Here is a 57,671-nt window from a genome sequence, read left to right on the forward strand (position 1 = left end):
TGTATATCCTTGCTGACAAAAAACCTGTACATCCATCCAGATAAAACTTGCCTCCGCGCCCCTGCTTGCGCATCCTAGGGCCTATCAGCCCCGATAAAGCGTCCCCGGCCATGCGCCTGTTCCTCTGCGAAAAACCCTCCCAGGCAAAAGACATCGCCAAAGTGCTCGGCGCCAACCGCAAAGGCGACGGCTGCTGGCAAGGCACCGACGTCTGCGTCACCTGGTGCATCGGCCACCTGCTGGAAACCGCCCCGCCCGACAGCTATGACGAACGCTACAAGCGCTGGAACCTGGCCGACCTGCCGATCATTCCCGACAAGTGGAAGATGCTGGTCAAGCCCAAGACTGCCAGCCAGTTCAAGGCGGTCAAGCGCCTGCTCGGCGAAGCACGGGAGCTGGTGATCGCCACCGACGCCGACCGCGAAGGCGAAATGATCGCCCGCGAGCTGGTCGAGCATTGCCGCTACCGTGGCCCGGTGCAGCGCCTGTGGCTGTCGGCGCTGGATGACGCCTCCATCCGCAAGGCCTTGGCGCGCCTGCTGCCGGGCCATGAAACGTTCAACCTGTACCATTCGGCGCTAGGTCGCTCGCGCGCCGACTGGCTGATCGGCATGAACATGAGCCGGCTGTTCACCCTGCTGGGCCGCCAATCCGGCTACCAGGGCGTGCTGCCGGTGGGCCGGGTACAAACACCTACCTTGCGCCTGGTGGTCGACCGCGACCGCAGCATCGCCGATTTCGTGCCGGTGCCGTTCTGGGCCATCGAGGTGCAACTGGAACACGCCGCTCAGCGCTTCAATGCCCAATGGCGCGCCCCCGAAGACGCCTGCGACGACCAGGGTCGCTGCCTGAAGCAGGACCTGGCACAACAGGCCGCCACCGACATCGGCAATGCCGCCACTGCCCGGGCCGTCAAGGTAGCCACCGAGCGCGTCCGCGAAGCCGCGCCGCTGCCCTTCGACCTCGGCACCCTGCAGGAGCTGTGCTCGAAAAAATTCGGCCTGGGCGCCCAGGAAACCCTCGACATTGCCCAGGCCCTGTACGAAACCCACAAACTGATCACCTACCCGCGCAGCGATTGCGGCTACTTGCCGCAAAGCCAGCATGCCGAGGCACCCGCGATCCTCGCTGCACTGCAGCGAGCCGATGCCAGCCTCACGCCGCTGCAACCCTACCTCGAGCCGCAACGCCGCTCACGGGCCTGGAACGACGCCAAGGTCAGCGCCCACCACGGCATAATCCCCACTGCCGCCGCCAGTGACCCGTCGCGCCTGCCGGCCAAGCACAAGGCGGTGTATACCCTGATCCGCGCCCGTTACCTGGCGCAGTTCCTGCCCAACCATGAGTACGATCGTACCCAGGCCGACTTCGACTGCGCTGGCCATGCCCTGCGCGCGGTGGGCAAGCAAATTGTCGAACCGGGTTGGCGCCGTGCCCTGCCCGAAGCGCTGACGCCAGCCAAGGGTCGCGAAGCCCCACCGGCCCAGGTGCTGCCAGCGCTGTGCGAAGGCCAGGACTGCACAGTGCATGGCCTGCAGCTGAAAGACCTGTGGACCCAGCCGCCCAAGCCGTTCACCGAAGGCGACCTGATCAAGGCGATGAAGAACGTGGCCAAGCTGGTGGACGATCCACGACTGAAACAGAAGCTCAAGGAAACCACCGGCATCGGCACCGAGGCCACCCGCGCCAGTATTATCCAGGGCCTGCTCGACCGTGGTTACCTGGTGAAGAACGGCAAGGCATTGGCGGCCACGCCAGCAGCCTTCAGCCTGATCGACGCCGTGCCGCGCGCCATTGCCGACCCAGGCACCACGGCAATCTGGGAGCAGGCGCTGGACATGGTGCAAAGCGGTGAGATGAGCCTGGAAGAGTTCGTCGCCAGGCAGTCGACGTGGATGGGCAAGCTGGTCGAGCGGTGCAGTGGCATGCGCATGACAATCAGCGGGCCGGCGGCCGGGGCGGCGCCTCCCTGGAAAAAGAAGCGTCGCGGTGGCGGAAAAAGCAAAGCGGCTGGAAGCAAGGCTACCGCCAGCAAGCCGCGGCAGCCTCGGAAAAAGGCTTCAACCTGACCGTCACATTGGCACCATGAAATTTACATGCTAAGTTTTCATGAAAATAACCACAATAAATTTCATGGAAGCCCGGCATGTTCAAACAGTCCGCTCAGCACGTCGCCAGCTACTACGCCCAGACCTACCCCGCCAACATCCCATTACGCCCTACCCTGCAAGGCACCCACGACACCGACGTACTCATCATCGGCGCCGGCTTCAGCGGCCTGCACACTGCCCTGCGCCTGACTCAGGCCGGCAAGCGCGTCACATTGCTGGAAGCCAGCCGGGTTGCCTGGGCTGCCTCCGGGCGCAACGGGGGCCAGGCGCTGTTGGGTTGGTCGTGCGACATGCCGCCGCTGGAAAAAGCCCTGGGCATCGAACGTACCCAACGGTTGTGGGCCAGCATGTGCTGGGCCGCCGACGAAATGCGCGAACTGCCCCAGCGCCACGGCTTCGATATCGACTACCGGCTGGGCAGCCTGTGGACTGCTGTCATGCCGCGCCGAGTGAAAATACTTGAAGAAGCCCTGCACGAGGCCGAACACAAGTGGGGCTACGACGCCCTGCGCCTGATCGGCCGTGACGAGCTGCCGCAATGGGTCGACAGCCCGCGCTACCAGGCCGCGCTGTACGACGCCAAAGGGGCACACCTCAACCCGCTGAAACTGGCGCAAGGCCTGGCCAGCACCCTCGAGGCTGCTGGCGGGCGCATCTACGAGCAAAGCCAGGTGCTCAGTTACCACCAGGCTGGCGACGGCTTTGTCGCCCGTACCGACCACGGCGAAGTACGCGCCCAGGTGTTGGTGCTGGCCTGCAACGCCTACATCGACCGCCTCGATCGTGGTCTGTCGAGGCGCCTGTTGCCCGTTGGCTCCTACCAGGTAGCTACCGCGCCGCTGGACGCCGACTTGGCCCGTTCGCTGCTGCCGCGCAACAGCTGCGTGATCGACAACCAGTTCGTGCCCGACTACTTCCGCCTCACCCCAGACCACCGGCTGCTGTTCGGCGGTGGCTGCACTTATCTGGGGGGCATTCCCAAGGACGTCGCCAGCGCCACCCGCCCCTACCTGGAGCGGGTGTTCCCGCAACTGGCCGGGGTAGCCATCGACTATGCCTGGGGCGGCCATATCGACTGCAGCATCCAGCGCACCCCGGACGTCGGCCGCGAAGGCCAGCGCTACTGGCTGCAGGGCTTCTCCGGCCACGGCGTGCTGCCGACCCTGGCTGCAGCACGGGCCGTGAGCGACGCCATCCTCGGTGACGACGACCTGCTGACGCTGTACCAAGGGATCGACAACGGCCGGTTCCCCGGCGGCGATCTGCTGGCAGCACCACTGGAAGCTGCCGCCAAGGCCTGGTACAGAATGCGCGATCGCGTCTGAAGACGGCCGGGCGCTTGCTACGCTGAAATCTCTCCTATTCTCAATAGCTCCCTTAGGTGCCTGCACACAGGAGACCCGACCGTGAGCTATGTGACCATGAAGGATGGCGTACAGATTTTCTACAAGGACTGGGGCCCGCGCGATGCCCCGGTCATCCACTTCCACCATGGCTGGCCGCTCAGTGCCGATGACTGGGACGCGCAAATGCTGTTCTTCCTCGCCCAAGGTTACCGCGTGGTCGCCCACGACCGGCGTGGCCATGGCCGCTCCAGCCAGGTATGGGACGGGCACGACATGGACCACTACGCCGACGATGTGGCCGCCGTGGTCGCCCACCTGGGCACTCAGGGCGCTGTGCATGTCGGCCACTCGACCGGGGGTGGCGAGGTGGTGCGTTACATAGCCCGACACCCGGAAGACAAGGTGGCCAAAGCCGTGCTGATCGCTGCCGTACCGCCACTGATGGTGCAAACGCCCGGCAACCCAGGCGGCCTGCCCAAGGCGGTGTTCGACGGTTTCCAGGCCCAGGTGGCCAGCAACCGGGCGCAGTTCTACCGGGATGTTCCAGCCGGGCCGTTCTACGGCTACAACCGCCCCGGTGTCGAAGCCAGCGAAGGTATCATCGGCAACTGGTGGCGCCAGGGCATGATCGGTAGCGCCAAGGCCCATTACGACGGCATCGTGGCATTTTCCCAGACCGACTTCACGGAGGACCTGAAGGGTATCGAGCAGCCTGTGCTGGTGATGCATGGCGACGATGACCAGATCGTGCCGTATGAAAACGCCGGGGTGCTGTCGGCCAAGTTACTGCCCAATGGCACGCTGAAAATCTACAAGGGCTACCCGCATGGCATGCCGACTACCCATGCCGATGTGATCAACGCGGACTTGCTGGCGTTCATCCGTAGCTGATGCACCCAGCCTGTACCGGCCTTTTCGCGGGCGTGCCCGCGAAAAGGCCGGTACAGACAACACACTTATCTCTATATGCACCTGGCAAATCTACCAGTTGCACACCTACCCAATTTATTCGAGGGTAATCTCATTCAATCACCTCTCCCGCTAGAGGGCCCTGACCGTGCCAACAACAATTCATCAACAACTCTATACGGCTTACGGATATTGCAACACAGCCCTCGGCACTGCGTCCTTCCTGGGTTTCACAGGCCAACGTCAAGACACCGCTACAAATTGCTATCCTCTTGGCAATGGCTACCGTAATTACAGTCCTGCACTCAAGCGATTTTACTCACCTGACAGTGCAAGCCCCTTCGGGATAGGTGGAGTTAACGCCTACGCCTATTGCAACGGAGACCCAGTAAACCATCAAGATCCTTCAGGCCATGGACTGCTTTCCGCCTTGACATCACGTTTCAGGGGCAAAACAGTAATGCAACGTCGTGACAAGGCACTTGCAGCCATTGAAAAAAATCCAGCACTAAAAACATACCAAAACATCGCGGAATCAAGCGTAACAAAGGCAGAGCTAAAAAATATCTCAGACCTTGGCAAAGCCTTGGATAAATTTAATATCGCCATAGCGAATGGCGACGTCTCCATTGATGGTAACAGCATCAAATACAGCTCGATACTTGATCCCTTCGAACAATTAAGTTTTGATCAGCTTGAGCTCAAGATGCTGGAAAAAGAAATAATGCTGGACAGTCTCTTGTCAGCTTACCCTGCTCAGCAGTCCACATCTGGCACACCCTCTGCCGTGCGCTCACTGGCCAGCCCAACCTCAGCTAACAAATCCGCCAGGACAAGCTAGGTACAGGGTATGCGAAACCCACACTGACAATAACAGTCTAGAGGCTTTAACATAGCCGCTGAAGCACAGCTTTCTCGTGCTGCCTGCCCACTGCCTGAAGCCTCCCATGCCCTTCGAACTCACCGTAGAACCCCTAACTCTGCTGATACTGGCCCTGGTCGCCTTCGTCGCCGGTTTCATCGATGCTATCGCCGGTGGCGGCGGCCTGCTCACCACCCCGGCCCTGCTCACCGCCGGCATGCCGCCGCACCTGGTACTGGGCACCAACAAGCTCAGCTCCACCTTCGGCTCGGCCACCGCCGGTTTCACCTACTACAAGCGCAAACTCTTCCACCCGGCGCAGTGGCGCCCTGCCTTGTTCGCCACCTTGATCGGGGCACTGCTCGGCGCGGTCATCGCCCACTACATGCCCGCCGAATGGCTGAACAAGATGCTGCCGGTCATCGTCTTCGCCTGTGGCATCTACCTGCTGTTCGGTGGCACGCCCAAGGCGCCGCTGGATGCCGATGCCCCCATCAAGAAGAAGTGGCAAGTGCCGCAAGGCTTCACCCTGGGCTTCTACGACGGCGTGGCCGGCCCGGGTACCGGGGCGTTCTGGACGGTCAGCACCCTGCTGCTGTACCCCATCGACCTGGTCCGCGCCAGCGGCGTGGCGCGCAGCATGAACTTCGTCAGCAACATCGCGGCGCTGACGGTGTTCATCATTTCCGGGCAGGTGGACTATATCGTCGGCCTGTGCATGGGCCTGTCGGTGATGGTCGGCGCCTTCTTCGGCGCACGCACGGCGATCAGTGGCGGCAGCAAATTCATCCGCCCTGTGTTCATCACCGTGGTACTGGCGTTGACCGTTCGCCTAGCGTGGCAGCACTGGTTCGGGCAGGCCTAAGCGGCGCGCCACGTAGAGGTCGATCAGATACCGGGCAATGGAGCGCCCGGCCGGCAGCGGCGGCAGGTCGTGGACGCTGAACCACTGGGCGTCCTCGATCTCGTCCGGTTGCATGACGATATCGCCACCAGCGTACTCAGCATGGAAGCCGAGCATCATCGAATGCGGGAACGGCCAGCATTGGCTGCCGACGTACTGAATATTCTGCACCTCAACCGCCACTTCTTCTCGCACTTCACGCACCAGGCAGTCCTCGGCCGATTCACCCGGCTCTGCAAAACCTGCCAAGGTGCTGTACACCCCGGTGACGAAGCGTGGCGAACGCGCCAGCAGGATTTCATCGCCACGGGTCACCAAAACGATCATGCTCGGCGAGATGCGCGGGTAGCTGCGCAGGTCGCAGGGCTGGCAATACATTGCCCGCTCCCAGCGAATTTGCGTCATGGCCTGGCCGCAGCTGCCGCAGAAGCGGTGCTCGCGGGCCCAGGTGCCGATTTGCGCGGCGTAGCCCAGCACCTTGTAGGTGTCGAAGTCGCCTTCGAGCATGAAGGCGCGAAGGCCGCGCCAGCTGCAGCCGGGTACATCGGTGGCGCTGCGCAGTTCCAGCAGGAACACCGGCTGGCCGTCAAAATGGCCGATGCCGTGCTCGCACAGCACATCGAGGTCCTGGCGCTTGAGCCAGTCGCGGGGGAACAGCGCGCCGTTGGCGTCCACCAGAAACCCGTCCGGGCTGCGGGCCACGGCCAGCCCACCGGTGATTTGCGGGTCGAGTACTGCGGTAGTCCAGCGTGCTGACATGTCGGGGGGTTCCTTTACTGCGCGTCCCCCGGCCCGATCAGTCGGCGAACGTCGGTTTTTGTTTGCTCATGTGCGCCGCCACGGCCACGCGCAAGTCTTCGGATTGCAGCATCGCGGCGTTCCAGGTGGCGATGTAGTCCAGGCCATCGTCGATGCGATGGTCACGCATGTAGCTGAGCATTTCCTTGGTGCCGGCCACGGCGATTGGCGATTTTGCGGCAATTTCGCGGGCGATGGCAAAGACACCGTCCATCAGTGCGGCCTGATCATCATAAACCCGGTTGACCAGGCCTATGCGCAGCGCCTCGTCGGCCGCCACATTGCGCCCGGTGAAGGCCAGCTCACGCATCATGCCGTCGCCGATGATACGTGGCAAACGTTGCAGTGTACCGACATCGGCCGCCATGCCCATGTCGATTTCCTTGATCGAAAACTGCGCATCAACGCTGCAGTAACGCATGTCGCAGGCCGAGACAAGGTCGATAGCGCCGCCGATGCAATAGCCCTGCACGGCGGCCAGTACTGGCTTGCGGCACTTGTCCACGGCAGTGAACGAGGCCTGCAGGCGCTGGATGGTCTTGCGCAGGAAACGCGCATTGCGGCCCACGTCCTTGCCCATCTGCCCGGCCAGGGACGCCAGCATCATCAGGTCGATACCGGCAGAGAAGTGCTTGCCGGCACCGCTGACTACCACGGCGCGCACGGCATCGGTGTCGTCGATCCACTGGAAGATTTCGACGATCTCATCCCAGAAGGCCGCGTTCATCGCGTTGACCTTTTCCGGGCGGTTGATCTGAACGTGGGCGATGTTGTCGGTCAGTTCGACCTTGAATGCACTGTACTCGGTCACGGGCGGCACTCCTGCGGGTGAAAGGTTCATGGCCCGGATGTTAACCCAGCCCGATGACCGCACTTGTGCCAAAAGCGGGACTGCACGACTTGCCTAAGTCGTGCTGATACGGCACCGTGCGCCATCGCCGAATTATAAGGATACATATTCATGTCACGCTCCCTGACCGGCGCCCTCGCCCATGGCTTTCTGGGCCAGTCGCCGCTTTGGTACAAGGCGATTATCTGCCTGTTCCTGGTGCTCAACCCGCTGCTGCTGGTAACCGTAGGCCCGGTTGCGGCCGGCTGGGCACTGGTGCTCGAGTTCATCTTCACCTTGGGCATGGCGCTGAAGTGCTACCCGTTGATGCCCGGCGGCCTGTTGCTGGTCGAAGCCCTGCTGCTGCAAATGACCACACCACAGGCGTTGTACGAGGAACTGCAACACAACTTCCCGGTGATTCTGCTGCTCATGTTCATGGTGGCCGGCATTCACTTCATGAAGGAGCTGCTGCTGTTCCTGTTCTCGCGCATCCTGCTTGGGGTGCGCTCGAAGGCAATCCTGTCGCTGCTATTCTGCGTGCTGTCGGCGTTTCTTTCGGCGTTTCTCGATGCGCTGACCGTGACGGCGGTAATCATCAGCGCCGCCGTCGGCTTCTATGCGGTGTACCACCGCGTCGCGTCCGGGGCCAATCCGCGTGAAGACAGTGCACTGGACAGCGACCAGCAGGTCGCCCAGCTGCACCGCGAAGACCTCGACCAGTTCCGCGCCTTCCTGCGCAGCCTGCTGATGCATGGCGCGGTGGGCACCGCCCTGGGCGGGGTTTGCACGTTGGTGGGCGAGCCGCAGAACCTGCTGATCGGCCACGAAATGGGTTGGCACTTCGCCGATTTCTTCTTCAAGGTGGCCCCCGTGTCGCTGCCGGTGCTGGGTGCCGGCCTGCTGACCTGCGTGCTGCTGGAAAAGCTGCGCCTGTTCGGCTATGGCACGTTGATGCCCGAGCCGGTACGCCAGGTGCTGGCCGCCTATGCGGCCGAAGACGACGCCGCGCGCACTCAGGCGCAACGCATCGCACTATGGGTGCAAGGGCTCGCTGCGCTGATCCTGATCATCTGCCTGGGGCTGCATGTGGCCGAGGTCGGCCTGATTGGCCTGATGGTGATCGTGCTGATCACGGCCTTTACCGGTATCACCGACGAACACCGCCTGGGCCGTGCCTTCCAGGACGCCATGCCGTTCACTTCGCTGCTGGTGGTGTTTTTCGCCGTGGTCGCAGTAATTCACCAGCAGCAACTGTTCAGCCCCTTGATCAGCTGGGTGCTGACTCTGCCGACCGAGCAGCAACCGGGCATGCTGTACCTGGCCAACGGTTTGCTGTCGGCGATAAGCGACAACGTGTTCGTCGCCACTATCTATATCACCGAAGTGAAACAGGCATTTCTCAATGGCGGCATGAGCCGCGAGCATTTCGAAACGCTGGCGGTGGCGATCAACACCGGCACCAACCTGCCCAGCGTGGCGACGCCTAACGGGCAGGCGGCGTTTCTGTTTCTGCTGACCTCGGCGATTGCGCCGTTGATCCGACTGTCGTATGGCCGGATGGTGTGGATGGCGTTGCCCTATACCGTAGTGATGGGTGGGCTGGGATGGTGGGCAGTGACCTACTGGCTGTGAGTTTGTAACGGCCCTTTCGCGGGTGAGCCCGTGAAAGGGGCCGGCACAGGTCAACCCTGTCGATTTTGCCTTTTGCCATTCGACTACCCATGAAGGCCGCCACCCCCAGGCTGCCAACCGGAGAGTCCCCATGCGCAAACTCATCGTAGCCGCCTTCATCAGCCTCGACGGCGTCATGCAAGCCCCCGGTGGCCCGCAAGAGGACACCAGCGGCGGTTTCAGTTACGGCGGCTGGATCGTGCCCTACGCCGAAGAAGTCTTCGGCCAGGCCATGCAGGCATTGTTCAGCCAGCCCTTCGAGTTGCTGCTCGGCCGGCGCACGTATGACATCTTTGCTGGCTACTGGCCAAAAATAAAAGACGACTCGCAAGACTTCTCCATCGCCAACCTGTTCAACAGCGTACCCAAGCACGTAGCCACCCACATCCCTGCTACCCTCGAGTGGCACAACAGCCACCCGCTTGGCGGGGACGTAGCCGCAGCGGTAAGCGCACTTAAACAGCAAGACGGCGCCAACCTGCTGACCCAGGGCAGCGCCGACCTTGTGCAGCAACTGCTGGCGGCCGACCTGGTCGATGAACTGCAATTGTTGATCCACCCCTTGCTGCTAGGCCACGGTAAACGCCTGTTCGGCAATGATGCGGCAGCGGCGGCTTTCACCCTGCAGCACTGGGTGGTCTCACCCAAGGGCGTGGTCATCGCCCGCTACGTGCGCGCAGGTCAAGTGCAGACCGGCTCATTCGAATAAAGGTAAACGCGTACAACTTTTGCCCCGCGCCCGCATCGAAACACAGGTAAGCCCCCATCCGCCTCAAGGAGGTTCACCATGGCGCTACGTACCACGCTGCTGCTTTCCTGCATGACCCTGGCCCTGCTCGGCTGCGCTGGCAACGATCACCCGGCACCGCCGCGCACCCAGCAGGTGGACCTGCAACGCTATCAGGGCACCTGGTACGAACTGGCACGGCTGCCCATGTTTTTCCAGCGCAACTGCGTGCAGTCCGAGGCGCACTATGGCCTGCGTACCGATGGCCGCATCGACGTGACCAACCGCTGCAAGGAAAAGGACGGCCAATGGAATGAAGCCAAGGGCATCGCCGAGGCCCAGCAACCGGGCAGCACCGACAAGCTGTGGGTACGCTTCGACAACTGGTTCAGCCGCCTGGCACCGGGCCTGACCAAGGGCGAGTACTGGGTGCTGTACCACGACAAGGACTACCGCGTGGCGCTGGTCGGCCACCCCAACCGTGAGTACCTGTGGCTGCTTTCGCGCACGCCGGCGGTCACCGACCAACAGCGCGAGCAACTGTTGACGATCGCTCGCGAGCAAGGCTATGACACCAGCAAGCTCATCTGGCGCCAGGGCGACTAGCAGGCCGTCGACGGCAGGTGGCAATCGGGCTATGGTGTGCGCCCTTTATCGCCTCGAAGGAACGAGCCCGTGACGCCCCAACCGCTGCCAACACCGCGCATCCGCTTTCTTGCCCTGTGTGTGTTCCACCATCAGGGCAAGATCCTCGTCAACGTGTTCGACGACCCGTCCAGTGGGCAGACCCTGTGCCGCCCGCTGGGTGGCGGTATCGAGTTCGGTGAGCTGGGCCGCGACGCCATCGCCCGGGAAATCACCGAGGAGCTGGGCCAGCCGATCAGCGCGGTAAAACTGCTCGGCACCCTGGAAAGCCTGTTCACCTATGCCGGCAAGCCAGGGCATGAGATCGTGCAGGTGTATGACGCGCGCTTCGATGATGCCAGCCTGTACCAGCAAGACTGGCTTGACGGCCAGGAGTCCGACAGCAGCCCGTTCCGTGCGCGCTGGTGCGACAGCGCCGACTTCGCACGCATTGGCCCGCTGGTGCCACAAGGGCTGCAGGCCCTGCTGCGCGACCTGTCGCTGTTGAGCTGAAAAAGGGAACCTGAACCATGGACCTGCTGTTCCTTGGCACCTCTGCCGGGGTGCCGACCAAGGCACGCAATGTCAGCGCCACGGCCGTGATCGAAACCAACGGCAGCCACTGGTACCTGGTCGATTGCGGCGAAGGCACCCAACACCGGCTGTTGCATACGCCACTGTCGATCCGCGACCTGCGTGCAATCTTCATCACCCACGTGCATGGCGACCATTGCTTCGGCTTGCCCGGCCTGCTGGCCAGCGCTGGCATGAGCGGGCGCACCCAGCCGCTGGAGCTGATTTTGCCCGTCGCGCTGCACGACTGGGTACGCCAGGGCCTGGTGGCCAGCGACACGTTCCTGCCATTCGAACTGCGCTTGTTGGCCGTGGAGGAACTGGCCGAATGGCGCAACGAGGCCCTGCAGGTGACCACCGTGCAACTGTCGCACCGGGTGCCCAGCGTGGGCTTCGTGTTCACTGAACTCAACCCCGAACCCCGCCTGGACACCCAGCGGCTGCAAGCCGAAGGTATCCCCCGTGGCCCGCTGTGGGGCGAACTGGCCAAAGGCCTGACGGTGCAGCACGACGGGCAGTTGCTGGACGGTCACGACTACCTGCGCCCGTCACGCCCGCCACGGCGGGTGATCGTGTGCGGGGACAACGACAACCCCGAGCTGCTGGCCGACGTCGCCAAGGGTGCGGACGTACTGGTGCATGAGGCCACGTTCACCCAGGCGGTGGTCGAACGCACCGGGGTCACGTTCGGCCACAGCACCGCCGCTGCAGTGGCGCGCTTTGCCGAGGGCGCTGGTGTGCGCAACCTGGTACTGACGCATTTCAGCGCCCGTTACCAAAGCGACCCAAGGCGTAGCCCCAACATCGACAACGTGCGCGACGAGGCCCTCGCCCATTACAGCAGGCAGCTGACCCTGGCGCAGGACCTGCAGCGCTATCACCTTGGCCGTGATGGCTGTCTTGAGCCGGTCGGATGATTTAGCATGGCCGGTTTTTTCCAAAAGGACTTGGCCATGCAACGCATCGTGATACTGGGCAACGCCGGCAGTGGTAAATCCACCCTGGCCCGGCAGATTGGCGCACGGTTGGGGGCGCCCGTGGTGCACCTCGACACGCTGTTCTGGGAGGCCGGTTGGGTGGAGGCAGATGCCAAGACGTTCCGCGCCCGCGTGCGCGAAGCGGTTGCCGGGGAAGCCTGGGTATGTGAGGGCAACTATGCTCGCCGCACCTTCGACCTGCGCTTGCCCCGGGCCGACCTGGTCATCTGGCTGGATACGCCACAGCTGACGTGCCTGAAAAGGGTGATCCTGCGCAGTGTGCTGAACAAGCCACGCCCGGACCTGCCTGCTGGTTGCAGCGAGCGGCTGGACCGGGCGTTTCTGGAGTTTCTCAAGTTTGTGTGGACATTCGATCGGGGCTATCGGCCTGGGATCGAGGCGATGCGCCAGGCTGTCGGGCCGCAGGTGCCGGTGGTGCATGTGCAAGGTAGGCGACAGATTGAGGCGCTGCTGGCAGACCTCAGACAGCCTGTATCAACAGCGCGCGCCCAGTAGAGACGTTCGCCCGAGGTGCTATGCCGCCAACCGCCCGCTGGCAATCGCCTCCGACGCCGCCAGCATCGCCCGCAGCAACACCGCACATCCCGCTGCCAGGTCACCAGGCGTGGCGTTCTCGATCTCGTTATGGCTGATGCCGTTTTCGCACGGCACGAAGATCATCCCCGCCGGCCCCAGCTCGGCCAGGAAGATCGCGTCATGCCCCGCACCGCTGACGATGTCCATGAGCGGCAGGCCCAAGGCCTTGGCCGATTCGCGCACGGCATCGACGCAGCCTTTGTCAAAGTACAGCGCCGGGAAGTCGGCCGTGGGCACCAGCTCATGGCTCAGGCCATGCTTGGCGCAGGTCGCTTCGATCACCGCGCGTACCTCGGCAATCATCGCATTCAGCTGCTCGCCTTCGAGGTGACGAAAGTCCAGCGTCATGCGCACTTCGCCCGGGATCACGTTACGCGACCCTGGGTACGCCTGCAGACAACCTACCGTGCCACAGGCATGCGGTTGGTGGCCAAGGGCGGTGCGGTTGACCGCCTCCACCACGGCGGCAGCGCCTACCAGGGCGTCCTTGCGCAGGTGCATGGGCGTTGGGCCGGCGTGGGCTTCGACGCCGCGCAGGGTCAGGTCGAACCACTTCTGGCCCAGGGCGCCAAGGACCACGCCGATGGTCTTGGCCTGGTCCTCCAGAATCGGCCCCTGCTCGATATGCGCTTCGAAATAGGCCCCCACCGGATGGCCCAGTACCGCACGCGGGCCAGCGTAGCCGATGGCGTTCAACGCTTCGCCAACGCTGACACCCTGGGCATCGCGCTTGGCCAGGGTGTCCGCAAGGGTGAACTTGCCGGCGAACACGCCTGAACCCATCATGCAGGGCGCAAAACGTGAACCCTCCTCGTTGGTCCACACCACCACTTCCAGCGGTGCTTCGGTTTCCACGCCCAGGTCGTTGAGGGTGCGGATCACCTCCAGCCCGGCCATCACCCCGAAGCAGCCATCGAACTTGCCGCCGGTGGGTTGGGTGTCGATATGGCTGCCGGTCATCACCGGTGGCAGCTTGGGGTTACGCCCAGGGCGGCGGGCGAAGATGTTGCCGACCGCGTCGATACTGACCGTGCAACCAGCGGCCTCGCTCCACTGCACGAACAGGTCTCGAGCCTGGCGGTCGAGGTCGGTCAAGGCCAGGCGGCAGACGCCGCCCTTGGCGGTGGCACCGAGGCGCGCCAGGTCCATCAGCGATTGCCACAGCCGGTTGCTGTCGACGTGCTGGGCGGTGGTCTTCAGGATCTCTTTGACGGGGGTCACGGGTATCTCCTTCAGGCTTTTTTTGTTGTTGGTGCGGGCCTCTTCGCGGGCAAGCCCGCTCCCACTGGGTTGCGTGCCGCCAGGCCGGCGAAGACGTAGTACAGCGCCCCACCCAGCAGCGAGCCGGTAAACCAGCCGTAGTCGTAGAACCAGCTGAAACTGCTGTTGCCAATTGCCAACACCGTCAGCCCCACCGGCAAGGCGAAGGCGGCAAACCCGGCCCAGTTCCACGCCGGGTACACGTCGTCGCGGTACAGCCCAGCCAGGTCCAGCTGCTGCCGGCGGATCAGGAAGTAGTCCACCACCATGATCCCGGCAATCGGCCCCAGCAGGCTGGAATAGCCCAGCAGCCAGTTGGAATACACGCTCTCAAGGCTCAGGTCGGAGACGATCAACCCCAGCTTCTTCAGCAGCTCATGGCCCATCAAGGCCAGGCCGATGAAGCCAGTCAGCCATACCGCGCGGCTGCGCCCGATCAGCCGAGGGGCGATGTTCTGGAAGTCGTTGGTCGGCGACACGATGTTCGCCGCCGTGTTCGTCGACAGCGTGGCGATCACGATCAGCGCCATGGCCAGGGCCACCCAGAACGGGCTGTGGATCTTGCCGATCAGGCTGACCGGGTCGGACACCGTTTCGCCCACCAGCGACGCCGAGGCGGCGGTCAGCACCACACCTAGCGAAGCGAACAGGAACATGGTCAGCGGCAAGCCGAAGATCTGCCCAAGAATCTGGTCCTTCTGGCTGCGGGCGTAGCGGCTGAAATCGGGAATGTTCAGCGACAACGTGGCCCAGAAGCCGACCATGGCGGTAAGCCCGGCGCAGAAGTAGCTGACCACGCTCGCCCCTTCGGGGCGCTTGGGCGGCTGCGCCAGCAGTTCGGTCATCGACATGTGCGGCAAGGCCCAGAACAGCAGGCCGACGCCCACCGCCACCAGCAGCGGTGCCGAGAGGGTTTCCAGCCACTTGATCGACTCGGCGCCGCGCAGTACCACCCACAGGTTCAGGCACCAGAAAATCATGAAGCCAATCACCTCACCGGTGCCCTCCAGGGCCTTCCAGCCGTCGAACACCGAGCCGAGGAACAGGTGAATGGCCAGCCCGCCGAACAGGGTCTGGATACCGAACCAACCACAGGCGACTACCGCGCGAATCAGGCACGGTACGTTGGAGCCCAGGATGCCGAACGACGAGCGCAGCAACACCGGGAACGGTATGCCGTACTTGGTACCGGGGAAGGCGTTGAGGGTAAGCGGTATCAGCACGATCACGTTGGCCAGCAGGATTGCCAGCAACGCTTCGCCGACACTGAGGCCAAAGTAGGCGGTGAGCACGCCGCCCAAGGTGTAGGTGGGTACGCAGATGGACATGCCTACCCACAGGGCGGTGATGTGCCATTTGTTCCAGGTGCGCTGATGCACCTTGGTCGGTGCGATGTCGTGGTTGTAGCGCGGGCTGTCGAGGACATCGCTACCCTCGGACAGCTCGAACAGGCCATTTTGCTCGACCACTTCCGATCTGCTCTGTTGCATGGGGCCTTCTCCAGATTTTCTTGTAGTTGTTTGCTCATCGGGCTAATTCGATGGCCGGAGTACACACGCGCATTGGTGCTTAGAAATCTTGACCAGAATTCCATCTTGTCAAGTAAGTCAAAAACCTCTGAAAGCCCCGCAGTCAGCAGGTCATTAAAAAATAAATGTTAAATATCAAATAGTTAAAGACCACAAATTTAATGAGAAAATTTTCTTGCTGATTTCCAGATCAGCATCTAGCCTCGAATCTTGTCAGGACTGACAGGATTAACCGCCCTGCCTGCCTGCACCCAAGACAATTCCAAGAACCGGCCAAGACCGGTCAGCCTGCGAGGAAAACGGCATGTCCCTGTTGATCCGTGGCGCCACCGTGGTTACCCACGAAGAGAGTTACCCCGCCGATGTCCTGTGTGCCGATGGCCTGATTCGCGCCATCGGGCAAAACCTCGAACCGCCCACCGACTGCGAGATTCTCGATGGCAGCGGCCAGTACCTGATGCCCGGCGGCATCGACCCGCACACCCATATGCAGTTGCCGTTCATGGGCACCGTGGCCAGCGAGGACTTCTTCAGCGGCACCGCTGCGGGCCTGGCCGGCGGCACCACATCAATCATCGACTTCGTCATCCCCAACCCGCAGCAATCCTTGCTTGAGGCCTTCCACACCTGGCGCGGCTGGGCGCAGAAAAGCGCCAGCGACTACGGCTTCCACGTCGCCATCACCTGGTGGAGCGAGCAGGTGGCCGAAGAGATGGGCGAGCTGGTGACCCAGCATGGGGTGAACAGCTTCAAGCATTTCATGGCCTACAAGAATGCGATCATGGCCGCCGACGACACCCTGGTGGCCAGCTTCGAGCGCTGCCTGCAACTGGGCGCGGTGCCCACCGTGCATGCCGAGAACGGCGAGCTGGTGTACCACCTGCAGAAAAAGCTGCTGGCCCAGGGCCTGACCGGGCCAGAGGCACATCCCCTTTCGCGCCCTTCGCAAGTGGAAGGTGAAGCGGCCAGCCGCGCCATCCGCATTGCCGAAACGATTGGTACACCGCTGTATGTGGTGCATATTTCCAGCCGTGAAGCGCTGGATGAAATCACCTATGCGCGCGCCAAGGGCCAGCCGGTTTACGGCGAAGTCTTGCCTGGCCACCTGCTACTGGACGACAGCGTTTACCGTGACCCGGACTGGGCCACCGCCGCCGGTTATGTGATGAGCCCGCCGTTCCGCCCACGCGAACATCAGGAGGCGCTGTGGCGCGGCCTGCAATCGGGCAACCTGCACACCACCGCCACCGACCACTGCTGTTTCTGCGCCGAGCAGAAAGCCATGGGGCGCGACGACTTCAGCCGCATCCCCAACGGCACCGCCGGTATCGAAGACCGCATGGCGGTGCTGTGGGATGCAGGGGTCAACAGCGGGCGCCTGTCGATGCACGAGTTCGTCGCACTCACCTCCACCAACACGGCGAAAATCTTCAACCTGTTCCCGCGCAAGGGCGCCATCCGCGTGGGTGCCGATGCCGACCTGGTGCTGTGGGACCCAGAGGGCACCCGCACCATCTCCGCCCAAACCCACCACCAGCGGGTGGACTTCAACATCTTCGAAGGCCGCACCGTGCGCGGCATCCCCAGCCACACCATCAGCCAGGGCAAGGTGCTCTGGGCCGACGGCGACCTGCGCGCCGAAGCCGGCGCAGGGCGGTATGTGGAACGGCCGGCGTATCCGTCGGTGTATGAGGTGCTGGGGCGCAGGGCCGAACAGCAGCGGCCGACGCCCGTTCAGCGCTAAGCCATTGGGGCTGCTGCGCAGCGGCCCCAAAACCCATCGCATTACCTGTCGCCTGCCCCATAAAAAATAGAGAGGCTACACCCGTGATCGACGCCCTGAACCATTTGCCGCGCCCCCGGGCCGGCGCCGACCAGTTGGCCGAGCGCTTCAGCGACCTGGCCCCACCCCTCACCGCCCGCCAGGCCGCCGTCGAAAGTGCACGCTGCCTGTACTGCTACGACGCCCCCTGCGTCAACGCGTGCCCCAGCGACATCGACATCCCCTCGTTCATCCACCGCATCAGCGACGAAAACCTGCAAGGCGCCGCCGAGCGCATTCTTTCGGCCAACATCCTCGGCGGCAGCTGCGCCCGCGTGTGCCCCACCGAAATCCTTTGCCAGCAAGCCTGCGTGCGCAACAACGCCCAGGAATGCGCACCGGTGCTGATCGGCCAGTTGCAGCGCTACGCGCTGGACAACGCCCAATTCAGCGAACACCCGTTCAAGCGCTCGCCCGCCACTGGCAAGCGCATTGCCGTGGTCGGCGCCGGCCCTGCCGGGCTGTCCTGCGCCCACCGGCTGGCGATGCACGGGCATGACGTGGTGGTGTTCGAGGCCAGCGACAAGTCCGGCGGCCTCAACGAGTACGGCATCGCCCGCTACAAGCTGGTGGATGACTACGCCCAGCGCGAAGTGGAGTTCCTGCTGGGCATTGGCGGTATTGAAGTTCGCCATGGCCAGCGCCTGGGCGGCAACCTCAGCCTGGGTGAACTGCGCGACCAGTACGACGCAGTGTTCCTGGGCCTTGGCCTGAATGCCGTGCGCCAGCTGGGGCTGCCCGATGAAGAAGCCCCCGGCGTGCTCGCCGCCACCGAATACATCCGCGAGTTGCGCCAGGCCGATGACCTGAGCCAGCTGCCATTGGCCGACCGCTGCCTGGTGATCGGTGCCGGCAACACCGCCATCGACATGGCCGTGCAAATGAGCCGCCTGGGTGCCCGCGACGTCAACCTGGTGTACCGCCGTGGCCACGCCGACATGGGTGCCACCGGCCACGAGCAGGACATCGCCAAGGCCAACCAGGTGCGCCTGCACACCTGGGCCCGCCCTGATGCTGTGCTGCTCGATGACGCCGGCAAGGTGCGCGGCATGCGCTTTGCCCGCACCGAACTGGCGGACGGCCGCCTGCGCGACACCGGCGAAACCTTCGAGTTGGCCGCCGACGCCATCTTCAAAGCTATCGGCCAGCGCTTCGACGAGGCCAGCCTTGGCGACCCGGTGGCCGCACAACTGGCCCGCGACGGCGAACGTATCCGCGTTGATGAAACGATGCAAACCAGCCTGCCGGGCGTGTACGCAGGCGGCGACTGCACCGCGCTGGGCCAGGACCTCACCGTCCAGGCGGTGCAACACGGCAAGCTGGCCGCCGAAGCCATCCATGCCCAACTCATGCTCAACGTGGAGGCAGCGTAAATGGCCGACTTGTCTATCGTATTCGCCGGCATCAAGGCACCCAACCCGTTCTGGCTGGCCTCCGCACCGCCAACCGACAAGGCCTACAACGTGGTCCGCGCCTTCGAGGCCGGCTGGGGCGGCGTGGTCTGGAAAACACTGGGGGAAGACCCGGCGGCGGTCAACGTGTCGTCGCGCTACTCGGCGCACTACGGCGCCAACCGCATGGTGCAAGGCATCAACAACATCGAGCTGATCACCGACCGCTCGCTGGACATCAACCTGCGCGAAATCACCCAGGTGAAGAAGGACTGGCCCGACCGGGCGTTGATCGTCTCGCTGATGGTGCCCTGCGTGGAGGAGTCGTGGAAATTCATCCTGCCGCTGGTGGAAGCCACCGGGGCTGATGGCATCGAGCTGAACTTCGGCTGCCCGCACGGCATGCCGGAGCGCGGCATGGGCGCGGCGGTAGGCCAAGTGCCGGAATACGTGGAAATGGTCACCCGCTGGTGCAAAACCTACTGCGCGTTGCCCGTGATCGTGAAGCTCACGCCGAACATCACCGACATCCGCCAGTCGGCGCGCGCCGCCCACCGTGGTGGGGCCGATGCGGTGTCGTTGATCAACACCATCAACTCCATCACCAGCGTCGACCTGGACCGCATGGTGGCCCACCCCATCGTCGGTGACCAGAGCACCCATGGCGGTTACTGCGGCTCGGCCGTGAAGCCGATTGCCCTGAACATGGTGGCAGAAATCGCCCGCGACCCAGACACCCGTGGCTTGCCGATTTGTGGCATCGGCGGTATCGGCAACTGGCGTGATGCAGCGGAATTCATGGCCTTGGGCAGTGGCGCCGTGCAGGTCTGCACGGCGGCGATGCTGCATGGTTTCCGTATTGTCGAGGACATGAAGGACGGCCTGGCACGCTGGATGGACCAGCATGGGCACGCCAATATCGAGGCGTTCCGTGGCCAGGCGGTAGGGCACACCACCGACTGGAAGTACCTGGACATCAACTACAAGTCGGTGGCGCATATCGACCAGGAGGCCTGTATCGGCTGTGGGCGCTGCCACATTGCGTGTGAGGATACCTCGCACCAGGCGATTGCCAGCACGCTCAAGGCTGACGGTACCCATGCGTACAACGTGATCGAAGAGGAATGCGTGGGCTGCAACCTGTGCCAAATCACCTGCCCGGTTGAAAACTGCATCGAGATGGAGGCGCAGGATACCGGCAAGCCATACCTGAACTGGACGCAGGACCCACGCAACCCCTACCGCGAGGCCAGTTGAAGCAAGCTGCTACCGCACCGACTACCCCCGTGTAGGAGCGGCCTTGTGTCGCGAAAGGGCCGCAGAGCGGCCCCAGCAATCTTCGCAACGATGCAGAAATCCGGGGGCCGCTTAGCGGCCCTTTCGCGACACAAGGCCGCCCCCACAAAGGACCGAGCCAGCCCGCAACAGCGGTTCACGGCTGTAGCCCAATCCCCCGCAAGATCACGCTGGTCACCGTCTGCACCGCACTCTCGAACGCCATGTCCGACAGCACCTCGCCGCCGTTGAGCAACTGCACCTGGTAGCCAAAGTCGGCATAGTGCTGGGTAGAGGCCCAGATCATGTACAACAGCGCCGACGGCTCCACCGGCAGGATGCGCCCCTCCTCCACCCAGCGGCGGATCTTGGCTTCTTTCAACTTGGCCCAAGGCACAAGGCTGTCATCCAGGTTCACCCCCAGCACCGGCGCCCCGTGCAGCATCTCTTCGGCCCAGATCTTCGAGCCCAGCGGCCGCGAACGCGAATGGCCCATCTTCGCCCGGATGTAGCTGGTCAGCACCACGCGTGGGTCGTCGAAGTTCTCGAAGCACAGTGCATCCTGCTTCCAAACATCCAGCAGGTCCTGCAAAACCGCGCGGAAAAGCTCGTCCTTGGTGCTGAAGTAATAATGCAGGTTGGAGCGCGGCAGCTCCGCCTGCTCGGCGATATCGCCCATGGAGGTGGCGCCGTAGCCCTTCTCAGCGAACACCTTCTCCGCCGCCTGCAGGATTTTCTCGATGTTGCGTCGGCGAATTTCGATCTTGTGGTTGGCCATCAGGCTTGGGCCGTCCACACGGCCAGTTCGTAACCGTCCGGGTCGATGAAATGAAAACGCCGCCCGCCAGGGAAGGCAAAGGTCGCCCGGCTGATTTTCGCCCCGGCCGCTTCGACCCGTTGCTGCGTGGTGTCAAGGTCATCGGCGTACAAAATCACCAACGGCCCGCCCGGGCGCACCGGCTCACCCGTGGTGAAACCACCCGTAAGGCGGCCGTCGCTGAACTCGGTGTATGTTGGCCCGTAGTCGGCGAAGACCCAGCCGAACACGCTGCCATAAAAGGCCTTGCTACGTGCGATGTCGCTGACATTGAACTCGATGTTGTCGATCTGCCGATCCGTACCGCGAATGCCCATGTGTGCTCCGTGCCGAAGGGGTTTGGCCTAGTCTACTCCGGTCGTTTCACACTTTTACATCAGGCGGCCTGAAACAACCGGGTAATCACAGGTTGCTGTCGGTGACGCGCATGCCAGATATCGTAATCAGCCTGAATGGCCAACCACAGGCGGGCGGTGCTGATACCCGCCATCTCCAGGCGTATCGCCAGGTCCGGAGAAATCGCCGCGCGGCCGTGCAATACCCGCGACAGTGCTTCGCGAGAGAACCCAAGATGCGACGCGAACGCCTTCACCGTCAGACCTAACGCGGGCAGAACATCTTCACGCAGGGTTTCACCGGGATGTGGCGGATTATGCAAAGGCATGATCAGTTTTCCTTTTCAGTGGTAATCAAGGTAATCGACCAGTTCGACATCCGAACCCACGAAGCGAAAAGTCAGCCTCCAGTTACCGGAAACACTGACTGACCAGAAATCCGATAACGCTCCTTTGAGCGGATGCAACTGCCAGCCTGGTACGTTCAAATCCTGCGCAGCCATGGCGCGGTCAAGGAACTGGAGTTGCCGTTTTAAACGCCTTGCGTGAGGGGCCTGAATCCCTCGGGTGTTACCCGTTTCATGGAAAACTCGCAGTCCCTTGTGCCGAAAACTGATGATCATGGGTAGCTCGCCGCGTCCATTTGGGAGACGAACCAAGTGTGACCCCATGCATCACACGAAGCAAAATATCATATGTGACGCAATGCGTCACACACTGTTTACCAATGGTAACGACGCTATCCACAACGTGCCCTGTCTCGCACCGGACACTGTGCGCGGTGCAGGTTCAGGGCGGTGTTGATGATGCCAATATGGCTAAACGCCTGGGGGAAGTTGCCGAGCATGCGCTGGCCCGCCGGGTCGTACTGTTCGGCCAGTAGGCCGAGGTCGTTGCACAGGCCGGTCAGGCGTTCGTACAAGGCCTGCGCTTCTTGCTGGCGCCCCAGCAACACGTAAACATCGGCCAGCCAGAACGAACACACCAGGAAGGTGCCCTCACCCGGGGTCAAGCCGTCGCTGCAGCTGTCGCTGTCGTAGCGCAGCAGCAGGCCGTTTTTCAATAGCCGCTGTTCTATCTGTGCCAGCGTGCGCAGAAAGCGTGGGTCATCTGCTGGCAGGAAGCCGGTCAGGGCAATCTGCAACAGGCTGGCGTCCATTTCGCTTGAACCATAAGCCTGGACAAAGTATTTGCCGCTGGCGTCCAGGCCGTTCTCGCACACTTCGCGGTGAATCTCGTCAGCCACCTGGCGGTAATGCTGCCCGCGCTCGCGGCCCTCTTCAGTGGTGTCGGCCAGCCCCGCAGCACGGTCGAAGGCGACCCAGGCCATCACCTTGGAATGCACAAACTGCTGCCGGCCGCCACGCACCTCCCAGATGCCTTCGTCCGGCTCACGCCAGATGCGCTCGACGTAGGGCAGAATCAATCGGGAGATGGCGGCGCTGCGTGGGTGACGCGGCAAGCCGCCTTTGATCGCCTGGCTCATGGCATCGGCCAGTTCGCCATAGATGTCCAATTGCATCTGCTGCGAGGCAGCATTGCCGACTCGCACGGGTTGCGAATGTTCGTAACCGGCCAGCCACGGCAAGGTGTACTCCTGCAGGTCGCGCTCACCGGCCAGGCCGTACATGATCTGCATCTGCTCGGGGTTGCCGGCTACCGAGCGCAGCAGCCACTCACGCCAGGCCTGGGCCTCGTCGAAGTAGCCGAGGTTCATAAAGGCCAGCAGGGTCATGGTGGCGTCGCGCAGCCAGCAGAAACGGTAGTCCCAGTTGCGCTCCCCGCCCACACGCTCGGGCAACGAAGTGGTGACGGCGGCGACGATGCCGCCGGTGGGGGCATAGGTCATGGCCTTGAGGGTGAGCAGCGAGCGGCGCACCAGCGCAGTGTATGGGCCTACCTCTGGGCAACGGGCGGCGAAAGCCTGCCATTGGTCGACAGTTTGGGCCAAGGCCTGTTCGACATCGCAGTTGGGCTGCACCGACAAGTGCGAGGGTTGGTGGCGCAGGCTGAAGACGTGGCGCTGGCCCGTGCCGACGCGAAAGCGGGCAACCGTATGGTGGTCGCGGGCATGCGGGGGCACGGTGCTGCACAGGATCAGCCGGTCCGGGCCTGCCACGGCGCTGAGGGTCAGTGGGTCGAGCCGCTCGACCCAAGGCACGCTGCGACCGTAGTCGAAGCGCATGACCAGGTCCATTTCGAAGTTGGTTTCGCCAGACAGGCCTTCGACGATGCGTACCACCGAATTGACCTCACCCAGGGGCATGAAATCGAGCACGCGGGCCCGGCCAGTGGCCGTCACCCAGGTGGTTTCCAGTACCAAGGTATCGTCCAGGTATTGGCGGCTGCTGTGTTCGATCGGGTCGCAAGGAGATAGGCGCCAGCGGCCATTTTCTTCGTTGCCCAACAGGGCAGCGAATACCGCTGGAGCGTCGAAGCGCGGCAGGCACAGCCAGTCGAGCGAGCCATCGCGGCTGACCAGGGCGGCACTGCGGCAGTTGCCCAGCAGGGCGTAGTCTTCGATGTGGGCGGGCATTAAGTCTCCTTGGTGTGATCGCCTGTGCCGGCCCTTTCGCGGCTAAAGCCGCTCCCACAGGTATCGCATCGGCCCTAAGGGAAGTGGTATCCCTGTGGGAGCGGCTTTAGCCGCGAAAGGGCCGGCACAGAATTTACAAAAGTCTTACCCCAACCGGTGCCACTCGCGCTTGTCCCGCGCCAGCAATTCATTGCCCGCTTCGGGCCCATCTTCGCCGGCCGGGTAGCCATGCACATCGCCGCCCTGGGCCCAGGCATCGAGAAACGGCTGCACCGCTCGCCAGCCGTTTTCGATGTTGTCGGCCCGCTGGAACAGGGTCTGGTCACCGGTCAGGCAGTCGTAGATCAGCGTCTCGTAGCCGGTCGCCGGGGTCATCTTGAAGAAGTCCTTGTAGGCAAAGCCCAGCTCGACATTCTCCATCACCAGCTCCGGCCCGGGCCGCTTGGCCTGCAGGTCGAACCACATGCCTTCGTTGGGCTGGATCTGGATTTTCAGGTAGTTGGGCTTGGGCCGCTCCAGCTCCGACTCGCGAAACTGCGCATACGGCGCGGGCTTGAAGCAAATGGCGATCTCGGTGTCGCGCACGCTCATGCGCTTGCCGGTGCGCAGGTAGAACGGCACGCCGGCCCAGCGCCAATTGTCGATCATCACCTTCAGCGCCACGTAGGTTTCGGTCTGGCTCTCAGGCGCGACGTTGGCCTCCTGGCGGTAACCGGGCAGTTGCTTGCGCCCCTGCTTGCCGGCACTGTACTGGCCACGCACGGAGTTCTTCAGGGCCATTTTTGCCGACCATGGGCGGATGGCACCGACCACTTTGGCCTTTTCACCGCGTACCGCATCGGCGCCGAACGCGGCCGGCGGCTCCATGGCCACCATCGCCAGCAACTGGAACAGGTGATTGGGTACCATGTCACGCAAGGCGCCGGTGCTGTCATAGAACGCACCACGGGTCTCGACGCCGACGGTTTCTGCTGCGGTGATCTGCACATGGTCGATGTAGTGGTTGTTCCAGAACGATTCGAACAGGCCGTTGGAGAAGCGGCTGACCAGAATGTTCTGCACCGTTTCTTTGCCCAGATAATGGTCGATGCGGTAGATCTGCCGCTCGCCCATCACCTTCAGCAGGCAAGCGTTGAGCGCCTCGGCGCTGGCCAGGTCGGTGCCGAAGGGCTTTTCCACCACCACTCGGCGAAAGCCGCCGGCAGACTCGTCAAGCAAGCCGGCCTGCCCGAGGCGCTGCGCCACTTCGGGGAAGAAGCGCGGCGACGTGGCCAGGTAGAAGATGGCGTTGCCGTGGCTGGTCTTTTCGATGCGCTTGGCAATGGCTTGGTAAGTCGCCGGGTCGAGGAAGTCGCCTGTCTGGTAATCCAGGCGCTTGGCCAAGCGGGCCCAGAGCTTATCGTCGAGGCACTGGTCGCCGCCCTCGCGGCCTTTGTCACGCTCGCGCATGAACGCCTGCAGCCGCTCAGCGAAATCCGCGGCGCTGGCCGCGTTGTGGTCGACGCCGACGATGCGCAGGTTACGGTCCAGCAGGCCGTCGCGGCTGAGGTTATACAGCGCCGGCATCAGCAGGCGCTTGACCAGGTCGCCATTGGCGCCGAACAGGAACAGGGTACAAGGGGGTGCAGCGGGAATGGTCTGTTTGGTCATTCGGCTTTCTTCTCGACGTGGCCACCGAAGCCCAGGCGCATGGCCGAGAGAATCTTGTCACCATAAGTACCCTGCTGCTGGCGCGAGCGGAAGCGCGCGAACAATGCGCTGGACAACACCGGCACCGGCACCGCCTGCTCGACCGCAGCGTCGATGGTCCAGCGGCCTTCGCCACTGTCGGACACCGAGCCACTGAACTGCGACAGCTGCGGGTCGGCCACCAGCGCATCGGCGGTAAGGTCGAGCAGCCACGAGGTCACCACGCTGCCGCGCCGCCACACTTCGGCGATTTCGGCCACGTTCAGGTCAAAGCGCTGGTCTTCCGGCAGCTCGTCGCCGCCTTTGCTGCGCAGCAGGTCGAAGCCTTCGGCATAAGCCTGCATCAAGCCGTACTCGATACCGTTGTGCACCATTTTCACGTAGTGCCCGGCGCCAGGTGGGCCGGCGTGGATATAGCCGTGTTCGGCCCGCTGGTGCTCGCCGCTGCGGCCATGGGTACGCGGGATGTCACCCACGCCTGGCGCCAGCGCCTTGAACAGGGGTTCCAGGCGCTCGAACACGTCCTTTTCGCCACCGATCATCATGCAGTAGCCACGGTCCAGGCCCCATACGCCGCCGGAGGTGCCGACGTCCAGGTAATGCAGGCCGCGCTTGGCCAGTTCTGCGGCGCGGCGCATGTCGTCCTTGTAGAAGGTGTTGCCGCCGTCGATGATCGCATCGCCCGGCTCCAGCAGCTCGGCCAATTGGGCGATGGTTTGCTCGGTGGGCTCGCCGGCCGGCAGCATCACCCATACGGCACGCGGCGCTTTCAGCTTTTGTACCAGTGCACCGAGGTCGTGCGCGCCCTGGGCGCCCTCGCCCTCCAGCCCAGTGATGGCTTCACGGTTGCGGTCGTGTACCACGGTGCGATGGCCGGCGCGCATCAGGCGCCTTGCGATGTTGCCGCCCATGCGGCCCAGCCCGACGATTCCCAGTTGCATGAGCCGATGCTCCCCTTTCGAAATGGATGACAATACAGTCCAGCTGTTCAGATTAGTCCAGCATGCCGCCCGAGGGTTCAGCGACGAACGGCAAGACCACGATAAACAAAAAAGTTCCCAAGGCCTGCGAAAGAATTCAAAATGCGCCCCGCGTGAAGCGTCTACGCTTTGACTTGTCACCAGCCAAAACCGCGAGGTGTGCTCATGGGTACCTTGATGCCTGCAACCCCACCCCAGACACTCTATGTCTCCGTGCGCCGTGATGAGCTGCGTAAACTGAAGGACGAACGTGACCAACTGCGCCAACAGGTCGCCCAGCTGAACCTGCTGCTGGCGCAACAACGTGATGGCGATAAAGCTGTCAGCCTCTGATCTTCCCTTCCTCCAGTGGGGGCTGTAAGGCTCCCACCTGCTGATCTCCCCGACGTAGCTTTTTAATCCTCCACCAAGCACCAACTTGGTGCACGGCCCCCTGCTGGCCACAAATTGGCGCACCCGCCAAACACCCCCGACAAACCTTTTCACATCCAGTCACATACGCCAACGTTTGCGTCTATTCCGCACATAACAATAGTGACCAGCGGGTCACCTTTTTAGCACTTTCTCTCCTACACTCGGTTTTCGGCCCGCCATTTGCTCATCAGGAAGAGTGACCAAAATAAGTCGAACTTTCAGGAAAGCCGGCGGGTCATGAACAAAGAAGGCCAGACGCATTGGGCTACTCCCAATCCTCAGCCTACAACCCCAACCAGTCCAATCGCCTTCGGCCGGAGCGCCGATCGCGCTGTGCCTGCGCGCACGACCCTGGGGCAAGGAACGCACTACGCAGATTCAAAATTAGAGAGAACCAACACGAAACATCGCCACGGGTGCCAGCACCCGGCCAAGCATAGGGACGGAGAGAAGTATGATCAGTGCCGCTGTCGAGCCTCACGTAGATTCATTCAACCCGGACAACCGCGAGCCGCTCACCCCGGATTTCGCCACGACAGGCAAGGCACCCGGCGCCCAGCGCCAACACAACCCGAACATGCGCAAGATTCTGTTCGTGACCTCGGAAATCGCCGACCTGGTGAAAACCGGCGGCCTGGGCGACGTGTCCGCCGCGCTGCCCCGTGCCCTGGCGCACCTGCACGATGTACGGGTGCTCATCCCCGGCTACCGCCAGGTCATGGAAAGCGACAACCCGATCCATATCGTGGGTGAACTGGGCGGCCACGCGGCCCTGCCGCCGTGCAAGATCGGGCGCATGGACATGGCCGACGGCCTGGTCATCTACGTGCTGATCTGCCCCGAACTGTATCAACGCGACGGCACACCCTATGGTGCCAACAACGGCCGAGACTGGCCTGACAACCACATTCGCTTCGCTCGCCTGGGCCTGGCTGCCGCCGAAATCGCCGCTGGCGAAGGCAAGATCCACTGGACGCCGGAAGTGGTGCACGCGCATGACTGGCCCGCCGGCCTGGCCCCGGCCTACATGCACTGGCGCGGGCTGAGCACGCCCACCCTGTTCACCATCCACAACCTGGCCTACCAGGGAGTATATAGCCGCGGCTGCAGCCCAGAGCTGGCGATCCCCGACCACGCCATGCAGCAGGAAGGCATGGAGTTCTACGGCAAGTTGTCGTTCCTCAAGGCTGGGCTGGCCTACTCCAGCCACATCACCACGGTCAGCGCCACCTATGCGCGGGAAATCACCACCCCGGAATTCGGCTGCGGCCTGGACGGCTTCCTCGCCAGCAAGGCCCAGCAAGGCCTGCTAGGTGGCATCCCCAACGGTATCGACGAAAGCTGGGACTCGGCCACCGACAAGCACCTGCAGCACAACTTCAGCATCAACGATTGGGAAGGCAAGGCGCGCAACACCCATGAAGTGCGCGAGCTGTTCGGCCTGGAAGATTCCGAAGGCCCGCTGTTCGCCGTGGTCTCGCGGCTGGTCTATCAGAAGGGCCTGGACCTGACCCTGGGCGTGGCCGACTACATCGTCGAACAAGGTGGGCAGATCGCGATCATCGGCCGTGGCGAGCCGGAAGAAGAACAAGCCATGCGCGAACTGGCGCTGCGCCACCCAGGGCGTATCGGTGTGCGCATCGGTTTCAATGAAACCGATGCTCGACGGATGTTCGCGGGCAGCGACTTCCTGCTTATGCCGTCGCGCTACGAGCCTTGCGGCCTCAGCCAGATGTACGCGCAACGCTTCGGCTCACTGCCGGTGGCGCGCAATACAGGCGGCCTGGCCGACACCATCGAGTGCGGCGTCACGGGCTTCTTGTTCAACGAATCGACCGTCGAGAGCTACCGCCAGGCACTGAGCCGCGCCTTCTATGTATACGGCAAGAAGGACCTGCTCAACGCCATGCGCTGCCTTTCGATGACCCAGCCATTCAACTGGTGCCAGGCGGTGGAGCCCTACGCCCGCCTGTACGAGGACCTGGTCAAGCAGGCACAACTGAGCCACTACTGAGCGGGGGCTGGAAGATGCACAGGCATGGCGCACACTTGTTGGACGCCACGTCGGCGCGCTTCGCCCTCTGGGCACCCGATGCGCGCAGCGTGAGCGTTGAACTGGAACAGCAACCGGCCATCGAGCTGCTGCCCGGCGACGATGGCTGGTACACCGGCGTGGCCCCATGCCAGGCCGGTGACCGTTACCACTACCGAATCGACGGTGAATTGCTGGTGGCCGACCCGGCCTCACGCTACCAGCCCGACGGCGTACAAGGGCCAAGCCAGGTGGTGAATGTGGCCGGTTACGCCTGGCAACACCCGTGGCAAGGCCGGCCTTGGCATGAAGCGGTGATCCAGGAGGTGCATGTTGGCCTGCTCGATGGCTACGCCGGGGTAGCTCGGCAACTGCCGCGCCTGGCCGAACTCGGCATCAGCGCGATCGAACTGATGCCGCTGGGGCAGTTCCCCGGCGAACGCAACTGGGGCTACGACGGGGTGCTGCCCTACGCGCCGCAGAACACCTACGGCAGCCCCGAACAGCTGTGCGCACTGGTCGACCAGGCCCACGGCGAAGGGCTGATGGTATTGGTGGACGTGGTGTACAACCACTTCGGCCCCGACGGCAATTACCTGCACCAGTACGCCAGCCCGTTCTTCCGCGAAGACCGGCAGACGCCATGGGGCGCGGCCATCGACTTCCGCCGCCCGCAGGTGCGCGAGTACTTCATCCAGAATGCCCTGATGTGGCTGTGCGACTACCGCTGCGACGGCCTGCGCCTGGACGCCGTGCACGCCATCGACCAGCCGGACTTCCTCGTCGAACTGGCGCAGCGCGTACGCGCTGCAGTGGAACCTGGCCGCCAGGTGTGGCTGGTGCTGGAAAACGAGCACAACCAAGCCGGCCTGCTGGAACAAGGCTTCGACGCCCAATGGAACGACGACGGCCACAATGCCCTGCACGTGCTGCTGACCGGCGAAACCGAGGGTTACTACGCCGACTACCAGCAACGCCCCATCGACCAGTTGGCGCGCTGCCTTGGCGAAGGGTTCGTGTTCCAGGGCGAACCCAACCGGCATGGCACGCCACGCGGCGAACCCAGCGCGCATCTGCCGCCCAGTGCCTTTGTGTTGTTCCTGCAAAACCACGACCAGATCGGCAACCGCGCGCTCGGTGAACGCCTGACCCGCCTGTGCTCGCCACCGGCCCTGCGTGCGGCCACCGGCCTGCTGTTGCTGGCACCGATGATTCCGCTGCTGTTCATGGGCGATGACGACGGCAGCTGCCGGCCATTTCTGTTTTTCACCGATTTCCATGATGCGCTGGCCGATGCCGTGCGCGAAGGCCGCCGAGGTGAATTCGCCCACTTCACCGCGTTTGCCGACCCCGATCAGCGTGAGCATATTCCCGACCCCAACGCCGAGCAGACCTTCGAGTCTTCGCGCCCGCAAAACAAGGAGGTGATCGCCGGCTGGCACGGCCTGTACCAGCAGCTACTCGACCTGCGCCGCCGCCACGTCATCCCGCACTTGCCCGGCAGCCGTGCACTGGGCGCCGAGGTGCACGGCGACAAGGCGCTGACCGCACGCTGGCGGCTAGGCAATGGCAACACATTGCGCATCGACCTGAACCTGGCCGACACCGCGCAAGCCGTCGAGCTGCCCGCGCCACCCGCTCGGCTGTTCGACAGCAGCGACACCCGGCACCCGGATACCCACCTGGCTGCGTACAGCTGTGTGGTCAGCCTGCTTCCCCCTGCCCAGGAGCGCCTATGAGCGAAACCGCCCTGCACCGTCTGGCGACCCTCGTCGGGCTCAGCCGCGACTGGATCGACGCCAATGCCCGGCCTCAGCGTGTCAGCGACGAAGTGCTGCGCAATATCCTCGCAGGCCTTGGCCACCCAGCCAGCGATGACACGGCCATTGCCGCCAGCCTGCGTGCGGTGGAAGCCGCCGAGGACAGTGAGCACCTGCCGCCCTTGCTGACCGCCGAGCAGGGCCAACCGCTGGCGCTGGCGCGCTACTTCAGCGCCGCCAGCGTCGCCCACTGCACCCTGGAAGACCAGGCCTCGCTTACCCTGAGCCTTGACCAGCAGGCGCGTCTGCCCGGTGATCTGCCGATTGGCTACCATCAGGTAGAAATCGACAGCCGCCGCTTCACTGTGGCCATTGCCCCGCCACGCTGCCACAGCCTGGAAGACGATGTGCAACAACCACCACCACGCTGCTGGGGCCTGGCGGTGCAGCTGTACAGCCTGCGTCGCCCCGGCGATGGTGGCTACGGCGACTGCCTGGCACTGGAGCAGTTGGCACGCTCGGCAGCCGAGCGCGGCGCCGATGCCTTGGCCATCAGCCCAATCCACGCCTTGTCGGCCATCGACCAGGAACACTACAGCCCCTACTCGCCGTCCAGTCGCCTGCTGCTCAACACCCTGTACGCCAGCCCCGCGTCCTTGCTGGGTGAACGGGAGGTGCGCATGGCCATCGAAGCCTGCGGCCTGGAACAGCAACTGGAGGAGCTGGAGCAACGCCCATTGGTCGACTGGCCACGCGCCGCCAGCGCCCGCCTGCGCCTGCTAGAAGCGCTGTACCAGGGCTTCAGCCAAGGCAACCACCCGCTACGCAGCGATTTCGACAGCTTCCGCGCAGCCGGTGGCCAGGCGCTGGAACACCACTGTCGCTTCGAGGTGCTCCAGGCCCAGGCAGTCGAGCATGGCCTGGGCGCCGACTGGCGCAACTGGCCCAAGGCCTGGCACGACCCGTACCACCCGGAAGTGGAAGCCTTTGCCAGCGCCTACCCGGCCAAGGTCGAGTTCCATGCCTTTTGCCAGTGGCTGACCGAACGCGGCCTGCAGCGTGCCCACGAGGCAGCCCGTGGCAACGGCATGGCCGTGGGCCTGATCGCCGACCTGGCGGTGGGCGCCGACGGCGCCGGCAGCCAGGCTTGGAGCCGCCAGGATGAACTGCTGGCCGGCCTGAAAGTGGGGGCGCCGCCCGACATCCTCAACCGCGCCGGGCAGGACTGGGGTATCTGCGCCTTCTCGCCCGAGGGCCTCAAGCGCAACGGCTACCGCGCCTTCATCGAGATGCTGCGGGCCAACCTCGCCCACGCTGGCGGCCTGCGCATCGACCATGTGATGGGCCTTCGCCGGCTGTGGCTGATCCCGCAGGGGGCAAAGCCCAGCGAAGGCGCCTACCTCAATTACCCGCTGGACGACCTGTTGCGCCTGTTGGCGCTGGAATCGGTGCGCCACCAGGCGATCATTCTTGGCGAAGACCTGGGCACCGTACCCGATGGCCTGCGCGAGACACTGGCCGAAAAAGCCGTGCTGGGCATGCGCGTGCTGCCCTTCGAGCAGACCCAGCCCGGCCAGTTCAAGCCGATTCTCGACTGGCCGGACAACGCCCTGGCCACCACGGGCACCCATGACCTCGCGCCATTGGCCGGCTGGCTGGAAAACCGCGACATCGACTGGAGCCAGCGCTTGCAACTGATCGACGCCGCTACCGAGCTGCACTGGCGCCACGACCGCCAGAAAGAACATGACGGCCTGCGCCGCACCCTGGAGGCCAACTACGGCGAGCTGAAGGACAATGACGCGGTAATCGACGCCGCCATCCGCTACGTTGGCCATACCCGCGCACCGCTGGTGCTGGTGCCGCTGGAAGACTTGCTGGGTTGCGACGAGCAGCCCAACCTGCCGGGGACCACCAGCGGCCACCCCAATTGGAGGCGGCGCTTCGCCCAGCCAGTGCGCGAGCTGCTCGACGACGAGCACGCCGCCCGCCGCCTGGAGCTGCTGGCCCAGGCCCGCGAACAAGCCTGGGAGCGTGACCGATGAAGCCACTGACCGCGACCCTGCGCCTGCAATTTCACAGTGACTTCACCCTTGATCACGCCGTGCCGCTGGTACCGTACTTCGCTCAATTGGGCATCAGCCACCTGTATGCCTCGCCTATCCTCAAGGCCCGCGCGGGCTCGCGCCATGGCTACGACGTGGTCGACCCTACCTGCGTGAACCCGGAGCTTGGCGGCGAGGCGGCACTGCAGCGGCTGGTCGCCGCCCTGCGCCAGCATGGCATGGGGCTGATCCTTGACACTGTGTCCAACCATATGGCCGTGGGCGGTGCCGACAACCCTTGGTGGCAAAGCCTGTTGGCCTGGGGCCGGCGCAGCCCGTATGCGGAGTTCTTCGACATCCAGTGGCACTCCAGCGACCCGCTGCTGGCCGGGCAACTGCTGTTGCCGTTTCTCGGCAGCGACTATGGCGTGGCGCTGAAGAACGGCGACATACCGCTTGAATTCGACAAGCAGCAAGGCACGCTGCAAATCGCCCATTACGATCACCGCTTCCCAATCTGCCCGGTCGACTATGGCTGGATTCTCGCCCTCAGCCCAGAGCCGGCACTCAAGGCCCTGGCCGAGCACTTCACGGCATTGGCCGAATCGACCACCCCACTGGCCGATTCCCTTGCGCTGCACACCGAACTGGCACGCTTGGTGCGCGAAGGTGCCGACTTGGAATCAGCGCTAGTGGCATTCGACAGCCGCGCCGAAAATGGTTTCAAGCGCCTGCACCTGCTGCTGGAGCGCCAGACCTACCGCCTGGCCAGCTGGCGCACCGCCGCCGACGACATCAACTGGCGGCGCTTCTTCGACATCAACGAGCTCGGAGGTCTGAGGGTGGAGCGCGCAGTGGTGTTCGAGGCCACCCACGCCAAGCTGTTCGAACTGATCGAACGCGGCCTGGTGGACGGCCTGCGCATCGACCATATCGACGGCCTTGCCGACCCGCGCGGCTATTGCCGCAAACTACGCCGACGGGTCGATGGCCTGCTGGCACAGCGGCCGCTGAGTGCAGCACTGGAGCACTTCCCGATCTACGTGGAGAAGATTCTTGGCGCTGACGAGCACCTGCACCGCGACTGGCTCACCGACGGCACCACCGGCTACGAGTTCATGAACCAGGTGTCGCTGCTGCAACACGACCCGGCCGGCGAAGCGCCGCTGAGCGAGCTGTGGGCCAACCTCAGCGAGCGCCCGGACTTCCCCGAAGAAGTGCGCCAGGCCCGTCACCTGGTACTCAACGCCAGCCTGGCCGGTGACTGCGAATCGGTGGCCCTGGCCCTGCTGCAAGTGGCACGCAACGACCTGATGACCCGCGACCTGACCCTGGGCGCGATTCGCCGGGCCTTGCAGGCGCTGGTGGCGCATTACCCTGTCTACCGTACCTACTTCAACGCCTGCGGGCGCCCGGCTGAAGACGAAAGGTTTTTCCAGCAGGCGCTGGTCAACGCCCGGCAAGACCTTGGCGAAGCCGACTGGCCACTGCTGGAACAACTTGAACGATGGCTGGGCGGGCAAGCCTGGCGTCACCTGCCACCGGGCCGCGCCCGCAAGCAGCTGCGCCATGCCTGCGTGCGTTTCCAGCAACTGACCGCGCCCAGCGCCGCCAAAGCCGTGGAAGACACCGCCTTCTACCGCAACGCGCGGCTGCTGTCGCGCAATGACGTGGGCTTCGAGGCCGAGCATTTCAGCGCAGCACCTGCGCACTTCCACAACGAAGCCCAGCGGCGCCTGCGCGACTTCCCCGACAACCTGCTGGCCACCGCCACCCACGACCACAAGCGCGGTGAAGACACCCGAGCGCGCTTGGCCGTACTCAGCGAGCGCGGGCCGTGGCTGGCCAGTCGGGTGGAGCATTGGCGTGAATTGGCTGCCCCCTTGCGCACACTGCTGGACGACGGCCCAGCACCCAGCCCTGGCGACGAGCTGATGCTCTTGCAGACCTTGCTCGGCAGCTGGCCGCTAGCGCTCGACCTGCAGGACACGGGCGGCCTGCGCACATACGCCGAGCGCATTCGCCAATGGCAGCAGAAGGCCCTGCGCGAAGCCAAGTTGCGCAGCAGCTGGAATGCACCGAACGAAGCCTATGAAAGCGCCTGCACCCGCTATGTCGATGGCCTGCTGCTGGACAGCGAGAACCAGCAACTGCGCAAGTCCGTGGCCGATGCCGCACAACTGCTGGCCTGCCCAGGCGCCCTCAACGGCCTGGTCCAAACCCTGCTGCGCATGACAACCCCAGGCGTGCCCGACCTGTACCAGGGCAATGAATACTGGGACTTCAGCCTGGTCGACCCGGATAACCGCCGCGCCGTGGACTGCGCTTGCAGGCGTCGTACCCTCGACGACGCCACAGCGCCCGCCGAGTTGCTGACGCACTGGCGCGATGGCCGCATCAAGCAGGCCTTGATCGCCAAAGTGCTGGACTGCCGCCAGGCACACGCCGACTTGTTCCGCCGTGGTGCCTACCTGCCACTGAGCGTGCAGGGCCGGCACGCAGACAACGTGATTGCGTTTGCCCGCCTGGGAGAAGGCGAGCGGGCCGTCATCGTCGCGCCACGCCTGGCCAGTAGCCTGCTCGGTGGCGCCACAACCCCGTTGATCCCGGCACAGAACTGGGACGACACCCGGCTGGTATTGCCGTTTGCCTTGTCAACTGCCAACTCGACGGGACTTTTCCCCTGTGCGGCGGTCAGCTCTTCCAAGGAGCTGATGTTGAGCGCCGTGCTGGCGGAGTTTCCGGTCAACCTGTTGATACAACAATCTTGAGCATCAGGAGCGTCATGATGAGTGTCGATGAAAAGCGTATTCGCGAATTTGCCTACCAGATATGGGAGTCCGAAGGTAAACCCGCCGGCCAGGAAGACCGCCACTGGGATATGGCGCGCAAGTTGGCCGAGGCTGAAGCCTTGGCACCCAAGGCGGCGCCACGCAAACGGGCACCGGCCAAGCCCAAGCCACCTGCCGAACCCAAGGTGGCCGCGCTGCCAGGGGTTAAACCGGCTGCGGCGAAAAAGCCCAGGGCGGTGAAAAAGCCTTCTGCTGGTTAAGCCTGTACTGGCCTCTTCGCGGGTAAACCCGCTCCCACAGGTACTGCACGGCTTTCAGCACCGGTGATGAACCTGTGGGAGCGGGTTTACCCGCGAAGAGGCCGGGGCAGGACTGCACAATCCCCTCCACCACGGCCATACGAGGACCGCCATGAGCCCCCGCACCCCAAAGAAAACCCGCTCGGTCGCACCGTCGCGCATCCGCGAAGGCATGCCCTTTCCCCTCGGTGCCACCTGGGATGGCCTTGGGGTTAACTTCGCCCTGTTCTCGGCCAACGCCACCAAGGTCGAGCTGTGCCTGTTCGATTCCACCGGCGAACAGGAAATCGAGCGCATCGAGCTGCCCGAATACACCGACGAGATCTACCACGGCTACCTGCCCGACGCTCACCCTGGCCTGGTCTATGGCTACCGGGTATACGGCCCGTACGAGCCGGAAAACGGCCACCGCTTCAACCCCAACAAACTGCTGATCGACCCCTATGCCAAGCAACTGGTCGGCAGCCTGAAATGGTCCGAAGCGCTGTTTGGCTACACCATCGGCCACCCCGATGGCGACCTGTCGTTCGACGAGCGCGACAGTGCGCCCTTCGTCCCCAAGTGCAAGGTGATCGACCCGGCCTTCACCTGGGGCCGCGACCAACGCGTGCTGATCCCCTGGGAACGCACGATCATCTACGAGGCGCACACCCGTGGCATCAGCATGCGCCACCCGGCGGTACCGGAAGCGCTGCGCGGCACTTTTGCCGGCCTGGCCAATGACGAACTGCTCAAGCACATCAAGGACCTGGGCGTCTCCAGCATCGAGCTGCTGCCGATTCACGCCTTCGTCAACGACCAACACCTGCTGGACAAAGGCCTGAACAACTACTGGGGCTACAACAGCATCGCCTTTTTCGCCCCGCACCCGCGCTACCTGGCCAGCGGCAAGATTGCCGAGTTCAAGGAAATGGTCGCCCACCTGCACGACGCCGGGCTCGAGGTGATCCTGGACGTGGTCTACAACCACACCGCCGAAGGCAACGAGCGCGGCCCGACCCTGTCGATGCGCGGTATCGACAACGCCTCGTACTACCGCCTGATGCCGGACGACAAGCGCTACTACATCAACGATTCCGGCACCGGCAACACCCTGGACCTGAGCCACCCCTGCGTGCTGCAGCTGGTCACCGATTCGCTGCGTTACTGGGCGGGTGAAATGCACGTTGACGGCTTCCGCTTCGACCTGGCGACCATCCTTGGCCGCTACCACGACGGCTACAGCGAGCGTCATGGCTTCCTCGTCGCCTGCCGCCAGGACCCGATGCTGAGCCAGGTCAAGCTGATTGCCGAGCCCTGGGACTGCGGCCCCGGCGGCTATCAGGTGGGTAACTTTGCCCCTGGCTGGGCGGAATGGAACGACCGCTTCCGCGACACCGCACGCGCCTTCTGGAAAGGCGATGAAGGCCAACTCGCCGATTTTGCCGCACGCTTGACCGCCTCGGGCGACATGTTCAACAACCGTGGGCGGCGGCCGTATTCCTCGGTCAACTTCATCACCGCCCACGATGGTTTCACCCTGCGCGACCTGGTGTCGTACAACCACAAGCACAACGAAGACAACGACGAGAACAACCAGGACGGCACCGACAACAACCTGTCGTGGAACTGCGGCGTCGAAGGGCCGACCGACGACCCGGGGATCAATGCCCTGCGCATGCGCCAAATGCGCAACTATTTCGCTACCCTGCTGCTGGCCCAGGGCACGCCGATGATCGTCGCCGGTGACGAATTCAGCCGCACCCAGCACGGCAACAACAACGCCTACTGCCAGGACAGCGAGATCGGTTGGGTGAACTGGGACCTGGATCAGCAAGGCGAAGAGCTGCTGGCCTTCGTCAAGCGCCTGACCCGTCTGCGCCTGGCCTACCCGGTGCTGCGCCGCTCACGTTTCCTGGTGGGCGATTACAATGAGGCGATCGGGGTCAAGGATGTGACTTGGCTGGCGCCGGATGGTAGCGAGATGACTGTGGAGCAGTGGGAAGACCCGCACGGGCGCTGCCTGGGCATGCTGATCGATGGCCGCGCACAGGTCAGCGGCATCGCCCGGCCGGGCGCCGAGGCCACGGTGCTGCTGATCGTCAATGCCCACCATGACATCGTGCCTTTCAATTTGCCGTCCGTGCCTGAAGGCGAGTACTGGAGCTGCCTGGTGGATACCGACCGGCCAGAGTTACGCAAAGGGCAGCATTTGCAGTTCGACAGCACGTTCGAGGTCAAGGGGCGGTCGATGCTGCTGATGGTGCTGCAGCGCGACGAGGAGTGAACCTGAGTAACTGGCGCATGTCCGTTATCTGTAGAAGCGGCCTTGTGTAAACCCATTGTTCGAGGAGTTACCGTGGACCCCGAAGCCGGCAGTGAAGGTTTCGCCAGCATCAACCAGGCCCCGGCCGTAAAACGCCTGCGGGTGCTGACGGTGAATACCCACAAGGGCTTCACCGCCTTCAACCGGCGCTTCATCCTGCCGGAACTGCGCGAGGCGGTGCGCAGCACCCAGGCCGATATCGTCTTCCTCCAGGAAGTGCTCGGTAGCCACGACCGCCACGCCGCCCGTTACCCCGGCTGGCCACAGACTTCGCAGTACGAATTCCTGGCGGACAGCATGTGGAGCGACTTCGCCTATGGCCGCAACGCGGTTTACCCCGACGGCCATCACGGCAATGCACTGCTGTCCAAATACCCGATCATCGAGCACCGCAACCTTGATGTGTCAATCACCGGGCCAGAGCGCCGTGGCCTGTTGCACTGCGTGCTGGATGTACCGGGGCAAGGCCAGGTACACGCGATCTGCGTGCACCTGTCGTTGCTGGAAAGCCACCGGCAAAAACAGCTGCAACTGCTGCGCAAATTGCTGGACGCCTTACCCGCCGATGCCCCGGTGATCATCGCCGGCGACTTCAACGACTGGAAAACCCACGGCAACCGCACGCTCGGCCTGCAACGCGACTTGCACGAGGCATTCGAGCGCCACCATGGGCACCTCGCCCGCACCTACCCTGCCCGCCTGCCGCTGCTGCGCCTGGACCGCATCTACCTGCGTAACGCCGAAAGCCATGGGCCGCGGATTTTGGGGCACAAACCTTGGTCGCACCTGTCAGATCACCTGCCGTTGGCGGTTGAAGTGCGCCTCTAGCAATCATTCTTCATAGCCAGGGCACGGCAAATAGCGAACCCCGCTATACCCTACTGTTTTGCTCAACAAAACAAGGGGTTGAGCATTACCACACAACATCAACACTTCCTTCACGCTTTCTTGACGCAAGCGGCCACCTCTCCTTAGCTGAACATTACCAAGTAGTAAAGATCTCGCGCCGGGCCTCTAGCTCGCGCCTTCGTGCGCGTTTGCGAAAGCCGGCGTGCTGGTTTGGGTCGCCCACTGTTTTTGCCGTACAGCTCGTGACAACAGGCCAGGTCCTCGGCCTGTACCCCACAAAAACAAAGGAGATCCGCCATGAAAAGCACCTCGAACCCCTTGCGCTTCGACAGCATTTTCTACGCGGTTTCCACGTCGCTGCTTCTGGCAACCCCGGTGGAAACTTTCGCGTACGAACTGCAGGATGACCCTATTTCGCCCGGCTTTCTGCAGCAGACAGCAGTGCCTCAGCTGTCGCTCGACCCGATCAGCGCCAGTGGCTTGAGCATCGGCACCCTGAACGCGTTCTCCCAAGCCATGACTGCACGTCACGGGCAGGCGGCACCGGACCTGGTCGCCAGCCAGTGGGCGCAGTTCTTCCCAACCACCTCGCGCAGTGTTTCACAGCCCCCAGACCAACTGGAGGCACCCAGCCAGCAACTGACAATCGGCCCGGACCTGTTCGTGCGTGAAACTGCAGCGGGCAATGTGCACCGCGCAGGGATTTTCGTGGGGCACAACAACCTGCAAAGCAGCTTCAACGGCATGCGCCCGCTGTTGGGCGACAAGCAGCGCAATGCCGTGAACCTGAGTGGGGAAAGCCTGGGCGTTTACTGGAGCATGACCCATGAACAGGGTTGGCACCTGGACGCCGTGGCCATGGGCTCGCGCATCGATGTGCTGGGCCGTGGCGAAAGCGGCCAACGACTGGACGACAGCGGCCACGCGATGACCTTCTCGGTGGAGGGCGGTTACCCGATCCGCCTGGGCGGCAACTGGGTGATCGAACCTCAGGCACAGTTGATAAATCAACAGTTCTTCCCTGGCAACCAGGTGCAGGAAGAGACCTTGCAGGCATTTGACAGCCAGCCAACCTGGAGCGGCCGTGTGGGTGCCAAATTGTCCGGGCGCTACGAAGTGCGTGGCATGCCCATCGAGCCCTATGTACGGACCAACGTGTGGTATGACTTCAGCAATGCCGATGAAGTGAAGCTGGACCAGGTCGACAAAATCTCCAGCTCGCGCTATTCGACCACGGTGGAACTGGGCTTGGGGCTGGTGGCACGGGTAACACCTTCAGTGGCCTTGTTCGTGAGTGCCGACTACAGCAGCGATGTGGATGACAATGACCTGAACGGGTTGATTGGCAGCCTTGGGGTGCGGATGCGGTGGTAGGCCTGTGCCATTGCTGGGGCCGCTGCGCGGCCCATCGCGACACAAGGCCGCTCCTACAGGGATCGCGTCAGCCTGTAGGAGCGGCCTTGTGTCGCGATGGGCTGCGCAGCAGCCCCAACAATCTCAGGCCGGTTTCAGTATCAGAACCCCAAGCGGCGGCAGGTTCAGCGCCAGCGACAATGGCTGCCCATGGCTGGGCAATGCCTCACTGGCCACTGCCCCCAGGTTGCCCACGTTGGACCCGGCATACAACTCGGCATCGCTGTTCAGCAGCTCTTGCCAACGCTCGCCAAACGGCACGCCAATGCGGTAACCCTCACGCGGCACGGGGGTGAAATTGGCCACCACCAGCACCGGCTCGCCATTGCTGCTCCAGCGCAGCCAGGCATACACGCTGTTCTGCGCATCATCACCGATCAGCCACTGGAAGCCCTGCGGCTGGCAGTCCTGCTCGTGCAGCGCCGGCACGTCGCGGTACAGGCGATTGAGGTCACCCACCAAGCGCTGCACGCCCTGGTGCTCGGGGTACTGCAGCAGGTACCAGTCCAGTTCGCTGTCGTGGTTCCACTCACGCCACTGGCCGAACTCGCACCCCATGAACAGCAGCTTCTTGCCCGGGTGCGCCCACATGAAGGTGAGGTAGGCGCGCAAGTTGGCGAACTTCTGCCAGCGGTCGCCGGGCATCTTGTCGATCAGCGAGTGCTTGCCGTGCACCACTTCGTCATGGGAGATGGGCAGGATGAAATGCTCGGAATAGGCATAGATCAGCCCGAAGCTCATCTCGTTGTGGTGGAAAGTGCGGTGCACCGGGTCGTTCTGGATGTAATGCAGGGTGTCGTGCATCCAACCCATGTTCCACTTGTAGGCAAAGCCCAGGCCGCCCTGCTGGGTCGGCTGGCTGACGCCGGGCCAGGCGGTGGACTCCTCGGCGATGATCAGTGCCCCAGGGGCCTCGTGGGCAGCCACGCCGTTGAGGTGGCGGATGAAGTCGATGGCTTCCAGGTTCTCGCGCCCGCCATGGCGGTTGGGCACCCATTCACCGGCCTTGCGCGAATAGTCGCGGTACAACATCGAAGCCACTGCATCGACGCGCAGGCCGTCGATGTGAAAGTGCTTCAGCCAGTGCAACGCAGAAGCCATCATGAAACCACGCACCTCGTTACGGCCGAGGTTGTAGATGAGCGTGTTCCAGTCCTGGTGGTAGCCCTCCAGGGGGTTATCGTATTCGTACAGCGCAGTGCCATCGAACCGCGCCAGGCCGTGTTCGTCGGTGGGGAAATGCGCCGGCACCCAGTCCAGCAGCACACCAATGCCACCCTGGTGGCAGGCATCGATGAAGGCTGCGAAGTCCTCCGGGCTGCCGTAGCGCGAGGTGGGCGCGAACATCGACAGTGGCTGATAACCCCAGGAACCGCCGAAGGGGTGCTCCATGATCGGCAACAGCTCGATGTGGGTAAAGCCCAGTTCCTGCACATAGGGCACCAGCCGCTCGGCCAGTTCGCGCCAGTTGTAATAGCGCCCGACTTCACCCGCCTCGTCCAGCTCGCAGCGCCATGACCCTGGGTGCAGTTCGTAGATTGACAGTGGCGCGTTGTAGGCATGGCGCTGCGCGCGTTGCGCCATCCAGTCGTGGTCTTGCCAAGCGTGGCCAAGCTCACCGGCCACCTTGGACGCGGTGCTCGGCGGCAGTTCCGTGGCACGGGCCAGCGGGTCGGCTTTCAGCGGCAGTATGCCGTCCTTGCCGAGCACTTCGAACTTGTAGGTTTCACCCACACCCAAGCGCGGAATGAACAGCTCCCACACCCCGGCGCTGTGGCGCAGGCGCATGGGGTGGCGACGCCCATCCCAGTTGTTGAAGTCACCCACCACCGACACCCGCCGAGCGTTCGGCGCCCACACCGAGAAGCACACGCCGTCGATACCATCGACCTGGGTAGGCTGGGCGCCAAAGCGCCCGGACAAGTCTCGATGATTGCCTTCGGCGAACAGGTGAAGGTCCATGTCACCCAATTGTGGGCCAAAGCTGTAGGGGTCTTCGGTAATCTGATCGCCACCGGCCCAACCGATCTGCAACTGGTAGGGTTGTGCCTCATCAAGGTGCGCGCTGAACAACCCGGGCAAGCTGCCCTGCACCATTTCGGCAAGCACGCGCCCATCGTGGCGAGCCAGGATGCGCACATTCAGGGCACTGGGCAGGAAGGCGCGGACCACCTGGCCGCCTGCGCCGTCGCCATGGGGGCCGAGTACCGCAAATGGATCGGCGTGTTCGGCGCGGGCCAGGGCATCGAGGTCCCGTTGCCGAAGGCCACCGTTTTCACGCAATGTAACGTTCATTCTGACTCTCCCCAGGTACTGATCAATCCATGCAGGCCATGCAAAGGCACGGCCAGCCAACTCGGACGGTTCTCGGCTTCGTAGGTAATCTCGTAGGCGGCTTTTTCCAGGCAGAACAGCTCCAGAGCCGCGCGCTCGCCCTCGGCCCGCTGCCAGGCGTGGGGCATGGCGGCGGTGGCCAGGCCATAGGCTTCGACAAAGGCATGCCGCGACTGGTGCAGGTACTGCCGGGCAACCCGTTGCCGGGCCTGCCGCGCCGGGTCTGAAAGGTCCACCGCAGACGCGCTGCGCAAGATCATCGCAGCAGCATAGTCGAAGGATCGCAGCACGCCGCTGACATCCTTGTACGGGCTGTGTTTTGCCCGACGCTCCTCCAGCGGCCGGGCCGGCTCGCCTTCGAAATCGATCAGGTAGGCATCACCTTGCACCACCAGCACCTGGCCCAGGTGCAGGTCGCCATGCACCCGCATCAACAGGCCGCCCTGGGCCTGGTCGGTCAGATTGTCGATGTGCTGGGCCAGGCCGTCGCGCTGCTGCTGCAGGTCATCGACCAGGGCCTGGCTATCGCGGTCGAGCGTGTCGCGGTGTTGGGCCAGCAGGTCGAGAGCGTGGGTCAGCTCGGCGCTGATCTGCGTACTCCAACGCTGGCTGTCCTGCGCATTGCTGGGACGTGGCTGGAAGGCCGGGTCTTCGGTTGGCGCGGCCAGCAACAGGTGCATCTCGCCCAGGCGCTGGCCAAGCAAGGCAGCGAAGCCACTGAGCTCGGCCACTGCGTCGGTGTGCGCCTCGGGGTCGCTGGTGGTGGGCTCCATCTGGTCGCGAATGGCCCGTTCAAGGGTGTTCTGGGTCCAGCCCCAGGCATCGCCCTGGTTGTTCAGGTAACCCTGGGCAATCATCAGCAGGTGCGGTGCCTGCTGCTCATCCACTCGGCTGACCCAGGCCAGCAGCGGCGAAATGTTGGCAAAGCCGGCGGCGGTCAGGTAGGCACTCATTTCCAGCTCTGGATGAACACCTGGGTTGACCCGGCGGATCAGCTTGAGCACCACCCGGTCGCCGATCACTACCGAACTGTTGGACTGTTCGGCGCTGAGGTAGCGCACTTCACTTTCCTCGTCGAGCGCCAGGCCGGCCAATTGCGCCGTGCATTCGAAGCGCAGTTCACCCTCAGCGTTGCCGCATGGCAGGCGCAGGCCATCTTGGCAGGCAAGCATCACGGCGCGGATAAACGGCTCCAGCACGAAGGCATCTGTGATCAAGCCAACCTGGTGGGCGCGGCGCACCCGCGACAAGGCCAACTGCTGCGGCAGCGCGGTAGTGATCTGCTCCTCGCGCAGCAGGCCGAACGGCAGTTGGTAGCGGGTGGCCGTGCCGTCGCTGCGCACTTCGATTTCACTGAGCAGCACCGGTGTGGTGGCAGTGCCAAAACGCACGCCGTAACACAGGCGCACGGCGTCGATCGGCCCTTCCTTGCCGGCGAACCAACGCCGCTTGGGCAGGTATTGCGGCAGGATGGTGGCTTGCAGGGTATCGCTTGAAGGTGCTTCCAGTAGTTCTTCCATGCGCTTGCGCAGTACCAGCGTGGTCAATTCAGGTAACCCCTCGGTGGGCTGGATATGCCAGCTGGGCATGCGGTCACGGCTGGCCAGCAGGAACCAGTAGAAGGCATAGGGTGGCAAGGTCAGCAGGAACGGCAACTGGCCAATGGGCGGGAAGGCGCTGCCGCCGAGCATCTCCACCGGTACTTTGTCGGCGAAGTGTGACAATTCCAGTTCTGCGGCCTGGGCAGCGCGCGACACGTTGGCCACGCACAGAATGACCTCGGTGTTGCCGTCGTCATCGGTGTACTCGCGGACGTAGGCGAGAATGCGCCGGTTGCTGGGCGTGAGGGTGCGCAGGCTGCCGCGGCCAAAGGCCTTCTGCTGCTTGCGCACCGCCAGCATGCGCCGGGTCCAGTTCAGCAGTGAATGCGGGTCGTGGCTTTGCGCTTCGACATTGACGGTCTGGTAGCCGTACAGCGGGTCCATGATCGGCGGCAGCACCAGGCGCTGCGGGTCGGCGCGGGAGAACCCGCCGTTGCGGTCCGGCGACCACTGCATGGGCGTACGCACGCCATCGCGATCACCCAGGTAGATGTTGTCGCCCATGCCCAGTTCGTCGCCGTAATACAGGGTTGGCGTGCCGGGCATCGACAGCAGCAGGCTGGTGAGCAGCTCGATGCGTCGACGGTCACGCTGCAGCAGCGGCGCCAGGCGCCGGCGGATACCCAGGTTGATGCGCGCGCGGCGATCTTCGGCGTAGTAGTTCCACAGGTAGTCGCGCTCGCGGTCGGTGACCATTTCCAGGGTCAGCTCATCGTGGTTGCGCAGGAAAATCGCCCATTGGCAGTTGGCGGGAATTTCCGGGGTCTGGCGCAGGATGTCGGTGATCGGGAAGCGGTCTTCCATGGCCAGGGCCATGTACATGCGTGGCATCAACGGAAAGTGGAAGGCCATGTGACATTCGTCGCCCTCGCCTTCGCCGAAGTATGGACGCGTGTCTTCCGGCCACTGGTTGGCTTCGGCCAGCAGCATGCGGTCGGGGTAGTTGGCGTCGATTTCGGCGCGGATCGCCTTGAGCACGTCGTGGGTTTCGGCGAGGTTCTCGTTGTTGGTGCCGTCGCGTTCGATCAGGTACGGGATGGCGTCCAGGCGCAGGCCGTCGACACCCAGGTCGAGCCAGAAGCGCATCACGCCGATCACCGCCTTGAGTACTTGCGGGTTGTCGAAGTTGAGGTCTGGCTGATGCGCGTAGAAGCGGTGCCAGAAGTACTGGCCGGTGACCGGGTCCCATGTCCAGTTGGACTTTTCGGTGTCGAGGAAGATGATGCGCGTGCCGTCGTATTTCTGGTCGTCGTCCGACCACACGTAGAAATCGCGCGCCTTGCTGCCGCGTTTGGCATGGCGGGCACGCTGAAACCACGGGTGCTGGTCGCTGGTGTGGTTGATGACCAGCTCGGTGATCACCCGCAAGCCGCGCTTATGTGCCTCGGCGATGAAACGCCGGGCATCGCCCAGGCTGCCGTAGTCGGGGTGCACGGCTTTGTAATCGGCGATGTCGTAGCCGTCATCGCGCCGAGGCGAGGGGTAGAACGGCAGCAGCCACAGGGTGTTGACGCCCAGCTCGGCGATGTAGTCGAGTTTGCTGATCAGGCCGGCGAAGTCGCCGATACCATCATTGTTCGAATCGAAGAACGACTTGATATGCAACTGGTAGATGACGGCGTCCTTGTACCACAGCGGGTCGTCGATGAAGGCTGCCGTGCGGGCACGCTTGGCCATGTGCGACTCCTTGCATTTTCCAGGTTGAGCGGGCACGCCCGCTCCCACTTTCACCTAGCCTTTTCGATACGCCAGATTCCGAATGGCTGGTGCCAAGGCTCGATGCGCATGAACTGGGTCTTGCCGTACCACGACCACCGATGGCCGTTCATCAGGTCTTCGCCATGGGTTTCGGCGTTGTCATCCAAACCAAGCTCCCACAGCGGCAGCTCGAAGTGCGCTTCCTGGGCGTTGTGCGGGTCGAGGCTGATCGCCACCAGGATGTAGTTGTCGCGCTCGGCCGTGCGCTTGGCGAAGTACAGGATGTTGTCGTTCCAGCAGTTGAAAAACGCCACGCCCAGATGCGTTTGCAAAGCACGGTTCTGCCGGCGGATGCGGTTGAGCTGGGCGATCTCGGCAATGATGTTGCCGGGCTGGGTGAAATCACGCGGGCGAATTTCGTACTTCTCCGAATCCAGGTACTCCTCCTTGCCAGGCAGCGGCGTGCCTTCGCACAGCTCGAAACCCGAGTACATACCCCATAGGCCCGAGCCCATGGTCGCCAGCGCCGCGCGAATGAGGAAGCCGGCGCGTCCAGAGGTGTGCAGGAAGTACGGGTTGATGTCCGGTGTGTTGACGAAGAAGTTGGGGCGATAGCACTGGCTCCACGGCGGCTGGTTGAGCTGCTCGTAGAATTCACGCAGCTCCTGCTTGGTGTTGCGCCAGGTGAAGTAGGTATAGCTTTGCGCGTAGCCGACCTTGCCCAGGCGCGCCATCATCGCCGGCCGGGTAAACGCTTCGGCGAGGAAGATGACGTCGGGGTGCTGGCTACGCACATCGGCGATCAGCCATTGCCAGAACGGCAGTGGCTTGGTGTGCGGGTTGTCGACGCGAAAGGTTTTGACCCCCTCCTCGACCCAGCCGATGATCACATCGCGCAGGGCCAGCCACAAACTCGGCACCGCGTCGGGGGCATAGAAGTCGACGTTGACGATGTCCTGGTACTTCTTCGGTGGGTTTTCGGCATAGCGGATGGTGCCGTCGGGGCGCCAGCTGAACCAGCCCGGATGCTCCTTGAGCCAGGGGTGGTCCTGCGAACACTGGATGGCGAAGTCGAGGGCGATTTCCAGGCCGTGCTCCGCCGCAGCGGCGACCAGCCGGCGAAAATCTTCGCGACTGCCCAGTTGCGGGTGGATCGCATCGTGGCCGCCTTCGGCGCTGCCGATCGCGTAAGGGCTGCCGGGGTCGCCAGGTTCGGCATGCAGGGCATTGTTGCGGCCCTTGCGGTGCTGCATGCCGATGGGGTGGATGGGCGGGAAGTACAACACGTCGAAGCCCATGTCGCGAATCATCGGCAGGCGTTCGTGCACGTCGTTGAAGGTGCCGTGGCGCTGCGGGTCGTCGGTGATCGAACGCGGGAACAGTTCGTACCAGCTGGCAAATTGCGCCGCCGGGCGGTCGACATCGACCGGAAATTCACGGCTGCGGGCCAGGTAACTGCGGTGTTCAGCTTCGCTCATCAGGCGGGCGGTGGTTGGGTCGAGAAACAACGCCACCTGGTCGTCGGGACCGAGTGTAGCCAGGCGCTGCTGCACGGCCTCAAGTTCCTCGTGCAGGGCGCCGCTGCACAGTTCGAGGCCTTTGCTCAGCAGCAAACGGCCCTCTTCCAGCTCCAGTTTCACCTCGACGCCGGCGTGGTATTTTTTCTCCAGGTCGTGGCAATAAGTGGCAAACGGGTCGATCCAGGCCTCGATACTGAACAGGTGCGGGCCAAGTTCGGTGGGGGTGAACTCGGCCAGCCACAGGTCGTTGCCCGGCGAGTGCATGGGCACGCAATGCCAGCGGCGGCTGTTGGCCTGGCGCCAGTTGAGCATCACCGCCAGGCGGTCGTGGCCATCGCAATAGACCTTGCTGCCGACGACCACCGGCTGGCCACTGATGGCCTTGGCGGCGAAGGTGCCGGCTTCGAGCACCGGTTGGGTGTCTTCGATCACGATGCGTGGCGCCAGCAACGCCTGGGATAGGCTGATGGCCTGGTCCGGGTGATCGTTCGCCGTGGGCACGTTTTCAAAGGGCTCGTTACGTGACATCGACCTTGCTCCCTCAGGCTGGTGGCGGTAAGGGTTCAGAGCCAGGCACAAGCGCGGGGTTCAAAAAAATTGAGCGAACGGCAGCTGCCAGCGGTCAGAGCCTGCAGCACCTCTTCATTCACCCACGCGAGGTCAGGCCATGAACATTCCCATTCCACCGGAAACCCCCGATCCCAACATCGACGACCCGAGCTTGCCGCCGCCCGTGCCAGAAGAAGAACCGGACGAGCTGCCGATCAAGCCGACCATGCCACCGACGGTGGGCGACCCGCCGAGCCAGGAGCCACCGGTGAAGGCTTAAGGGTAGACCAGGATTGTGTACTGGCAGGACCGGCCTCTTCGCGGGTAAACCCGCTTCCACAGGGATTGCGCCAACCTTGCAAGTGGCGCCGTACTGTGAGAGCGGGTTTACCCGCGAAAGGGCCGGTTGACCCAACCCATCAACCCGCAGATACCGCCGAGATTTCCGCCACACTAATCTCCCGCATGCGGAACTTCTGCACCTTGCCGGTCACCGTCATCGGGTATTCCTCAACAAAACGAATATGCCGAGGCACCTTGAAGTGGGCGATGCGTGCCTTGCACCAACCCTGCAGTTCCTCGACCGTGGCGCTGTGTCCTGGGTGCAGCTTGATCCAGGCCACGATTTCTTCACCATAGCGGCTGCACGGAATGCCGATCACCTGCGCATCGGCCACCGCCGGGTGGGTATAGAAGAACTCTTCCAGCTCACGCGGGTAAATGTTCTCACCGCCACGAATGATCATGTCCTTGTTGCGCCCGACGATGCGCACGTGCCCATGTTCATCCATCACCGCCAGGTCGCCCGAATGCATCCAGCCCGCCGGGTCGATGGCGTCCGCCGTGGCCTGGGGGTTGTCCCAGTAGCCGAGCATCACGCTGTAGCCACGGGTGCACAGTTCACCGATCTCACCGCGCGGGACGATGCAGCCGTCGGCGTCCACCAGCTTGTTTTCCAGCTGCGGCTGGGTGCGGCCGACGGTGGTCACGCGCAGTTCCAGGTCGTCGTCCGGGCCGGTCTGCAGCGACACCGGGCTGGTTTCGGTCATGCCGTAGGCAATCTGCACTTCGGCCATGTGCATCTGGTCGATGACCCGGCGCATCACCTCGATCGGGCAGGTGGCACCGGCCATGATGCCACTGCGCAGGGTCGACAGGTCCATCTGCGCACGCGACGGGTGGTCGAGCATGGCGATGAACATGGTCGGCACGCCATAGAGGATGCTGGCGCGCTCCTCGGCCACGGCGCGCAGGGTAAGCTCGGCGTCGAAGGCGTCGTTGGGGTAGATCATGGTGCTGCCGTGTGTGATGCAACCGAGGTTGGCCATGACCATGCCGAAGCAGTGGTACAGCGGCACCGGGATCACCATACGGTCGCGCTCGGTCAGCCCCAGGCTTTCGCCGACCATGAAACCGTTGTTGAGGATGTTGTAGTGACTGAGGGTGGCACCCTTGGGCGCGCCGGTGGTGCCGGAGGTGTACTGGATGTTCACCGGCTGGTCGAACTGCAGGCTTTGCTGGCGAGCGCTGCAGGCCTCTGGCGAGGTCTGCCCTGCCCACTCGGGCAATGCGTGCCAGGGCAGGAAGCCGGCAGGCGGGTTGGCGGCCAGGCTGATCACACCGCGCAACGCTGGCAGGCGCTCACTGGCCAGTTCACCTGGCTTGGCGCTGGCCAATTCAGGCACCAGTTCCTGAACCATGGCATGGTAATCAGACGTCTTGAAGGCATCGGCACACACCAGCCAGCGACAGCTGGACTGGCGCAACACGTATTCCAACTCGCCCACGCGATAGGCAGGGTTGATGTTGACCAGGATGGCCCCGACCTTGGCGCTGGCCAGTTGCAAAATGCACCATTGCGCGCAGTTGGGCGACCAGATACCGACACGCTCGCCGGTGTTCACGCCCAGGGCCATGAGCGCGCGTGCATGGTTTTCGACCTGTGCGGCCAACTGCCGCCAGCTGTAGCGCAGGCCTTGATGGCGCGAAACCAGCGCCTCGCTGTCGGCACAGCGGGCCACGGTGGCATCGAAGGCCTGGCCGATGGTCTGGGTCAGCAAGGCTTGGTCCTGGCGACCGCGGGTATAACTCGGTTGACTCATGGGTGTCCCTTCTTGTGGTTGTTCTGGGCACGGCTGAAGCAAGCGGGAATACTCTGGCGCAGATTTACGTTTACGTAAAGGTGATGAGTGGATTGACAGTGATCGCACGCAGGTTTACGTTAACGTAAAGGTGATGAACGACACCGGGTTTCGCAGGGCCGGCGGATTGCCCTGACGCTACGGTGTAACCCCATTTCAAGAACAAGAAGGTGCCCCAGCATGCATTACCCCTCCCTGAACTTCGCCCTGGGCGAGACCATCGACATGCTCCGCGACCAGGTGCGTACCTTCGTCGCCGCCGAACTGGCCCCGCGCGCCGCTCAAATCGACCACGACAACCTGTTCCCCGCCGACATGTGGCGCAAGTTCGGTGACATGGGCCTGCTGGGGATCACCGTCCCGGAAGAATACGGTGGCGCTGGCCTGGGCTACCTGGCCCATGTGGTCTCGATGGAAGAAATCAGCCGTGGCTCGGCCTCGGTGGCACTGTCCTATGGCGCCCACTCCAACCTGTGCGTCAACCAGATCAACCGCAACGGTACCCACGAGCAGAAGCTCAAGTACTTGCCCAAGCTGATCAGCGGCGAGCACATCGGCGCCTTGGCCATGAGCGAGCCCAATGCCGGCTCCGATGTGGTGTCGATGAAACTGCGTGCGGAAAAGCGCGGCGACCACTACGTGCTCAACGGCAGCAAGACCTGGATCACCAACGGCCCCGACGCCAACACCTACGTGATCTACGCCAAGACCGACCTGGACAAGGGCGCGCACGGCATCACCGCCTTCATCGTCGAGCGTGACTGGAAAGGCTTCAGCCGCAGCAACAAGTTCGACAAGCTTGGCATGCGTGGCTCCAACACCTGCGAGCTGTTCTTCGACGACGTGCAAGTGCCGGCAGAAAACATCCTGGGCCAACTCAATGGCGGCGTGCGCGTGCTGATGAGTGGCCTGGACTACGAGCGTGTGGTGCTGTCCGGCGGCCCGACCGGCATCATGCAAAGCTGCATGGACCTGGTGGTGCCCTACATTCATGACCGCAAGCAGTTCGGCCAGAGCATCGGCGAGTTCCAGCTGATCCAGGGCAAGATCGCCGACATGTACACCCAGCTCAATGCCAGCCGCGCCTACCTGTATGCCGTGGCCCAGGCTTGCGACCGTGGCGAGACCACCCGCAAGGACGCTGCCGGCGTCATCCTGTACACCGCCGAACGCGCCACGCAAATGGCCCTGGAGGCGATCCAGATTCTCGGTGGCAACGGCTATATCAACGAATTCCCGGCTGGCCGCCTGCTGCGCGACGCCAAGCTGTACGAAATCGGCGCTGGCACCAGCGAAATTCGCCGGATGCTGATCGGCCGCGAACTGTTCAACGAAACCCGCTGAGCATAAAGGGACGGGCGCACATGGCTACCTTGCACACCCAGATCAACCCACGTTCGGCGGAATTCGCCGGCAACAGTGCGGCGATGCTCGAACAGGTCCAGGCCCTGCGCGGCCTGCTCGCCCAGGTCGCCCAGGGCGGCGGCCCCAAGGCCCAGGAACGGCATACCTCGCGCGGTAAACTGCTGCCGCGCGAGCGTATCGACCGCCTGCTGGACCCTGGCTCGCCATTCCTCGAGATCGGCCAGCTGGCCGCCCATGAGGTGTACGGCGAAGACGTGCCGGCTGCGGGCGTGATTGCCGGCATCGGCCGCGTCGAAGGCGTGGAATGCATGATCGTGGCCAATGACGCCACGGTAAAGGGCGGTTCCTACTACCCACTGACGGTGAAGAAGCACCTGCGCGCGCAAACCATCGCGCTGCAAAACCGCCTGCCGTGCATCTACCTGGTGGACTCGGGCGGCGCCAACCTGCCACGCCAGGACGAAGTGTTCCCCGACCGCGAGCATTTCGGGCGGATTTTCTTCAACCAGGCCAACATGAGCGCGCAAGGTATTCCACAGATTGCCGTGGTGATGGGGTCGTGCACCGCTGGCGGCGCCTACGTACCGGCCATGGCCGACGAAGCGATCATGGTGCGCCAGCAGGCAACCATCTTCCTGGCTGGCCCGCCCTTGGTGAAAGCCGCAACCGGTGAAGTGGTCAGCGCCGAAGACCTGGGTGGCGCCGATGTGCATTGCCGTACCAGCGGCGTGGCCGACCATTATGCCGACAATGACGAGCACGCCCTGGCCATTGCCCGGCGCAGCGTGGCCAACCTCAACTGGCACAAGCTGGGCAAGCTGCAACGCCTGGCACCGGTGGCGCCGCTGTACGCCGCCGATGAACTGTATGGCGTGGTGCCAGCGGATGCCAAGCAACCGTTCGACGTGCGCGAAGTGATTGCGCGGCTGGTCGATGGCTCGGTTTTCGATGAGTTCAAGGCCCTGTTCGGCACTACGCTGGTGTGCGGCTTCGCCCACCTGCACGGTTACCCGGTAGCGATCCTGGCCAACAACGGCATTCTGTTCGCCGAAGCGGCGCAAAAGGGTGCGCACTTCATCGAGCTGGCCTGCCAGCGCGGTATCCCACTGCTGTTCCTGCAGAACATCACCGGCTTCATGGTCGGCAAAAAGTACGAAGAAGGCGGCATCGCCAAGCACGGCGCCAAGCTGGTTACCGCCGTGGCGTGTGCCCAGGTGCCGAAATTCACGGTAATCATCGGTGGCAGCTTCGGCGCCGGCAACTACGGCATGTGCGGCCGCGCCTACGACCCGCGCTTCCTGTGGATGTGGCCCAACGCACGGATCGGCGTGATGGGCGCCGAACAAGCCGCCGGGGTTCTGGCCCAGGTCAAGCGCGAGCAAAGCGAACGCAGCGGCCAGCCGTTCAGCGCCGAGGATGAAGCCAGGCTCAAGCAGCCGATCCTCGACCAGTACGAGCATCAAGGCCACCCCTACTACTCCAGCGCCCGCCTGTGGGACGACGGTGTCATCGACCCGGCACAGACCCGCGACGTGCTCGGCCTGGCGTTGTCTGCCGCGCTGAACGCGCCGATCGAACAGAGCCGCTTCGGCATTTTCCGGATGTGACCCATGAGCGACTTCAGCACCCTCGAAGTGACCCGCGACCCGCGCGGTTTCGCCACCCTGTGGCTGAGCCGCGAGGACAAGAACAACGCCTTCAACGCGCAGATGATCCGCGAGCTGATCGTGGCCATCGACCAGTTGGCCGAAGACGCCAGCCTGCGCTTCGTGCTGCTGCGCGGCCGCGGCCGGCACTTCAGCGCCGGCGCCGACCTGGCCTGGATGCAGCAATCGGCGCAGCTGGACTTCAATACCAACCTGGATGATGCCCACGAACTGGGCGAGCTGATGTACGCCCTGCACCGCCTCAAGGCCCCTACCCTGGCGGTGGTGCAAGGTGCAGCCTTTGGCGGCGCGCTGGGTTTGATCAGTTGCTGTGACATGGCCATCGGCGCCGAAGACGCCCAGCTGTGCCTGTCGGAAGTACGCATCGGCCTGGCCCCGGCAGTGATCAGCCCGTTCGTGGTCAAGGCCATTGGCGAGCGTGCCGCGCGCCGCTATGCGCTCACCGCAGAGCGCTTCAGCGGCGTGCGCGCCCGCGAGCTGGGCCTGCTGGCCGAGGTGTATCCAGCCAGCGAGCTGGACGCCCACGTCGAAGCCTGGGTGAACAACCTGCTGCAGAACAGCCCACAAGCGTTGCGCGCCACCAAGGACCTGCTGCGCGAAGTGGACGATGGCGAACTCAGCCCGGCCCTGCGCCGTTACTGCGAAAACACCATCGCCCGTATCCGCGTCAGCGCCGAAGGCCAGGAGGGCCTGCGCGCCTTCCTGGAAAAACGCCGCCCCGCCTGGCAAACCGATGACAAGAAGGAGCCGCGCCCATGAGCCGCCCCGTTTTGACCACCCTGCTGGTCGCCAACCGCGGCGAAATCGCCTGCCGGGTGATGCGCACCGCCAAGGCCATGGGCCTGACCACCGTGGCCGTGCACAGCGCCACCGACCGTGACGCCCGGCACAGCCGCGAAGCCGACATCCGCGTCGACCTCGGCGGCACCAAGGCTGCCGAAAGCTACCTGCAGGTCGACAAACTGCTGGCCGCGGCCAAGGCCAGCGGAGCCCAGGCCATCCACCCAGGTTATGGCTTCCTGTCCGAGAACGCAGGTTTTGCCCGGGCCATCGAACAAGCCGGGCTGATTTTCCTCGGCCCACCGGCCAGCGCCATCGACGCCATGGGCAGCAAATCGGCGGCCAAGGCGTTGATGGAGGCTGCCGGCGTGCCGCTGGTGCCGGGCTACCACGGTGAAGCCCAGGACCTGGACACCTTCCGCGCCGCCGCCGAACGCATCGGCTACCCAGTGCTGCTCAAGGCCAGCGCCGGTGGCGGTGGCAAGGGCATGAAGGTGGTCGAGGAAGAAAGCCAGCTGGCCGACGCCCTGGCCTCGGCCCAGCGTGAGGCGCAATCGTCGTTCGGCGACTCGCGCATGCTGGTGGAAAAATACGTGCTCAAACCGCGCCACGTAGAGATCCAGGTATTCGCCGACCAACACGGCAACTGCCTGTACCTCAACGAGCGTGACTGCTCGATCCAGCGCCGCCACCAGAAAGTGGTCGAAGAAGCTCCCGCCCCCGGCCTCTCGCCAGAACTGCGCCGTGCCATGGGCGAAGCCGCAGTGCGCGCGGCACAAGCCATCGGCTATGTGGGCGCCGGCACCGTGGAGTTTCTGCTCGACGCCCGTGGCGAGTTCTTCTTCATGGAGATGAACACGCGCCTGCAGGTGGAGCACCCGGTCACCGAAGCCATTACCGGCCTGGACCTGGTGGCCTGGCAAATTCGCGTGGCCTGCGGCGAAGCCCTGCCGATCACCCAGGAGCAGGTGCCGCTGATCGGCCATGCCATCGAGGTGCGCCTGTATGCCGAGGACCCGGCCAACGAATTCTTGCCCGCAACCGGCAAGCTGATGTTGTATCGGGAGTCGGCGCCAGGCGAGGGCCGGCGGGTGGACAGCGGGGTCAGCGAAGGCGATGTGGTGTCGCCGTTCTACGACCCGATGCTGGGCAAGCTGATCGCCTGGGGCGAAGACCGCGAGCAGGCGCGCCTGCGCTTGCTGGCCATGCTCGACGAGTTCGCCATTGGCGGGCTGAAGACCAACATCGCCTTCCTGCGCCGCATCCTGGCCCACCCGGCGTTTGCGGCGGCGGAGCTGGATACCGGCTTCATTCCGCGCCACCAGGCGGTTTTGCTGCCGGCACCACAGGCAATGCCAGCAGGTTTCTGGGAGGCGGCGGCCGAGGCATGGCTGCAAGGCCAGGCCGGCCATCACCGCGATGACGACTGCCATTCGCCGTGGGGTGAGTGCAACGGCCTGCGCTTGGGCCTGCCAGCGCGTAGCAGCCTGCATCTGGTGAGCGGCGGGCAGGATCAGGCGGTTGCCTTGGAACGCAGTGCTGCGTCTACCTGGCAGCTAACGGGCGAACAACTGCTGCATGAACAGGACGGCGTACGTCGTCAGCACCTGGCCATCCGCCGGGGTGGCACGCTGTATCTGCAGTGGGATGGCGAGATGCATGCCATCGAAGCCTTCGACCCGATCGCGCAGGCGGAAGCCAGCCACAGTCATCAGGGCGGGCTGGGTGCGCCCATGAACGGCAGCATCGTGCGGGTGCTGGTGGAACCGGGACAGGTGGTGGAAGCAGGCACCGCGCTGGTGGTGCTGGAGGCCATGAAAATGGAGCACAGCATTCGTGCGCCGCATTCAGGCACAGTGAAGGCATTGTTCTGCCAAGAAGGCGATATGGTCAGCGAAGGGACGGTGCTGGTCGAACTGGTGGAATAAGGGTACGGGGGCCGCTTTGCGGCCCCGGCATTCTAGAAGGCGCCATGCACCCGCACGACCACACCGATAAACTCGCATCCCTCTTCACACAGGATTGTCGGATAGCGCGTATTCAGCGGCTTGAGCATCTTGTCGCCACCCTCTTCGACCAACTGCCGCAACACAGCAGGCCGCCCCGGCTGGCGCGCAATCACCAGCCTGCCGGGCTCTACCGGCAGGCCAGTATCCACCAATACGCGCATGCCCTCAGGAACACTCTTGCCGCTGGCTGCATTCATCGAGTCGTTTTCAACCAACAGCCAGAACGCATTACCTGCTGGCATGTAATCGGTCTGCTCGTTGGACTTGGCTGTTTCAGGCAAAGGCCCCTGCAAGTCGGACCAAGCCAACACCGGGAAGCGAAAGCTTGCATAAAGCAGCGCTTCGCCCGACACCGGCTGCTCGACTGCATAACGCCCAGGGGCTTCGCGCACGATGTTGCGCTCTACCACCATGACTTGTGCTTCCAAAAACACCAGGCCGAGTTTCTCGAGCTTTTCGTTGATGGTTTCCACCGTCGGCCGCCGCGTGCCGCGCAGCCAATGCCCCACGCCGCCCTGAGTCATGCCCAGGCGTTCAGCCAGCTTGAGCTGGCTGAGGTTATGTTCGCGCTTGTAGCGCTTGAGAAATGCGTTCCAGTTTTCCATGAGCGGCAACAATACGGACTGTATTACCCACAGCAATACACAATCTGAATTATTTATCTGGTACCTAACAGTACAGATTGACCTATCCTGTATTTCCAGTGTGTTTGAAGGGAAATCAGAAGGTATCGCGATGAAACCACCGAAAAACGACGAAACAGATCTCGACAGCGAAGCGGCCCGCCGCGCTCTCGATTACTACCTCAACCCGAACCCGCCACGGCCCAGCCTGGACAACAAGATCTGGACGCTGCACGAAGGCGTAACCAACGACCAGGCCCAGCAGCATGCCATCGCCCTGCTGCGTTGCGCCGCTGCAACCGCCCAGGAAACCGCAAGCCACCAGCACGGTAGCCAGCGCGAGCTGACCTTCGCCCTGATGCACATGATGGACATGGCGCGCGCACTGCTGGAGCACAAAGGCGCCGGAGAACCGGTTTTCAAGTAATGAAGAAGGGAGAAAACGTGATGGCCTGGAACGGCAAATGCCCCGATTGCCGGGACAAGGAAGCGCATCGGTAAAACTTTTTTACCGAATTAGCGAAAATTCATTTGACTGGCAAATGATAACGATTATTATTGCACTCAGCTGATCGCGAGATCTGCTGGATAACCTGGAGCTTAGGTCGCTCTCAGATTATCTCCTCATCAGGCTAATCACGGTTTTTGACCCGGCTTTTTGCCGGGTCTTTTTTTTGGCTCTTCAGGCTAATGAAGATCGTGATGGCGCGCATGATAGCAAAGGTGTTTCAGGGCGTGAACGCTCATTACAAAACTTTGCGGAATCAGCACTTGAGAATCAATCTCGTTTCACCTACGCTGATCACGCATCAGGGAAGATGCCCCCACCCCTCCCCTTTATAGAGCAAGGAGCTGTCCATGACCCGTCTGCTGCTGCCCCTTGAACACCCAACCGCTGCCGCCGAACACA

46 protein-coding genes and 1 pseudogene (1 of these 47 running past the window's edge) are annotated in these 57,671 nt (G+C 63.5%); 31 read left to right on the forward strand and 16 right to left on the reverse strand.

Annotated elements, in window-relative coordinates; genetic code table 11:
* The first annotated feature begins 110 nt into the window (after positions 1–110).
* The 6 genes and pseudogenes from APH35_RS14500 to APH35_RS14520 all read left to right on the forward strand — a co-directional run bounded on the left by APH35_RS14500 (position 111) and on the right by APH35_RS14520 (position 6,093).
* Positions 111–2,069: a DNA topoisomerase III gene (locus APH35_RS14500; RefSeq protein ID WP_060515021.1), complete on the forward strand. Its 1,959-nt coding sequence runs from the start codon at positions 111–113 to the stop codon at positions 2,067–2,069.
* Between the two features lie 77 nt (positions 2,070–2,146).
* Positions 2,147–3,436, forward strand: coding sequence for an NAD(P)/FAD-dependent oxidoreductase (locus APH35_RS14505; protein WP_060493994.1), 1,290 nt, complete (start codon positions 2,147–2,149; stop codon positions 3,434–3,436).
* An 81-nt stretch (positions 3,437–3,517) separates the two neighbouring features.
* On the forward strand, positions 3,518–4,348 hold the full coding sequence (locus APH35_RS14510) for an alpha/beta fold hydrolase (RefSeq protein ID WP_060515022.1): 831 nt from the start codon (positions 3,518–3,520) through the stop codon (positions 4,346–4,348).
* Positions 4,349–4,514: 166 nt separating this feature from the next.
* Positions 4,515–4,721 (forward strand): annotated as a pseudogene (locus APH35_RS29385) (RHS repeat-associated core domain-containing protein); the annotation flags it as partial.
* A gap of 105 nt (positions 4,722–4,826) precedes the next feature.
* The gene (locus APH35_RS29390; protein WP_060515023.1) at positions 4,827–5,207 is read left to right on the forward strand and encodes a hypothetical protein; all 381 of its coding nucleotides are present in this window, start codon (positions 4,827–4,829) and stop codon (positions 5,205–5,207) included.
* A gap of 106 nt (positions 5,208–5,313) precedes the next feature.
* Positions 5,314–6,093 carry a TSUP family transporter gene (locus APH35_RS14520; RefSeq protein WP_012273229.1) on the forward strand — a complete coding sequence of 260 codons (780 nt, stop codon included), beginning with the start codon at positions 5,314–5,316 and terminating at the stop codon, positions 6,091–6,093.
* On the opposite strand, the gene nudC is transcribed toward APH35_RS14520, so the two are convergent.
* Both nudC and APH35_RS14530 read right to left on the reverse strand, forming a co-directional pair.
* Positions 6,061–6,891 (reverse strand): NAD(+) diphosphatase, encoded by an 831-nt coding sequence (gene nudC, locus APH35_RS14525; RefSeq protein WP_012273230.1) that lies wholly within the window; start codon positions 6,889–6,891, stop codon positions 6,061–6,063. The genes APH35_RS14520 and nudC overlap by 33 nt on opposite strands.
* A gap of 37 nt (positions 6,892–6,928) precedes the next feature.
* The gene (locus APH35_RS14530) at positions 6,929–7,741 is read right to left on the reverse strand and encodes a crotonase/enoyl-CoA hydratase family protein (RefSeq protein WP_012273231.1); all 813 of its coding nucleotides are present in this window, start codon (positions 7,739–7,741) and stop codon (positions 6,929–6,931) included.
* Positions 7,742–7,891: 150 nt separating this feature from the next.
* Here APH35_RS14530 and nhaB point away from each other — a divergent pair, with 150 nt between their 5' ends.
* From nhaB to APH35_RS14560, 6 genes are all read left to right on the forward strand, one after another.
* Positions 7,892–9,394: a sodium/proton antiporter NhaB gene (gene nhaB, locus APH35_RS14535; protein ID WP_012273232.1), complete on the forward strand. Its 1,503-nt coding sequence runs from the start codon at positions 7,892–7,894 to the stop codon at positions 9,392–9,394.
* A gap of 130 nt (positions 9,395–9,524) precedes the next feature.
* Positions 9,525–10,142, forward strand: coding sequence for a dihydrofolate reductase family protein (locus APH35_RS14540; RefSeq protein WP_060515024.1), 618 nt, complete (start codon positions 9,525–9,527; stop codon positions 10,140–10,142).
* A 78-nt stretch (positions 10,143–10,220) separates the two neighbouring features.
* Entirely contained in the window at positions 10,221–10,766 is a 546-nt protein-coding gene (locus APH35_RS14545; protein ID WP_012273234.1) for a lipocalin family protein, read from the forward strand.
* A gap of 84 nt (positions 10,767–10,850) precedes the next feature.
* Positions 10,851–11,297, forward strand: a complete 447-nt coding sequence (locus APH35_RS14550; protein WP_177335375.1) for an NUDIX hydrolase — start codon at positions 10,851–10,853, stop codon at positions 11,295–11,297.
* 17 nt (positions 11,298–11,314) lie between these two features.
* Positions 11,315–12,274 (forward strand): ribonuclease Z, encoded by a 960-nt coding sequence (locus APH35_RS14555; protein ID WP_060515026.1) that lies wholly within the window; start codon positions 11,315–11,317, stop codon positions 12,272–12,274.
* A gap of 36 nt (positions 12,275–12,310) precedes the next feature.
* Positions 12,311–12,850, forward strand: coding sequence for an ATPase AAA (locus tag APH35_RS14560; RefSeq protein ID WP_041166756.1), 540 nt, complete (start codon positions 12,311–12,313; stop codon positions 12,848–12,850).
* An 18-nt stretch (positions 12,851–12,868) separates the two neighbouring features.
* Here the strand turns inward: APH35_RS14560 and APH35_RS14565 are convergent, their stop codons facing one another.
* Positions 12,869–14,152, reverse strand: a complete 1,284-nt coding sequence (locus tag APH35_RS14565) for a Zn-dependent hydrolase (RefSeq protein ID WP_012273238.1) — start codon at positions 14,150–14,152, stop codon at positions 12,869–12,871.
* A gap of 11 nt (positions 14,153–14,163) precedes the next feature.
* A complete protein-coding gene (locus APH35_RS14570; RefSeq protein WP_012273239.1) occupies positions 14,164–15,681 on the reverse strand; it encodes an NCS1 family nucleobase:cation symporter-1 in 1,518 nt (505 codons plus the stop codon).
* 343 nt (positions 15,682–16,024) lie between these two features.
* Between APH35_RS14570 and hydA the strand changes: the two genes are divergently transcribed.
* The 3 genes from hydA to preA all read left to right on the forward strand — a co-directional run bounded on the left by hydA (position 16,025) and on the right by preA (position 20,190).
* Positions 16,025–17,464 (forward strand): dihydropyrimidinase, encoded by a 1,440-nt coding sequence (hydA, locus tag APH35_RS14575; RefSeq protein WP_012273240.1) that lies wholly within the window; start codon positions 16,025–16,027, stop codon positions 17,462–17,464.
* A gap of 83 nt (positions 17,465–17,547) precedes the next feature.
* Entirely contained in the window at positions 17,548–18,915 is a 1,368-nt protein-coding gene (locus APH35_RS14580; RefSeq protein WP_060515027.1) for an NAD(P)-dependent oxidoreductase, read from the forward strand.
* Positions 18,916–20,190, forward strand: a complete 1,275-nt coding sequence (preA, locus tag APH35_RS14585; RefSeq protein ID WP_012273242.1) for an NAD-dependent dihydropyrimidine dehydrogenase subunit PreA — start codon at positions 18,916–18,918, stop codon at positions 20,188–20,190. It abuts the gene before it with no gap.
* 175 nt (positions 20,191–20,365) lie between these two features.
* Here preA and APH35_RS14590 read toward each other — a convergent pair whose 3' ends face one another.
* From APH35_RS14590 to gnd, 7 genes are all read right to left on the reverse strand, one after another.
* Positions 20,366–20,986 carry a TetR/AcrR family transcriptional regulator gene (locus APH35_RS14590; RefSeq protein WP_012273243.1) on the reverse strand — a complete coding sequence of 207 codons (621 nt, stop codon included), beginning with the start codon at positions 20,984–20,986 and terminating at the stop codon, positions 20,366–20,368.
* On the reverse strand, positions 20,986–21,342 hold the full coding sequence (locus APH35_RS14595; RefSeq protein ID WP_012273244.1) for a VOC family protein: 357 nt from the start codon (positions 21,340–21,342) through the stop codon (positions 20,986–20,988). The genes APH35_RS14590 and APH35_RS14595 overlap by 1 nt, the downstream gene beginning before the upstream one ends.
* A 59-nt stretch (positions 21,343–21,401) precedes the next feature.
* Positions 21,402–21,689: a HigA family addiction module antitoxin gene (locus APH35_RS14600; protein WP_060515028.1), complete on the reverse strand. Its 288-nt coding sequence runs from the start codon at positions 21,687–21,689 to the stop codon at positions 21,402–21,404.
* 15 nt (positions 21,690–21,704) lie between these two features.
* A complete protein-coding gene (locus APH35_RS28370) occupies positions 21,705–21,983 on the reverse strand; it encodes a type II toxin-antitoxin system RelE/ParE family toxin (protein ID WP_082425804.1) in 279 nt (92 codons plus the stop codon).
* Between the two features lie 116 nt (positions 21,984–22,099).
* Positions 22,100–23,896, reverse strand: coding sequence for a glycoside hydrolase family 15 protein (locus tag APH35_RS14605; protein ID WP_060494000.1), 1,797 nt, complete (start codon positions 23,894–23,896; stop codon positions 22,100–22,102).
* Between the two features lie 144 nt (positions 23,897–24,040).
* Entirely contained in the window at positions 24,041–25,546 is a 1,506-nt protein-coding gene (gene zwf, locus APH35_RS14610; protein WP_060494001.1) for a glucose-6-phosphate dehydrogenase, read from the reverse strand.
* Positions 25,543–26,559, reverse strand: coding sequence for a phosphogluconate dehydrogenase (NAD(+)-dependent, decarboxylating) (gene gnd, locus APH35_RS14615; protein WP_223296387.1), 1,017 nt, complete (start codon positions 26,557–26,559; stop codon positions 25,543–25,545). Before gnd ends, zwf begins: the two co-directional genes overlap by 4 nt.
* Positions 26,560–26,730: 171 nt before the next feature.
* On the opposite strand from gnd, the gene APH35_RS29045 reads away from it, so the two are divergent.
* The 9 genes from APH35_RS29045 to APH35_RS14655 all read left to right on the forward strand — a co-directional run bounded on the left by APH35_RS29045 (position 26,731) and on the right by APH35_RS14655 (position 40,435).
* Positions 26,731–26,898: a DUF6026 family protein gene (locus APH35_RS29045; RefSeq protein ID WP_012273250.1), complete on the forward strand. Its 168-nt coding sequence runs from the start codon at positions 26,731–26,733 to the stop codon at positions 26,896–26,898.
* Between the two features lie 535 nt (positions 26,899–27,433).
* A complete protein-coding gene (glgA, locus tag APH35_RS14620) occupies positions 27,434–28,993 on the forward strand; it encodes a glycogen synthase GlgA (RefSeq protein ID WP_012273251.1) in 1,560 nt (519 codons plus the stop codon).
* 14 nt (positions 28,994–29,007) lie between these two features.
* A complete protein-coding gene (gene treZ, locus APH35_RS14625; RefSeq protein WP_060494002.1) occupies positions 29,008–30,750 on the forward strand; it encodes a malto-oligosyltrehalose trehalohydrolase in 1,743 nt (580 codons plus the stop codon).
* On the forward strand, positions 30,747–32,816 hold the full coding sequence (malQ, locus tag APH35_RS14630; protein WP_012273253.1) for a 4-alpha-glucanotransferase: 2,070 nt from the start codon (positions 30,747–30,749) through the stop codon (positions 32,814–32,816). The genes treZ and malQ overlap by 4 nt, the downstream gene beginning before the upstream one ends.
* Positions 32,813–35,587 carry a malto-oligosyltrehalose synthase gene (locus tag APH35_RS14635; RefSeq protein ID WP_060515029.1) on the forward strand — a complete coding sequence of 925 codons (2,775 nt, stop codon included), beginning with the start codon at positions 32,813–32,815 and terminating at the stop codon, positions 35,585–35,587. The genes malQ and APH35_RS14635 overlap by 4 nt, the downstream gene beginning before the upstream one ends.
* Positions 35,588–35,601: 14 nt before the next feature.
* Positions 35,602–35,868, forward strand: coding sequence for a DUF2934 domain-containing protein (locus APH35_RS14640; protein WP_012273255.1), 267 nt, complete (start codon positions 35,602–35,604; stop codon positions 35,866–35,868).
* A 151-nt stretch (positions 35,869–36,019) separates the two neighbouring features.
* A complete protein-coding gene (glgX, locus tag APH35_RS14645; RefSeq protein ID WP_060515030.1) occupies positions 36,020–38,173 on the forward strand; it encodes a glycogen debranching protein GlgX in 2,154 nt (717 codons plus the stop codon).
* A 72-nt stretch (positions 38,174–38,245) separates the two neighbouring features.
* On the forward strand, positions 38,246–39,040 hold the full coding sequence (locus APH35_RS14650; RefSeq protein ID WP_012273257.1) for an endonuclease/exonuclease/phosphatase family protein: 795 nt from the start codon (positions 38,246–38,248) through the stop codon (positions 39,038–39,040).
* Between the two features lie 318 nt (positions 39,041–39,358).
* Entirely contained in the window at positions 39,359–40,435 is a 1,077-nt protein-coding gene (locus APH35_RS14655) for an autotransporter domain-containing protein (protein ID WP_012273258.1), read from the forward strand.
* 123 nt (positions 40,436–40,558) lie between these two features.
* Here APH35_RS14655 and glgB read toward each other — a convergent pair whose 3' ends face one another.
* From glgB to APH35_RS14670, 3 genes are read right to left on the reverse strand one after another with little or no spacing between them, the layout of a single operon-like run.
* Positions 40,559–42,769, reverse strand: a complete 2,211-nt coding sequence (gene glgB, locus APH35_RS14660; protein WP_060515031.1) for a 1,4-alpha-glucan branching protein GlgB — start codon at positions 42,767–42,769, stop codon at positions 40,559–40,561.
* The gene (gene treS, locus APH35_RS14665; protein WP_060515032.1) at positions 42,766–46,086 is read right to left on the reverse strand and encodes a maltose alpha-D-glucosyltransferase; all 3,321 of its coding nucleotides are present in this window, start codon (positions 46,084–46,086) and stop codon (positions 42,766–42,768) included. Before treS ends, glgB begins: the two co-directional genes overlap by 4 nt.
* Positions 46,087–46,136: 50 nt before the next feature.
* Positions 46,137–48,155 carry an alpha-1,4-glucan--maltose-1-phosphate maltosyltransferase gene (locus APH35_RS14670; protein WP_012273261.1) on the reverse strand — a complete coding sequence of 673 codons (2,019 nt, stop codon included), beginning with the start codon at positions 48,153–48,155 and terminating at the stop codon, positions 46,137–46,139.
* A 139-nt stretch (positions 48,156–48,294) separates the two neighbouring features.
* Here APH35_RS14670 and APH35_RS29050 point away from each other — a divergent pair, with 139 nt between their 5' ends.
* Positions 48,295–48,456: a hypothetical protein gene (locus APH35_RS29050; protein ID WP_012273262.1), complete on the forward strand. Its 162-nt coding sequence runs from the start codon at positions 48,295–48,297 to the stop codon at positions 48,454–48,456.
* 139 nt (positions 48,457–48,595) lie between these two features.
* Here the strand turns inward: APH35_RS29050 and APH35_RS14675 are convergent, their stop codons facing one another.
* The gene (locus APH35_RS14675; RefSeq protein ID WP_012273263.1) at positions 48,596–50,278 is read right to left on the reverse strand and encodes an AMP-binding protein; all 1,683 of its coding nucleotides are present in this window, start codon (positions 50,276–50,278) and stop codon (positions 48,596–48,598) included.
* Between the two features lie 219 nt (positions 50,279–50,497).
* On the opposite strand from APH35_RS14675, the gene APH35_RS14680 reads away from it, so the two are divergent.
* Genes APH35_RS14680 through APH35_RS14695 form a run of 4 tightly spaced genes read left to right on the forward strand, consistent with a single transcriptional unit; the run spans position 50,498 to position 56,057 of the window.
* Positions 50,498–51,661 (forward strand): isovaleryl-CoA dehydrogenase, encoded by a 1,164-nt coding sequence (locus tag APH35_RS14680; protein WP_012273264.1) that lies wholly within the window; start codon positions 50,498–50,500, stop codon positions 51,659–51,661.
* Between the two features lie 20 nt (positions 51,662–51,681).
* A complete protein-coding gene (locus tag APH35_RS14685; RefSeq protein ID WP_012273265.1) occupies positions 51,682–53,289 on the forward strand; it encodes a carboxyl transferase domain-containing protein in 1,608 nt (535 codons plus the stop codon).
* A 3-nt stretch (positions 53,290–53,292) separates the two neighbouring features.
* The gene (locus tag APH35_RS14690) at positions 53,293–54,108 is read left to right on the forward strand and encodes a gamma-carboxygeranoyl-CoA hydratase (protein WP_012273266.1); all 816 of its coding nucleotides are present in this window, start codon (positions 53,293–53,295) and stop codon (positions 54,106–54,108) included.
* A complete protein-coding gene (locus APH35_RS14695; RefSeq protein WP_060515033.1) occupies positions 54,105–56,057 on the forward strand; it encodes an acetyl/propionyl/methylcrotonyl-CoA carboxylase subunit alpha in 1,953 nt (650 codons plus the stop codon). Before APH35_RS14690 ends, APH35_RS14695 begins: the two co-directional genes overlap by 4 nt.
* A 32-nt stretch (positions 56,058–56,089) precedes the next feature.
* Here APH35_RS14695 and APH35_RS14700 read toward each other — a convergent pair whose 3' ends face one another.
* Positions 56,090–56,743 (reverse strand): LexA family protein, encoded by a 654-nt coding sequence (locus APH35_RS14700; protein WP_012273268.1) that lies wholly within the window; start codon positions 56,741–56,743, stop codon positions 56,090–56,092.
* Positions 56,744–56,873: 130 nt separating this feature from the next.
* On the opposite strand from APH35_RS14700, the gene APH35_RS14705 reads away from it, so the two are divergent.
* A complete protein-coding gene (locus tag APH35_RS14705) occupies positions 56,874–57,188 on the forward strand; it encodes a DUF6124 family protein (protein ID WP_012273269.1) in 315 nt (104 codons plus the stop codon).
* A 431-nt stretch (positions 57,189–57,619) separates the two neighbouring features.
* Positions 57,620–57,671 carry the 5' end (the start) of a DUF4880 domain-containing protein gene (locus tag APH35_RS14710; protein WP_060494513.1) on the forward strand. The gene runs 464 nt beyond the window's last position, so 52 of the gene's 516 nt are visible here — the first part of the coding sequence; it begins with the start codon at positions 57,620–57,622; its stop codon lies off the right edge, out of view.

The sequence above is a fragment of the Pseudomonas sp. NBRC 111132 genome, assembly GCF_001320565.1.
Taxonomy (GTDB): Bacteria; Pseudomonadota; Gammaproteobacteria; order Pseudomonadales; family Pseudomonadaceae; genus Aquipseudomonas; species Aquipseudomonas putida_P.

Excerpts from the sequence above, each read along its gene's own strand:
- treS (WP_060515032.1), bottom strand. The coding sequence starts at position 46,086 with ATGGCCAAGCGTGCCCGCACGGCAGCCTTCATCGACGACCCGCTGTGG.
- glgA (WP_012273251.1), top strand. The coding sequence starts at position 27,434 with ATGATCAGTGCCGCTGTCGAGCCTCACGTAGATTCATTCAACCCGGAC.
- APH35_RS14670 (WP_012273261.1), bottom strand. The coding sequence starts at position 48,155 with ATGTCACGTAACGAGCCCTTTGAAAACGTGCCCACGGCGAACGATCAC.
- APH35_RS14695 (WP_060515033.1), top strand. The coding sequence starts at position 54,105 with ATGAGCCGCCCCGTTTTGACCACCCTGCTGGTCGCCAACCGCGGCGAA.
- malQ (WP_012273253.1), top strand. The coding sequence starts at position 30,747 with ATGAGCGAAACCGCCCTGCACCGTCTGGCGACCCTCGTCGGGCTCAGC.
- APH35_RS29390 (WP_060515023.1), top strand. The coding sequence starts at position 4,827 with ATGCAACGTCGTGACAAGGCACTTGCAGCCATTGAAAAAAATCCAGCA.
- APH35_RS14545 (WP_012273234.1), top strand. The coding sequence starts at position 10,221 with ATGGCGCTACGTACCACGCTGCTGCTTTCCTGCATGACCCTGGCCCTG.
- treZ (WP_060494002.1), top strand. The coding sequence starts at position 29,008 with ATGCACAGGCATGGCGCACACTTGTTGGACGCCACGTCGGCGCGCTTC.
- APH35_RS14555 (WP_060515026.1), top strand. The coding sequence starts at position 11,315 with ATGGACCTGCTGTTCCTTGGCACCTCTGCCGGGGTGCCGACCAAGGCA.
- APH35_RS29050 (WP_012273262.1), top strand. The coding sequence starts at position 48,295 with ATGAACATTCCCATTCCACCGGAAACCCCCGATCCCAACATCGACGAC.
- APH35_RS14590 (WP_012273243.1), bottom strand. The coding sequence starts at position 20,986 with ATGGCCAACCACAAGATCGAAATTCGCCGACGCAACATCGAGAAAATC.
- APH35_RS14505 (WP_060493994.1), top strand. The coding sequence starts at position 2,147 with ATGTTCAAACAGTCCGCTCAGCACGTCGCCAGCTACTACGCCCAGACC.
- glgX (WP_060515030.1), top strand. The coding sequence starts at position 36,020 with ATGAGCCCCCGCACCCCAAAGAAAACCCGCTCGGTCGCACCGTCGCGC.
- preA (WP_012273242.1), top strand. The coding sequence starts at position 18,916 with ATGGCCGACTTGTCTATCGTATTCGCCGGCATCAAGGCACCCAACCCG.
- APH35_RS14700 (WP_012273268.1), bottom strand. The coding sequence starts at position 56,743 with ATGGAAAACTGGAACGCATTTCTCAAGCGCTACAAGCGCGAACATAAC.
- nhaB (WP_012273232.1), top strand. The coding sequence starts at position 7,892 with ATGTCACGCTCCCTGACCGGCGCCCTCGCCCATGGCTTTCTGGGCCAG.
- APH35_RS14640 (WP_012273255.1), top strand. The coding sequence starts at position 35,602 with ATGATGAGTGTCGATGAAAAGCGTATTCGCGAATTTGCCTACCAGATA.
- glgB (WP_060515031.1), bottom strand. The coding sequence starts at position 42,769 with ATGAACGTTACATTGCGTGAAAACGGTGGCCTTCGGCAACGGGACCTC.
- APH35_RS14655 (WP_012273258.1), top strand. The coding sequence starts at position 39,359 with ATGAAAAGCACCTCGAACCCCTTGCGCTTCGACAGCATTTTCTACGCG.
- zwf (WP_060494001.1), bottom strand. The coding sequence starts at position 25,546 with ATGACCAAACAGACCATTCCCGCTGCACCCCCTTGTACCCTGTTCCTG.
- APH35_RS14690 (WP_012273266.1), top strand. The coding sequence starts at position 53,293 with ATGAGCGACTTCAGCACCCTCGAAGTGACCCGCGACCCGCGCGGTTTC.
- APH35_RS14705 (WP_012273269.1), top strand. The coding sequence starts at position 56,874 with ATGAAACCACCGAAAAACGACGAAACAGATCTCGACAGCGAAGCGGCC.
- APH35_RS14605 (WP_060494000.1), bottom strand. The coding sequence starts at position 23,896 with ATGCCCGCCCACATCGAAGACTACGCCCTGCTGGGCAACTGCCGCAGT.
- APH35_RS14570 (WP_012273239.1), bottom strand. The coding sequence starts at position 15,681 with ATGCAACAGAGCAGATCGGAAGTGGTCGAGCAAAATGGCCTGTTCGAG.
- APH35_RS14675 (WP_012273263.1), bottom strand. The coding sequence starts at position 50,278 with ATGAGTCAACCGAGTTATACCCGCGGTCGCCAGGACCAAGCCTTGCTG.
- hydA (WP_012273240.1), top strand. The coding sequence starts at position 16,025 with ATGTCCCTGTTGATCCGTGGCGCCACCGTGGTTACCCACGAAGAGAGT.
- APH35_RS14685 (WP_012273265.1), top strand. The coding sequence starts at position 51,682 with ATGGCTACCTTGCACACCCAGATCAACCCACGTTCGGCGGAATTCGCC.
- APH35_RS14500 (WP_060515021.1), top strand. The coding sequence starts at position 111 with ATGCGCCTGTTCCTCTGCGAAAAACCCTCCCAGGCAAAAGACATCGCC.
- APH35_RS14635 (WP_060515029.1), top strand. The coding sequence starts at position 32,813 with ATGAAGCCACTGACCGCGACCCTGCGCCTGCAATTTCACAGTGACTTC.
- APH35_RS14520 (WP_012273229.1), top strand. The coding sequence starts at position 5,314 with ATGCCCTTCGAACTCACCGTAGAACCCCTAACTCTGCTGATACTGGCC.
- APH35_RS14595 (WP_012273244.1), bottom strand. The coding sequence starts at position 21,342 with ATGGGCATTCGCGGTACGGATCGGCAGATCGACAACATCGAGTTCAAT.
- APH35_RS14540 (WP_060515024.1), top strand. The coding sequence starts at position 9,525 with ATGCGCAAACTCATCGTAGCCGCCTTCATCAGCCTCGACGGCGTCATG.
- APH35_RS29045 (WP_012273250.1), top strand. The coding sequence starts at position 26,731 with ATGGGTACCTTGATGCCTGCAACCCCACCCCAGACACTCTATGTCTCC.
- nudC (WP_012273230.1), bottom strand. The coding sequence starts at position 6,891 with ATGTCAGCACGCTGGACTACCGCAGTACTCGACCCGCAAATCACCGGT.
- APH35_RS14600 (WP_060515028.1), bottom strand. The coding sequence starts at position 21,689 with ATGCCTTTGCATAATCCGCCACATCCCGGTGAAACCCTGCGTGAAGAT.
- APH35_RS14560 (WP_041166756.1), top strand. The coding sequence starts at position 12,311 with ATGCAACGCATCGTGATACTGGGCAACGCCGGCAGTGGTAAATCCACC.
- APH35_RS14680 (WP_012273264.1), top strand. The coding sequence starts at position 50,498 with ATGCATTACCCCTCCCTGAACTTCGCCCTGGGCGAGACCATCGACATG.
- APH35_RS28370 (WP_082425804.1), bottom strand. The coding sequence starts at position 21,983 with ATGATCATCAGTTTTCGGCACAAGGGACTGCGAGTTTTCCATGAAACG.